Origin of the sequence: Streptomyces sp. NPDC018019 (genome assembly GCF_044327805.1) — a bacterium.
GTDB lineage: Bacteria > Actinomycetota > Actinomycetes > Streptomycetales > Streptomycetaceae > Streptomyces.
Map to the genome: position 1 here is coordinate 230,687 of NZ_JBIRGD010000013.1, position 49,327 is coordinate 280,013.

Annotated in this window: 46 protein-coding genes (1 of these 46 only partly in view); 25 read left to right on the forward strand and 21 right to left on the reverse strand. The window is 72.6% G+C overall.

The features are described from left to right. A protein-coding gene (locus tag ACH4FX_RS22530; protein ID WP_398481556.1) for a gamma-glutamyltransferase family protein crosses the window boundary here: on the reverse strand, positions 1-608 show its 5' end (the start). The gene continues 1,237 nt to the left of window position 1, outside the view; 608 of the gene's 1,845 nt are visible here — the first part of the coding sequence; the start codon lies at positions 606-608; its stop codon lies off the left edge, out of view. Positions 609-773: 165 nt separating this feature from the next. On the opposite strand from ACH4FX_RS22530, the gene ACH4FX_RS22535 reads away from it, so the two are divergent. Then, positions 774-1,541, forward strand: a complete 768-nt coding sequence (locus ACH4FX_RS22535; RefSeq protein ID WP_398481558.1) for an SIR2 family NAD-dependent protein deacylase — start codon at positions 774-776, stop codon at positions 1,539-1,541. 280 nt (positions 1,542-1,821) lie between these two features. On the opposite strand, the gene ACH4FX_RS22540 is transcribed toward ACH4FX_RS22535, so the two are convergent. The 4 genes from ACH4FX_RS22540 to ACH4FX_RS22555 all read right to left on the reverse strand — a co-directional run bounded on the left by ACH4FX_RS22540 (position 1,822) and on the right by ACH4FX_RS22555 (position 6,431). Continuing rightward, on the reverse strand, positions 1,822-2,433 hold the full coding sequence (locus ACH4FX_RS22540) for an ATP-dependent Clp protease proteolytic subunit (protein WP_398481560.1): 612 nt from the start codon (positions 2,431-2,433) through the stop codon (positions 1,822-1,824). A gap of 91 nt (positions 2,434-2,524) precedes the next feature. Further along, positions 2,525-3,139 (reverse strand): ATP-dependent Clp protease proteolytic subunit, encoded by a 615-nt coding sequence (locus ACH4FX_RS22545; RefSeq protein ID WP_398481657.1) that lies wholly within the window; start codon positions 3,137-3,139, stop codon positions 2,525-2,527. Between the two features lie 751 nt (positions 3,140-3,890). Beyond that, positions 3,891-4,946, reverse strand: a complete 1,056-nt coding sequence (locus ACH4FX_RS22550) for a biotin/lipoate A/B protein ligase family protein (RefSeq protein WP_398481562.1) — start codon at positions 4,944-4,946, stop codon at positions 3,891-3,893. Positions 4,947-5,102: 156 nt separating this feature from the next. Beyond that, the gene (locus ACH4FX_RS22555; RefSeq protein ID WP_398481564.1) at positions 5,103-6,431 is read right to left on the reverse strand and encodes a Rieske 2Fe-2S domain-containing protein; all 1,329 of its coding nucleotides are present in this window, start codon (positions 6,429-6,431) and stop codon (positions 5,103-5,105) included. Positions 6,432-7,103: 672 nt separating this feature from the next. Here ACH4FX_RS22555 and ACH4FX_RS22560 point away from each other — a divergent pair. From ACH4FX_RS22560 to ACH4FX_RS22615, 12 genes are all read left to right on the forward strand, one after another. Then, positions 7,104-7,961, forward strand: coding sequence for an XRE family transcriptional regulator (locus ACH4FX_RS22560; protein WP_398481566.1), 858 nt, complete (start codon positions 7,104-7,106; stop codon positions 7,959-7,961). 325 nt (positions 7,962-8,286) lie between these two features. Next, the gene (locus tag ACH4FX_RS22565; RefSeq protein ID WP_398481567.1) at positions 8,287-9,513 is read left to right on the forward strand and encodes an ATP-grasp domain-containing protein; all 1,227 of its coding nucleotides are present in this window, start codon (positions 8,287-8,289) and stop codon (positions 9,511-9,513) included. A gap of 94 nt (positions 9,514-9,607) precedes the next feature. Beyond that, positions 9,608-10,870 (forward strand): acetyl-CoA carboxylase biotin carboxylase subunit family protein, encoded by a 1,263-nt coding sequence (locus ACH4FX_RS22570; protein WP_398481569.1) that lies wholly within the window; start codon positions 9,608-9,610, stop codon positions 10,868-10,870. Positions 10,871-10,914: 44 nt separating this feature from the next. Further along, the gene (locus ACH4FX_RS22575) at positions 10,915-11,595 is read left to right on the forward strand and encodes a 7-cyano-7-deazaguanine synthase (RefSeq protein WP_398481571.1); all 681 of its coding nucleotides are present in this window, start codon (positions 10,915-10,917) and stop codon (positions 11,593-11,595) included. Then, positions 11,592-11,957, forward strand: coding sequence for a 6-pyruvoyl trahydropterin synthase family protein (locus ACH4FX_RS22580; protein WP_398481572.1), 366 nt, complete (start codon positions 11,592-11,594; stop codon positions 11,955-11,957). Before ACH4FX_RS22575 ends, ACH4FX_RS22580 begins: the two co-directional genes overlap by 4 nt. 213 nt (positions 11,958-12,170) lie before the next feature. After that, positions 12,171-12,800 (forward strand): 7-carboxy-7-deazaguanine synthase QueE, encoded by a 630-nt coding sequence (locus tag ACH4FX_RS22585; protein WP_398481574.1) that lies wholly within the window; start codon positions 12,171-12,173, stop codon positions 12,798-12,800. 2 nt (positions 12,801-12,802) lie between these two features. Beyond that, positions 12,803-13,402 (forward strand): GTP cyclohydrolase I, encoded by a 600-nt coding sequence (gene folE / locus ACH4FX_RS22590; RefSeq protein WP_398481575.1) that lies wholly within the window; start codon positions 12,803-12,805, stop codon positions 13,400-13,402. 71 nt (positions 13,403-13,473) lie between these two features. Beyond that, on the forward strand, positions 13,474-14,490 hold the full coding sequence (locus ACH4FX_RS22595; RefSeq protein ID WP_398481577.1) for an isopenicillin N synthase family dioxygenase: 1,017 nt from the start codon (positions 13,474-13,476) through the stop codon (positions 14,488-14,490). A 52-nt stretch (positions 14,491-14,542) separates the two neighbouring features. Next, a complete protein-coding gene (locus ACH4FX_RS22600; RefSeq protein ID WP_398481579.1) occupies positions 14,543-15,796 on the forward strand; it encodes an ATP-grasp domain-containing protein in 1,254 nt (417 codons plus the stop codon). 94 nt (positions 15,797-15,890) lie between these two features. Further along, on the forward strand, positions 15,891-16,664 hold the full coding sequence (locus ACH4FX_RS22605; protein WP_398481581.1) for an ArpA protein: 774 nt from the start codon (positions 15,891-15,893) through the stop codon (positions 16,662-16,664). A 123-nt stretch (positions 16,665-16,787) separates the two neighbouring features. After that, the gene (locus ACH4FX_RS22610; protein WP_398481582.1) at positions 16,788-18,095 is read left to right on the forward strand and encodes a cation:proton antiporter; all 1,308 of its coding nucleotides are present in this window, start codon (positions 16,788-16,790) and stop codon (positions 18,093-18,095) included. A 120-nt stretch (positions 18,096-18,215) separates the two neighbouring features. Further along, the gene (locus ACH4FX_RS22615) at positions 18,216-19,451 is read left to right on the forward strand and encodes an MFS transporter (RefSeq protein WP_398481584.1); all 1,236 of its coding nucleotides are present in this window, start codon (positions 18,216-18,218) and stop codon (positions 19,449-19,451) included. A gap of 75 nt (positions 19,452-19,526) precedes the next feature. On the opposite strand, the gene ACH4FX_RS22620 is transcribed toward ACH4FX_RS22615, so the two are convergent. From ACH4FX_RS22620 to hydA, 4 genes are all read right to left on the reverse strand, one after another. Next, positions 19,527-20,228, reverse strand: coding sequence for a hypothetical protein (locus tag ACH4FX_RS22620; protein WP_398481586.1), 702 nt, complete (start codon positions 20,226-20,228; stop codon positions 19,527-19,529). A 211-nt stretch (positions 20,229-20,439) separates the two neighbouring features. Beyond that, positions 20,440-21,546, reverse strand: a complete 1,107-nt coding sequence (locus ACH4FX_RS22625) for an NAD(P)/FAD-dependent oxidoreductase (RefSeq protein ID WP_398481588.1) — start codon at positions 21,544-21,546, stop codon at positions 20,440-20,442. A gap of 25 nt (positions 21,547-21,571) precedes the next feature. Further along, on the reverse strand, positions 21,572-22,573 hold the full coding sequence (locus ACH4FX_RS22630; RefSeq protein WP_398481590.1) for a TIGR03842 family LLM class F420-dependent oxidoreductase: 1,002 nt from the start codon (positions 22,571-22,573) through the stop codon (positions 21,572-21,574). Between the two features lie 10 nt (positions 22,574-22,583). Next, positions 22,584-23,990, reverse strand: a complete 1,407-nt coding sequence (gene hydA, locus ACH4FX_RS22635; RefSeq protein WP_398481592.1) for a dihydropyrimidinase — start codon at positions 23,988-23,990, stop codon at positions 22,584-22,586. Between the two features lie 344 nt (positions 23,991-24,334). On the opposite strand from hydA, the gene ACH4FX_RS22640 reads away from it, so the two are divergent. Then, on the forward strand, positions 24,335-24,913 hold the full coding sequence (locus tag ACH4FX_RS22640) for a TerD family protein (RefSeq protein WP_398481593.1): 579 nt from the start codon (positions 24,335-24,337) through the stop codon (positions 24,911-24,913). Positions 24,914-24,964: 51 nt separating this feature from the next. Here the strand turns inward: ACH4FX_RS22640 and ACH4FX_RS22645 are convergent, their stop codons facing one another. After that, positions 24,965-25,546 (reverse strand): TerD family protein, encoded by a 582-nt coding sequence (locus tag ACH4FX_RS22645; RefSeq protein WP_398481595.1) that lies wholly within the window; start codon positions 25,544-25,546, stop codon positions 24,965-24,967. 531 nt (positions 25,547-26,077) lie between these two features. Between ACH4FX_RS22645 and ACH4FX_RS22650 the strand changes: the two genes are divergently transcribed. Continuing rightward, entirely contained in the window at positions 26,078-26,281 is a 204-nt protein-coding gene (locus tag ACH4FX_RS22650; protein ID WP_398481597.1) for a cold-shock protein, read from the forward strand. Between the two features lie 165 nt (positions 26,282-26,446). Here the strand turns inward: ACH4FX_RS22650 and ACH4FX_RS22655 are convergent, their stop codons facing one another. The 3 genes from ACH4FX_RS22655 to ACH4FX_RS22665 form a co-directional block, all read right to left on the reverse strand. Beyond that, positions 26,447-27,772, reverse strand: a complete 1,326-nt coding sequence (locus tag ACH4FX_RS22655) for an aspartate aminotransferase family protein (protein ID WP_398481599.1) — start codon at positions 27,770-27,772, stop codon at positions 26,447-26,449. Continuing rightward, positions 27,769-28,623, reverse strand: a complete 855-nt coding sequence (locus tag ACH4FX_RS22660) for a nitrilase-related carbon-nitrogen hydrolase (protein WP_398481601.1) — start codon at positions 28,621-28,623, stop codon at positions 27,769-27,771. Before ACH4FX_RS22660 ends, ACH4FX_RS22655 begins: the two co-directional genes overlap by 4 nt. Before the next feature lie 139 nt (positions 28,624-28,762). Continuing rightward, the gene (locus tag ACH4FX_RS22665) at positions 28,763-30,298 is read right to left on the reverse strand and encodes a hypothetical protein (RefSeq protein ID WP_398481603.1); all 1,536 of its coding nucleotides are present in this window, start codon (positions 30,296-30,298) and stop codon (positions 28,763-28,765) included. Positions 30,299-30,666: 368 nt separating this feature from the next. Between ACH4FX_RS22665 and ACH4FX_RS22670 the strand changes: the two genes are divergently transcribed. Both ACH4FX_RS22670 and ACH4FX_RS22675 read left to right on the forward strand, forming a co-directional pair. Then, the gene (locus ACH4FX_RS22670; protein ID WP_398481605.1) at positions 30,667-32,226 is read left to right on the forward strand and encodes an FAD-dependent oxidoreductase; all 1,560 of its coding nucleotides are present in this window, start codon (positions 30,667-30,669) and stop codon (positions 32,224-32,226) included. A gap of 216 nt (positions 32,227-32,442) precedes the next feature. Next, positions 32,443-33,378, forward strand: coding sequence for an MBL fold metallo-hydrolase (locus ACH4FX_RS22675; protein ID WP_398481607.1), 936 nt, complete (start codon positions 32,443-32,445; stop codon positions 33,376-33,378). Here ACH4FX_RS22675 and ACH4FX_RS22680 read toward each other — a convergent pair. After that, positions 33,375-34,220, reverse strand: coding sequence for a helix-turn-helix domain-containing protein (locus tag ACH4FX_RS22680; protein WP_398481609.1), 846 nt, complete (start codon positions 34,218-34,220; stop codon positions 33,375-33,377). The two genes, ACH4FX_RS22675 and ACH4FX_RS22680, sit on opposite strands and share 4 nt — an antisense overlap. 341 nt (positions 34,221-34,561) lie before the next feature. On the opposite strand from ACH4FX_RS22680, the gene fabG reads away from it, so the two are divergent. The 4 genes from fabG to ACH4FX_RS22700 all read left to right on the forward strand — a co-directional run bounded on the left by fabG (position 34,562) and on the right by ACH4FX_RS22700 (position 38,074). Then, positions 34,562-35,266: a 3-oxoacyl-ACP reductase FabG gene (gene fabG, locus ACH4FX_RS22685; RefSeq protein WP_398481611.1), complete on the forward strand. Its 705-nt coding sequence runs from the start codon at positions 34,562-34,564 to the stop codon at positions 35,264-35,266. Between the two features lie 297 nt (positions 35,267-35,563). Then, positions 35,564-35,995 (forward strand): MarR family winged helix-turn-helix transcriptional regulator, encoded by a 432-nt coding sequence (locus ACH4FX_RS22690; protein ID WP_398481613.1) that lies wholly within the window; start codon positions 35,564-35,566, stop codon positions 35,993-35,995. Further along, positions 35,992-37,509, forward strand: coding sequence for an MFS transporter (locus ACH4FX_RS22695; RefSeq protein ID WP_398481614.1), 1,518 nt, complete (start codon positions 35,992-35,994; stop codon positions 37,507-37,509). Before ACH4FX_RS22690 ends, ACH4FX_RS22695 begins: the two co-directional genes overlap by 4 nt. 13 nt (positions 37,510-37,522) lie before the next feature. Beyond that, on the forward strand, positions 37,523-38,074 hold the full coding sequence (locus ACH4FX_RS22700; protein ID WP_398481616.1) for an isochorismatase family protein: 552 nt from the start codon (positions 37,523-37,525) through the stop codon (positions 38,072-38,074). Here the strand turns inward: ACH4FX_RS22700 and ACH4FX_RS22705 are convergent. The 4 genes from ACH4FX_RS22705 to ggt all read right to left on the reverse strand — a co-directional run bounded on the left by ACH4FX_RS22705 (position 38,055) and on the right by ggt (position 42,660). Beyond that, positions 38,055-38,717, reverse strand: a complete 663-nt coding sequence (locus ACH4FX_RS22705; protein ID WP_398481618.1) for a TetR/AcrR family transcriptional regulator — start codon at positions 38,715-38,717, stop codon at positions 38,055-38,057. The two genes, ACH4FX_RS22700 and ACH4FX_RS22705, sit on opposite strands and share 20 nt — an antisense overlap. Further along, positions 38,714-40,240, reverse strand: coding sequence for an amidase (locus ACH4FX_RS22710; RefSeq protein WP_398481620.1), 1,527 nt, complete (start codon positions 40,238-40,240; stop codon positions 38,714-38,716). Before ACH4FX_RS22710 ends, ACH4FX_RS22705 begins: the two co-directional genes overlap by 4 nt. Before the next feature lie 67 nt (positions 40,241-40,307). After that, positions 40,308-40,769, reverse strand: a complete 462-nt coding sequence (locus ACH4FX_RS22715) for a MarR family winged helix-turn-helix transcriptional regulator (RefSeq protein WP_398481622.1) — start codon at positions 40,767-40,769, stop codon at positions 40,308-40,310. A gap of 55 nt (positions 40,770-40,824) precedes the next feature. Then, positions 40,825-42,660 (reverse strand): gamma-glutamyltransferase, encoded by a 1,836-nt coding sequence (gene ggt / locus ACH4FX_RS22720; protein WP_398481624.1) that lies wholly within the window; start codon positions 42,658-42,660, stop codon positions 40,825-40,827. A 247-nt stretch (positions 42,661-42,907) separates the two neighbouring features. Between ggt and ACH4FX_RS22725 the strand changes: the two genes are divergently transcribed. Continuing rightward, complete coding sequence (locus ACH4FX_RS22725; protein WP_398481625.1) at positions 42,908-43,651, forward strand: hypothetical protein; 744 nt, start codon at positions 42,908-42,910, stop codon at positions 43,649-43,651. Between the two features lie 20 nt (positions 43,652-43,671). Here the strand turns inward: ACH4FX_RS22725 and ACH4FX_RS22730 are convergent, their stop codons facing one another. Next, positions 43,672-45,210 carry a carboxylesterase/lipase family protein gene (locus ACH4FX_RS22730; protein WP_398481627.1) on the reverse strand — a complete coding sequence of 513 codons (1,539 nt, stop codon included), beginning with the start codon at positions 45,208-45,210 and terminating at the stop codon, positions 43,672-43,674. 207 nt (positions 45,211-45,417) lie between these two features. On the opposite strand from ACH4FX_RS22730, the gene ACH4FX_RS22735 reads away from it, so the two are divergent. Continuing rightward, positions 45,418-45,819, forward strand: a complete 402-nt coding sequence (locus ACH4FX_RS22735; protein WP_398481629.1) for a DUF1992 domain-containing protein — start codon at positions 45,418-45,420, stop codon at positions 45,817-45,819. Positions 45,820-45,876: 57 nt separating this feature from the next. On the opposite strand, the gene ACH4FX_RS22740 is transcribed toward ACH4FX_RS22735, so the two are convergent. Continuing rightward, positions 45,877-46,641, reverse strand: a complete 765-nt coding sequence (locus tag ACH4FX_RS22740) for a LysE family translocator (protein WP_398481631.1) — start codon at positions 46,639-46,641, stop codon at positions 45,877-45,879. 63 nt (positions 46,642-46,704) lie between these two features. After that, positions 46,705-47,112, reverse strand: coding sequence for a hypothetical protein (locus tag ACH4FX_RS22745; RefSeq protein ID WP_398481633.1), 408 nt, complete (start codon positions 47,110-47,112; stop codon positions 46,705-46,707). 249 nt (positions 47,113-47,361) lie between these two features. Between ACH4FX_RS22745 and ACH4FX_RS22750 the strand changes: the two genes are divergently transcribed. Then, complete coding sequence (locus ACH4FX_RS22750; protein WP_398481634.1) at positions 47,362-47,808, forward strand: RrF2 family transcriptional regulator; 447 nt, start codon at positions 47,362-47,364, stop codon at positions 47,806-47,808. Positions 47,809-47,981: 173 nt separating this feature from the next. Beyond that, positions 47,982-49,199 carry a globin domain-containing protein gene (locus tag ACH4FX_RS22755; protein WP_398481636.1) on the forward strand — a complete coding sequence of 406 codons (1,218 nt, stop codon included), beginning with the start codon at positions 47,982-47,984 and terminating at the stop codon, positions 49,197-49,199. Positions 49,200-49,327 lie beyond the last annotated feature (128 nt).

Below are 49,327 nucleotides of genomic sequence, written 5' to 3' on the forward strand. Positions count from 1 at the left end.
CCGGCGGCCTCGGACTCGCTGATCAGGCGACGCCAGGTGGCGGCCAGCGGCCGGTTCCTGAGCAGTCCGCCGGGCGCCACCGGACGGCCGTCCGGCAGATATATCTCGGCGGAGGAGATCCACTCCGTCTCGAACAGTTCCCGGACCGTCGCGACCGTCTCGCCGACCCGCTCGACGGCCGGGTGCCCGTGTTCCGCGTAGCCGACGGCGTATCTCAGCACGTCGCCCAGCGTCTTGGTGCCGTGGTCGCGGAGCAGCAGCATCCAGGCGTCGAAGGCGCCGGGGACGGCGGCGGCGAGCGGGCCGGTGCCGGGCACCAGACCGAGCCCGAGGGAGGTGTAGTGGGCCACGCTCGCCCCGGCGGAGGCGGGCCCCTGCCCGCACAGCACCCGTACCGGCCCGTCCGCGGGCGCCAGGATGACGGGCACCTCACCGGCCGGCCCGTTCAGGTGCGGCTCCACGACGTGCAGCACGAACCCGGCGGCCACCGCCGCGTCGAAGGCGTTGCCGCCGTCCTCCAGCACGGCCATCGCGGACTGGGACGCCAGCCAGTGCGTGGTCGCGGCCATGCCGAAGGTTCCCTGGAGGGTGGGACGGGTGGTGAACACAAGACTCCTCGAATCGCACGAACGGCCGACGGACTCCTCCCCGCCCCTCCCCCGCGCGGCCCTGGGCCATACCCCCGGCCGGGCCACGTCCTGATCACAACTGCCGGGCATCCGGCCCGGAAAACCCGGTCGCCGCCCCGGCCGCCCTCCGCCTACGCTCGCACCATGACCGGTACGGCCCCCACCAGCCCCACGCCCCACGACTCCGCCCGGCGCCCGTTGGTGGCGATCCTCAGCGGGGCCGGCATCTCCACCGACTCCGGCATCCCGGACTACCGCGGCCCCAACGGGCTGTGGCGACGGGACCCGGAGGCCGAGAAGCTCGTGACGTACGAGTACTACATGAACGATCCGGAGATCCGGCGCCGTTCCTGGCGGATGCGGCAGGACAGCCCGGCCCTGCGCGCCCGGCCGAACGCGGCCCATGAGGCGATCGCCCGGCTGGAGCGGTCCGGCGTACCGGTCCGCGTCATCACGCAGAACGTGGACGGGCTGCACCAACTCGCGGGCGTGCCCGACCGCAAGGTCCTGGAACTGCACGGCACGGCCCGCACCGCGGCCTGCACCCGCTGCCACGCCCGGTCGCCGATGTCCGAGGCGCTCGCGCGGGTGGCCGCGGGCGATCCCGACCCGGCCTGCACGGTCTGCGGCGGCATCCTGAAGTCGGCGACGGTGATGTTCGGCGAACGCCTCGACCCGGAGGTGCTCGGTACGGCGATGGACGTCGCCAAGGCGGCCGAGGTCTTCATCGCGGTGGGGACCAGCCTCCAGGTGCAGCCCGCCGCCTCGCTCGCGGGACTGGCCGCCGAGCACGGCGCCCGGCTGATCATCATGAACGCCGAGCCCACCCCGTACGACGAGCTGGCCGCCGAAACGATCCGTACCCCCATCGGCACCGCCCTCCCGGACCTGCTCGCCACCTTCATGCCCTGAGGACCCGCGCAAACGCCGAATTCCTCGCGGCGGCCGGGACGGGCGTCGCCTTCCGGCGTTTTACGCCCCAGCGGGGTACGGCATCGGTCACACGGCTTCGCTCGGCCCGCCGCATGGAGCGGGCAGCCGCACGCGGAACTCCCGTTGTGGCGCCCTCCCACCTGCCCCGGAAGGAGTTGCGCGGCGCGGTGTTCCGCGAGGTCCGAACGGTCTGAACACGGACGGGGCCGGGACATGCCGTCCCGGCCCCGCCGCCGTGCCCGAAGGCGGCGGGCGGGCGTCAGGACACTCCGGCGATCGACCGGGGCGACACCACGTGGTCGATCAGTCCGTACTCCTTGGCCTCCAGGGCGGTGAAGATCTTGTCCCGCTCCACATCCTTGGAGATCTGCTCCAGAGGCTGCCGCGAGTGCTCCGCCAGCACCTTCTCCATGAGCCGGCGCAGCCGTTCGACCTCCGCCGCCTGGATCTCAAGGTCCGACACCTGGCCCTGGCTTCCCTGGCTGAACGGCTGGTGTATGAGGACCCGGGCGCTCGGCAGTGCCATCCGCTTCCCCGGCGTACCCGCGGCGAGAATCACCGCGGCGGCGGAGTTGGCCTGCCCCAGACAGACGGTCTGGACGTCGGGCTTGATGAACTGCATGGTGTCGTAGATGGCGGTGAACGACGTGAAGGAGCCGCCGGGCGAATTGATGTAGAGCGAGATGTCCCGGTCCGGATCCATGGCTTCCAGGCAGAGCAGCTGCGCCATGATGTCGTTGGCCGACACATCGTCGACCTGGTGCCCGAGGAAGATCACCCGCTCGTCGAAGAGCTTGCCGTACGGGTCCAGTTCCCTGGTTCCCTGCGAGGTGCGCTCCACGAAACTCGGAACGACGTAGCGGCTTGTCATGGGCAGACCCCGGAACGGGGCCGAGTATTCCATCGGCTTCACTGAGCGCGACACCTCCAGGCGAAAGGGGGTTGCGGTTTCCACCACGCGGTCATTCGGCCGACACGCCCTGGAAACCGCTGCCCGGCGTGCCCGTGGCGTTGGTCATGATGTGGTCGATGAGGCCGTACTCCTTGGCCTCGGCGGGCGTGAACCAGCGGTCCCGGTCCGAGTCCTGGGTGATGCGCTCGGGCGTCTGCCCCGAGTGCTGGGCGATCAGCTCGGCCATCTCCCGCTTCGTCTCGCGCAGTTGCTCGGCGTAGATCCTGATGTCGGTGGCGGAGCCCGCGAGTCCGGCCGAGGGCTGGTGCATGAGGATCCTGGTGTGCGGCAGCGCGAACCGCTTTCCGGGGGTGCCGGCCGTGAGCAGGAACTGCCCCATGGACGCGCAGAATCCCATGGCAATGGTGACGACATCATTGCGGATGTACTGCATGGTGTCGTAGACCGCCAATCCGGCCATCACCGAACCGCCGGGGGAGTTGATGTAAAGGTAGATGTCCCGGTCCGGATCGGCGGCCAGCGTGAGCATCTGGGCCGTGATCTGGTTCGCGATTTCGTCGTCGACTTCCTTGCCCAGGAAAATGATGCGGTCACCGAGCAGGCGGTTGTAGATCTGGTCACCGAACGCGACGCCGCCGTTGGGGCTGTAGGCAGACGGTGCCATCGACGGTGCCGGGTGGTGGAACTTCGCGTCACTCATGTCTTCCCCTGTTCTTGACCGAGCCCCAGGCACCCCGGGGAGCTGCGGTGGGTAAGCGAGGGTCGAACTCGCCTCCCGAGCCTCGTTTGAAGCTAACACGTTCACACGCCACGGAGCGCGGCCCCGACTACCGTTCGCTCAGAGCGGATGCAGGGCCCAATAGCCCTTGACCTGCGGGTTGTTGGAGGTTTGCACGCAAACTCCCGGCGCCTAGCACACACCCCCGTACAAACAGCGATGCATTTCGGTCAGATGTCACAGCGCTTTGCCTCGTCCTGAGCGCCCGCGGGGCCAGGGCTACGGCGTAGTCGATCCTCGCCCTTTTCGGACATGTGCGGCCGGAAAGCGGAGAAGACGGCTGTCCGAAGCCCTGCCGCCACGGGCAATCGTCATCGAAGAGCTCCGCTCCTGCCGTCGGCAACCGCCCCTGTACGCGGCCTGATCACAGCGGGAAGGGCGCGGACGCCGTCGAGCGCCGGCAAGGGACACCGCTCCACCTCCTTCGCCGGGACGGCGAGTTCGGCATCGAAGACGCCCTCCGCGCCGAGAAAGCCGTCGGCTGAGGTAAGGCGGGCCGGCGACCGGTCCGTCCTGGACGAAGCCGCGTTACGGGCCGGAAGGTCGGCTGGACCTGCGGCCCGGACTGGCCGGTCCGCGGAAGGGCTGAGCCGCGTACCGGCCGGCCGGGGCGGCCGCACTCCCCCGGCGGCGCGGACTACGGGACCCACGCCGTCCACTCCGGTGAGCTGAACTTGTGCTCCGCCAGCTCCTGGGCGCGCGCCATCTCCTCCGGGGTGACCGCGCCGTCGCTCCCGCCGTACCGCGCCCGGAAGGAGCCGATCATCCGCTCGATGACCTCGGCGCGCGGCAGTCCCGTCTGCCGGCGCAGCGGGTCCACCCGCTTCTTCGCGCTGCGGGTGCCCTTGTCGGACAGCTTCTCCTTGCCGATGCGCAGCACCTCGACCATCTTGTCCGCGTCGATGTCGTACGACATGGTCACGTGGTGCAGCACCGCCCCGTCGCCCGTCACCATGCGCTTCTGCGCGGCGCCGGCAATCTTCCCGGCGTCGGTGGCGATGTCGTTGAGCGGCTTGTACCAGGCATTGATGCCCATGTCACCGAGGGCGGCCAGCACCCAGTCGTCCAGATAGGCGTAGCTGTCCGCGAACGACAGGCCGGACACCAGGGACGCGGGAACGGACAGGGAGTAGGTGATGGTGCTGTCCGGCTCCACGAACATCGCGCCGCCGCCTGAGATGCGCCGGACCACGGACACGCCGTGGCGTTCCGCGCCGGCCGGGTCGACTTCGTTGCGCAGGGACTGGAAACTGCCCAGGATCACCGCCGGGCGGTCCCACTCCCACACCCGAAGGGTGGGTGGCCGCCGGCCGGCGGCCACTTCGGCGGTGATCACCTCGTCGAGAGCCATGTGCAGGGCGGGCGACTGCGGCGCCTCGTGGATCAGCTGCCAGTCGTAATCGCTCCACTCGGTGGCCTCGGCGAGCGCTCTGCGGACCGCCACGCCGACGCCCTCCGCGGTCAGCCCGAACATCACGGTGGATTCGGGCAGCGCAGCCGAGATCCGGGCGGCCAGTCCGGGCGCGTCCGTGGTGACCGGCGCTCCGTTCAGAGCCTCGTTGATCGCAAGAATCGCCTCGTCGGGTTCGAGGAAGAAATCTCCTGCCACCTGGACATTGCGCAGTACGCCGGCTTGGACATCGAGGTCCACCACAACGAGCTTGCCATTGGGAATCTTGTACTCACCGTGCACCGGCTTCCTCCTAGTGCGTTCCAGACATATGCCTCGACGACTCTGCTCGTCCTGACATTAGCCGCAACACGCTGGAGACCCTTCAGCGGGCCACGCGCCCGCCACCGAGTTCGCCCCCGGAATTCTCGCGGGCGCGCTCAGGAAGCCGGTCCGCCGTCAAACGGTGTCGGCGGTCGGAGTATGCGTGACGCCGGCGATCTCGTCGTACTCCTTCTGCAGTTCGTCCGGGCGCCCCGCCTGGACCGTGAGGAAGCCGCCGATCCCGAACAGACCGCTCTTCTTGCGGGCGGCGAGTTTCTCCTCGAAGACGCTGCGCGGCATTCCCTCGGTGTAGAGGGACTTCCCCATGAGCGGAAGCTGGATGTTCACGTTGGCCGCGGGGTCGCGCACCGTGCCCGGCGGGTCCTCGCCCTTCTCGACCTGCCGCATCGCCTCGAAGTACCGGCGCCGCAGCAAGGTGATGCCCTTGTCGCTGCGCCCCAGGCTCTCCGTGGTCCGGTCCGCGACGACGCCCTGGCCGATCCATGCGGAGAAGTCCTGGTTCCCGGTGTGCGAGGTGAGGATCTCGCCGGTCACCGGGTCGGTGAGCGGCCCGTACCAGTACGGGATCTTCTCCTGCTCCTGCTTCCCGGCGGGCACGTCGTCCGGCAGCACCGAGTACTGCCAGGTGATGTTGAGGGTGCGCCGGTCGTCCACCGGGACGCGGAACTCGATGGTGTTGCCGGAGGCGAGCGTGTACGGCCAGAGACAGAGGATGCCGCCCTCACTCACGTCGTTCGTCCCCGCGTACGTGCCCTTGGGCGGAACGACGGGGGTCTCCACGACCCTGCCGTTGACGAAGCCGTACTCGAATTCCAGGAAATCGACGGACAGGTGCCGCGGTACGTATTCGGGGTCGTCGGGGTTGGTCCGTACGGCGTTCCCGTTGAGGTGCAGCCATTCGAAATGCACGGGGTCCATGCCGTTCTCGTGGCACTGGAACCAGTTGCACGGCAGCTCGGTCATGATGATTTCGACGAAGCCGTGCTCCCAGCTGAAAAGCTCGAAGTCGGGCAGCAGCGGCGCCGGGCCCGGGCCCAGGTAGGCCCAGATCAGCCCGCCGAGCGTGGCGGTGGGATAGGCGGTGACGCCGGCCTTGTCGCGGAACCCTCCGGACGGGCCCGCCTCTTCGAACGGCTGGCTGGCGCACCGCCCTTCGGCGTCGAAGCCCCAGCCGTGGTAGGGGCACCGCATGATCTCGCCGTCGACCCACCCCGTACTCAGATCGGTGCCCCGGTGCGGGCAGTGGCGGGAGATCAGGCCGTGGTTTCCGTCGGGCTTGCGGAACAGGACGAGGTCCTCGCCGAGCAGCTTGACGGGCTTGACCTTCCGCCGGCTCAGTTCCAGGACCGGAGCGATCGGGTGCCAGTAGCGGCGGAGCAGTTCGCCCATCGGCGTACCGGCGCCCACTTCCGACAGGATCCGGTTCTTCTCGGCTGAGAGCATGTTGGTCCCTTCCCCTTGCTCAGTGCGGTCGTGCGAGAGTTCCGCGGGCACTCACGCCCGCGGACCGCCGTCCGGACAGGGAACGTCGCGTCGGCACCACTGCGCCCCGGGCTCTGCGTCCGGGCTGCGGCCGGCAGGCGGCACCCCGCGCGGAGCGTGCCGCTCGGGGAGCCGCGCCCGGCGGGACGGCCGCTCCGTACCCCCGTCCCGGGGCGTGGCCACGCCTGTCGGACCAGGTCCAGCCATCATGCGGGGGCCCGCGCCGGGTTATCCACCGGCAGGTTTTCCACCGAATAACCGCTCGTTGAATTGATCTTGCGCTGCCGGGGTCCCGTGCGCTACGCGCGTCCGGAATCGCTCAACCGTGGAACGCCGACCGCATCAGCCGCATCTACCGTCACAGCAACCTCAAATATCACGCAGGTAGTGACACTTTGTGCCGCTGGAGCACATGATGTCGGCTGTCGGCACAACCGGGCCGGAGCCGGGGACAACGGGGGTGACGCGTGCGTGGACATCCGCCACGGGCCCGCACACGCGCACCCGGCACCACCCACCGGCCGAGAGGTGACAAGACAACCGCACCACGCCGTCCCACGTCCGGAGGGGGCGCCACAAGCGCCGCCGCCGGAAGCTCGGGAAGGCCGTACCACAGGGGGTCTCGGACTCACGATGAACGCGGAAGCACTGCGGGTGTTGTTGACGGAACGGCGGGCCTCGGTGGCACCCGAGACCCACGGGCTCAGCCGCCCCAGCGGCAAGGGCCGGCGCGCGGCCGGCCTCGCCCAGCACCAGATGGATCTCCTGCTCAACCGCGGCCTGGGCACCTACCAGCGTCTTGAGTCGGGCAAGTACCGGCACCCTCCCGTCGACCTCTTACACGATGTCGCCCTGCTCCTGCGCTTCTCCGAGCTGGAGTGGATCGCGCTGTGCCGGTACGCCGGCATCGGTGATCCGCCCTGTCCGCTCAGTCCGCAGTCCGGGGAGAAGGTGCCCCACCTCTGGAAGGACGCCGTCGACGGCATCTCCCACGCGGCCTGTGTCATGAGCGCCTCCTGGAACATCCTGGCGCACAACCAGCCCTTCGAGGACATCTTCGCTCCCGGCACCTGCCCCACCAACACACTGCAGTGGCTGCTGTTCGACGGCCGGCACTCCCTGCCCAACTGGGCCGGCGCCTGGGCCCCGCACCTGTTGCCCCAGCTCCGTGCCGACCTGGCCGGCCGCCCCGAGGACGAGGTGCTGCGCCGGCTCGAAGCCTGCGTGCTCGCGGACCCGGACGCCGGGCCGCTCTACGGATCGGCCGGCGCCGTCACCCACCCGTACGAGATGGAACGCCCTCTGATGCACGCCCGGCTCGGCCCCGGGTGGATCAACATGTGCATCGCGCAGCCCCTCTCGTCACCAGGAGCGCGGCTGTGCATCTTCGTCTTCCGACCGATGAAGGCGAGCCTGACCACCCGTATCCCGCCCCGGCACCAGGGGCACGGCGTTCCCACGGTCGAGCGGGTGCGCGTGCTCAGGCCCTGATGGCGCGCCGACGGGCGTCATCAGGCGGGCCCGTGCGGTGATCCGGCGGCCGGTGGCGGCCGGGGTGTCCGGCGTGCCCCCGTCCCCCGCCGCCGGGCCGGGCCGCCCCCTTTGCTCCTGGGACCCCGCGAACGCGCGGCGTCAATAAGCCCGCGACTTTTTGGGTGTAAAAGACATCGGTAGATAATGCGGCGCCGGCCAGTTGATGATGAACAGGCCGAGCACACCGCACAGTCAAGGGCTCTGTGGGCCCTCTCCCGCTCCGCCGACCTCGGCGCAGCCCGGCATTTCACGCCGCCGGCGTTTCCTTACGGAGGACTTACCGATGCGAACTCCCGCTGTGCAGAGCGTGCTGTTTGTCGGTGGAAAGCGGACCGAAGCGCTGGAGGCAGCCCGCACCGCGGGGCTACAGGTCATCTACCTGGGCCGCCTGGGCGATATGAGCGACCGGCACCGCCAGTTGGCGGATGCCGCGTTCCTGTTCCCCGAATTCTCACCCGAACTCGCACTGGGCTCCGCCGTCGCGCTTCATGCGTTTCTTCCGTTCGACCTTGCGTACACCACCGGTGACGCGTACCTTCGGATCGCCGCACAGATCAACGACCGGCTCGGGCTGAAATCGAACCCGCTGCACACGGTCCGCGCGGTCGACGACAAAGCCCTCATGCGTGAAGTACTGCGCGGCAAACCGGTGGGCCAGGTCGCTTCCGCGGAAGTCCGCAACCGTACCGACCTCGAACACTTCGCCACGGCGAACGGCTTCCCCCTCATCCTCAAACCGAGCCGGGGAAGCGCGAGCAAAGACATCCACGTCATTTCCGACGCCACATCCCTCGCCGACACCGCACGTACGGCGTTCACCGAGGGCGACACGGCCGAGGACGCCGCGCCCTGGGTGGCCGAAGAACTCCTGGACGGCAGGGAATTCAGCGTCGAGACGCACAGCGCCGCCGGTGAACACCAGATCCTCGCCGTCACCGAGAAGTTCAAAAACGAGCACTGCGTCGAGATCGGCCACGTGGTACCGGCACGCGTCACCGCCGCGGAACACACCCTGCTCGCCGACGAGACGCGATCCGTACTGACCGCCCTCGGCGTCGAGGAAGGCCCGGCCCACACCGAGCTGATCCTCACGGCCCGGGGACCCCGCCTCATCGAGACGCACACGCGGCCCGGCGGTGACGCGATCGTGGAACTGATCAAGATCGCGACCGGCCACGACATCCACGGACTGACCTTCGCCTGGCTGTCCGGCAAGCCCGCCGACGCACCGTTCGAGCCGTCCGCCGCAGCCGCGGCCATCTGGTTCCGCACCACCGGGCCGGGACGCGTGACGGCCGCCGGGGGCGAGGCGGCGGCCCGGACCGGCGAAGGCGTGCTGTTCGCCTCGCTCTCGGCGGCCGTGGGCGACGTGGTCCGCGAAGCCCGCAGCTCCGACGACCGCTGCGGCGAAGCGCTCGCCGTCGGCGACGACGCGGACACCGCACTGCGCCGCGCGCAGGCGGCCGTCGGCCGCCTCGTGGTCGAGGTCGAGCCGCTCGACGCCGGCTGACCGACGCGCACGCCGGCGCGGTCCCGACCGCGAGCCCCGCCCCGTCCGCCCTCTGTCCTGCCCTCCGACGACCCCACGCAAGGAACGAGCACCCATGACGACGCACACCACCCCTTCCGGAGAGCCGGAGTCCGGCAAGCCGCTGCTGCTCCTGGTCGGCAGCGGAGGCCGGGCATGGCGCGAGTACGTGCTGCGGGCCATCGTGACCAAGTACCGGCTGCACCTGCTGTGCCCCGCGCCGCCCTCCTGGGAGAAGCCGTACCTCGACGGCTACACCGTGGTCGACACACTGGACGCCCCGGCGATGGCCGCCGTCGCCCGCGCCTCCGGGGAATCCTTCGCCGGCGTGCTGACGTACGAGGAGACCCGGGTCGAGTCCGCCGCCGAGCTGGCCACCTCGCTGGGGCTGCGCACCAGCCCGCGCGCGGCGGTGAACGCCTGCCGGGACAAGTACCTCGGCCGCCGGGCGCTCAAGGAGGCGGGGGTGCCGCAGGCCGAGTCGGTGGCCGTCGCCGACCTGGCGCAGGCCGAGGCCGCCGCCGCGCGGATCGGCTACCCCGTGGTGGTCAAGCCCCGCGCCCTGTCGGCGAGTTGCGGGGTGACCTTCGTGGCGGGGCCGCGGGAGCTGGCGGACGCCTATCAGGAGGCCGGCCGGATCTGGTTCGACGAGGTGCCGCGTTCCGAGGCCCCCATCCTCATCGAGGAGTTCCTGGACGGCCCGGAGATCAGCGTGGAGGCGCTCTGCCGCGACGGTCGGGTCACCGCCCTGTTCGTGGCCCGCAAGGAGCTCGGCTTCGCCCCCGGCTTCGAGGAGGTCGGCCACACCGTCCGGGCGGACGATCCGCTGCTGCACGACGAGCGCCTGCTCCGGGTCCTCCAGGACGCCCACACCGCGGTCGGGCTCACGGACACCGTGACCCACACCGAACTGCGGCTGACCGCGGGCGGGCCGAAGGTCGTGGAGATCAACGCCCGGATCGGCGGGGACCGGATCCCCTACCTGGGCGGGCTCGTCACCGGCATGGAGATCGGGCTGGTGGCGGCGGACCTGGCCGCCGGCGTGGTGCCCGAGATCTCGCGGAGCACCGGCCCGGCGACGGCCGCCGTCCGGTTCCTCTACCCCGAACGGGACCTGAAGCTGGAATCCATCGAGATCGACGAGGCCGCACTGCCCGCCTCGATCCACGAAGTACTGCCGCTGGCGGAGCCGGGCAAGGAGCTGTGGCTGCCGCCCGTGGACAACGCCCGCTCCCGCTACGCCCTCGTCATCGCCGTGGGCGAGAGCGAGAAGGACTGTGCCGCCGCGCTCGACGAGGCCGCCACCGCGGTGCTGGCCAAGGGCACCCCGCTTTCCTGACCGCCCCTGGCAGCGCCCGTCATCCCACCCTGGGGGAAAACACCGTGTCGAAAGTCATCGCCATCGTGTCCGGTGGCATGGATTCCGTGACCATGGCCCACCAGCTCAAGGAGCAGGGCGACGAGGTACACCTGCTGTCCGTCGACTACGGCCAGCGCCACCGCAAGGAGCACGACTTCGCCGCCGCGGCGGCCGGGCGGCTCGGTGCGCCGCACCAGACGGCGGACCTGAGCGCGATCGGCGCCATGTTCCGCGGCTCCTCGCTCACCGACCCCACGGTCGACGTACCGGAGCAGACCTGGGAGGGGTACGGGGAGAGCCCGAACATCGTCCCCAACCGCAACGCGCTGCTGCTCGCCGTCGCCTTCGCCATCGCCGTCGTGGAGAAGGCCGAGTCGGTGGCCATCGGGATCATGGCGGGCGACGCCACGTCGGTCCCCGACAGCACCCCGGCCTTCCTCGACTCCTTCATCGCCATGGAGCGCCTGGCGACCAAGGGGTACGCACACCCCGGCCTCAGCCTGCTCGCCCCGCTCGCGGGGCTGCAGAAGAGCGACGTCGTCCTGCTCGGCGAGCGGCTCCGCGTCCCGTGGACGCAGACCTGGACCTGTCTGCGCGGCGGAACGGTCCACTGCGGTCGCTGCGCGGCCTGCTGGGAGCGCCAGGAGGCCTTCACCGAGGCCGGCGTGGACGACCCGACCACCTACGAAGGGAACAGAGGATGACCCTGCGCATCACCAAACAGTTCGCCTTCTCGGCCAGCCACCAGCTGGACGGCCTGCCCGACGGGCACCAGTGCGGCCGCCTGCACGGCCACAACTACCTGGTGGAAGTGGAACTCAGTGCCCAGCGCGACCAGCTCACCGCCCCGGGATTCGTCCGGGACTACGGGGACCTGGCCGGGATCAAGGGATGGATCGACGAATGGCTGGACCACCGGCACCTCAACGACGTGGTGAAGGAGGGGAATCCGTCCGCCGAGAACCTCGCGATCTGGATTTACGAGCAGTGGTACACGGTCTACCCGGAACTCACGGCGGTACGGGTTTCCGAGACGCCGAAGACGTGGGCCGAGTACCGCCCCTGACTCCTCCGCCCGCCTCGGCCGGCGAGGCACCGACGCTGCGCCGGACCGGCGAAGACGACAGCCGGTCCGCCGCCGAAAGCCCCAACGACCATGGGGACAACCGCTGAAGGGGGTGATGCCTTGTGGAACCGGAGCTGGTAGTCAACGAAATCTTCGGCCCCACCTAGTGCCTTCCAGGGCGAAGGGCGCTCGATAGGCCGTCGCTGCGCATTCGTGCGCCTGGGGGGCTGCAATCTCTCGTGCCGGTGGTGCGACACTCCGTACACCTGGGACTGGACCGGAAGCAGCAATACGGGAATCGCGTACGACCCCAAGAAAGAACTCCACCGGATGCCGGTCGCCACGGTGGCGGAACGGCTGCTGGACTATCACGTCGACCTGGTGGTGATTTCCGGTGGAGAGCCGCTCAACCAGCAGAAGCGGCTGGTGCCGCTCGTCGGCGAACTGATGCGGCACGGCGTCGAGATAGAGATCGAGACCAATGGGACGAGAGTTCCCGACCGGCGTCTGATCGAAGCCGGGGTACGTTTCAACGTCTCGCCGAAGCTGTCGCACGCGGGAGACCCCGTCGCACAGCGCATCGTGCCGGAAGCCCTGCGGGCCCTGGCCGGACTGCCGTCGAGCACCTTCAAATTCGTCTGCCGTGAGGTCGCCGACCTCACGGAGGTCGGCGAATTCGCGGACCGGTTCGGCATCACCGCCGTCTGGGTCATGCCCGAGGGGCAGAGCAGAGAAGAAGTGGACGACCACATGCAAACGCTGGTGTCCGCAGTCATCGACCGTGGCTGGAGCATCACGACCAGGCTCCACACCCTGGTCTGGGGACAGAAGAGGGGTGTCTGAGGATGCTCGACAAGAAGATCGAGGATCGGTACCTGCCCGTCGATCCCGGCGCCGTCGGCGCGAAGGCGCCGGACCCGCTCGAAGGCCTCGCCAGGCAGCTCCTCACGGAGATCGGCGAGGACCCGGACCGTGAGGGCCTCAAGGACACGCCGGCCCGCTACGCGCGGTGGTGGCGCGAGTTCACCGACTACGACCCCGGCACCATCGACACCCTCTTCGAAACGACGTCCTCGGGGCAGATGGTCGTGGTCTCGGACATCAAGGTGTGGTCGCTGTGCGAGCACCACCTGCTGCCCTTCAACTGCTCGCTGACCGTCGCCTACCGGTCCGCCAAGCACCTGCTCGGACTGTCGAAGTTCGCCCGCATCGCCCACCAGCACGCCCACCGGCTCCAGGTCCAGGAGCGGCTGGTGTCGGGCATCGCGGAGGACATCATGAGCATCACCGAAGCGCCGGACGTCGCCGTCATCGGCCAGGGCGAGCACCTGTGCATGACCATGCGGGGGATCCGCACCGTCGGCCTGATGACCTCCACCTCGTTCCACGGGGTCTTCGCCGAGGACGGCTCCGCCCGGTCCGAACTCCTCTCCCTCGTGCGCTGAGCCCAGGGCTCACCGGTATCCGGCCTGCGCCACATCAGCTCGTCGTCGCGTCAAGAGAGTGGAACACCGTCATGTCAGAAACGTTTCCTGTAATCGACCTCCGGGACGCCGAACGCGGCCCCGGGGCACGGGCCGAGTTCCTGGACCGGCTGCGCCTGGCCGTCCACGACATCGGGTTCTTCCAGCTGGTGGGGCACGGCGTGACCGGCGCGGACGAACTGATGGAGCTGTCCCGGGAGTTCTTCGCGCTGCCGGACGCGGAGCGCCGTGCCCTCGACATCCTCAACTCCCCGCACTTCCGCGGCTACTCGGAGCTGGGCCGGGAGCGGACGCGCGGGGTGCCCGACCAGCGGCAGCAGCTCGACATCGGGCCCGAGCGGCCCGCCGGCCGCCCGGGGCCGGGTGAGCCGGCCTACCGCTGGCTGGCCGGCCCCAACCAGTGGCCGGCCGGCCTGCCGGGCCTGCGGCCCGCCGTCCTGGACTGGATGGACCAGCTGACCACGCTCTCCCACCGGCTGCTCCGGCTGATCCTCGAATCGCTCGAAACGCCGGCGGACTTCCTGGACACGGTGGTGGACCCCGATCCGCAGGTCCACTTCAAGCTGCTGCACTACCCCGGCCCCGCCGACGCGGCGGACGTCTCCCCCTCGGACCAGGGGGCGGGCATCCACAAGGACCTGGGGCTGCTCACCCTGCTCGTCCAGGACGCCGTGGGCGGTCTCCAGGTGGCCGTGGACGGCGAGCACTTCGTGGACGTCCCGGTGGTGCCGGACGCGTTCGTGGTGAACCTGGGCGAACTGCTCGAAGTCGCCACGCGCGGCTACCTGCGGGCCACGGTGCACCGCGTCGTCCGGCCCGCGCCGGGCGTCGACCGGTACTCCATGCCGTTCTTCTACAGCCCCCGGCTGGAGGGGTCGATGCGACCGCTCCCGACCCGCTACGTCAGCGAGGCCGACGGTGTGGTCGTCGACCCGGACAACCCGCTGTTCGCCTGCTACGGCGACAACGTGATGAAGGGGCTGACCCGGGGATTCCCGGAGCTGATCGCCCGCCACCACCCCGGGCTGCTCGTCACCGCGGACCGGTGAGACCTGGCCGGGCCCCGCTCCGGCAGTTCCCTGACCCTAAGGAGCCAAGCAGTTGAGCAAGCGCAAGCCGGCCGTCCTCCTGGTCGATCCCGTGTCGGTCGGAGCGGGCTACAAGCAGGCGGTCCGGGACATGCAGCTGGGCATCGTCTCCCTCTTCACCAACGAGCCGGCGGACCTCAAGGTGACCTGGCCCGACCACGCCAGGGGCGACGACGTCTCCTTGTACGCCACCGAGGCCGCCGTCGTCCTGGCCTCCCTCAAGGACATCGACTACGAGATCAAGGCGGTCGTCCCGGGCTCGGAGTCCGGGGTGCACCTGGCGGGCGTCATCGCCCACGAACTCGGCCTGCCCTGCAACGACGTGGAGCTGGCGCGGGCCAGGCACGACAAGTCCCTGATGCGCGACCACGCGGCGGCCATGGGTCTGCGCATCCCGGCCTACCGGCTGGTCCACGACCCTTCCGAGGTACGCGCGGCCGCCGACGCCATCGGCTACCCGGTCATCGTCAAGCAGTGCGAGGGCGCCGGGTCCATCGGCGCCACGCTGGTGCCGGACGCCGCGAGCGCGGAGGACTTCCAGGTCGTCGACAAGACCAACTTCTTCGGCTGGACGGTCGAGAGGTGGCTGGTCGAGGAGTACATCCGGGGCCGTGAGTTCGCGGTCAACGCCTTCAGCTGCGACGGCGACCACCGGGTGATCGACATGTGGGAGTACCGCAGGCCCGACGACCGGGACTACGACTTCCCGCTCTGGGACAACGTCCAGGCGGTACCGGACGATCCCGACTGGGCGAGGATCGAGGAGTACGTGCTCCGGGTGCTCACCGCGTTCGGCGTGCGCCGCGGCCCGAGCCACACCGAGGTGAAGGTCAACGCGGACGGCGTCTTCCTGATGGAGGTGGCGGCCCGGCTCCCCGGCGGCCCGGCCACCGACCAGTGGGCGCGGTTCACGGACATCCGCCCGTTCCACGAGACCGTGGAGTGCTACCTCGGCCGGCGCCCCGCCGTCATGGACAAGCCCCTCAACAGTCGCGCCATGTTCGGCGCGATCGCGATCCACAACGAGGCGGGACCCGGCACCCTCGTGGCCGTCCACGGTCTCGACGCGGTCCGCGACCACCCGGGCGTCGACAAGGTCCTGGTCTCCTACCAGCCGGGCGACCATGTGCCGCTGACCCGGGACATCCTGTCCATCCCGGTGGGCGCCTGGGTGTCCGGGCCGGACCAGGACGCGGTCGTGCGCGTCCTCGCGGAGATCAGATCGATGATCGATCTGGAGATCACGCCGGACCGGCCGGCCGGCTGACGGCGCCCGTCCCGTTCCCGGCGGTCCGGTGCCCCGGTCCCCCGGCCGCCACCGTAGCCCCCCATCTCATCAGCAGAGGAAAGAAGGACTCGGCATGGACGTTCGTAAGATCGACGAGACAATCGGCAAGTTCCTCGCGGAGAACTACACCCCCGAGCGCATCGAGCAGCTGGCGGACCGGTTCTTCCACAAGGGCGTGGTGAAGTTCGACGAGAACGCCCGCCTCGTCCCGCCGGAGATCATGTCCGCCGTCCAGGCAGAGGCCGACCGGCTGGTCGGCGAGCACAAGGAACGGCGTGACCTGCTGCTGCGCACCACGGGCAACACCCCGCGCAAGATGAGCGTGGTCAAGAGCGAGGACATCGAGCGGAGCGAGCTGATCCGCACGATCGCCACCTCGGAGCCGTTCCTGGGCTTCCTCGGCCGCATCGCCCGGGAGCCCATCATCCCGCAGGTCTCCACGGACGAGCGGTACCTGATCACCCATCAGGAGTTCAAGGCGGACACCCACGGGTGGCACTGGGGCGACTACAGCTTCGCCCTCATCTGGGCCCTGCGGATGCCGCCCGTCTCCTGCGGCGGCATGCTCCAGGCCGTGCCGCACACCCACTGGGACAAGAGCAACCCCCGCATCAACGAGACCTTGTGCGAGCGCCAGATCGACACGCACGGACTGGTCACCGGGGACCTCTACCTCCAGCGCACCGACACCACGCTGCACCGGACCGTACCGCTCACCGAGGACGGCGCGGCCCGCACCATCCTCAACATGACCTGGGCGGGCGAGCGCGACCTCGACAAGCCGCTCATCGGCAACGACCGCTGGTGGGAGAACCCGGAGGCGAAGGCCGCCCAGGCCGTGCGGTAGGGCCGGCGGCCGGCTTCCGGCCGCAGTACGGACGAGGCGCCGCGGCGCCGTTCCCCAGGCCGGGCACGCGTACCGGACGCGTGCCCGGCCCCGCGGCTGAGCTCCGGACGGAACGTGAGCGACATGACCAGTAGCCAGATCACCGTTCTCTTCCTCGACATCGCACTGATCGCCGTCCTGGCCCGGACCGGCGGCCTCGTGGCCCGGCGGTGCGGGCAGCCGGCCGTCATCGGCGAAATCGTGACCGGCATCCTTCTCGGGCCCACGCTGCTGCACGGGACGTTCACCGAGGCGGTCTTCCCCCGGGAAGTACGCGGCGAGCTCGGCGCCCTGGCGGACATCGGCATCGTCCTGTTCATGTTCGCGCTGGGCATGGAATTCGACTGGTCCGCCAAGCGCTCGGTGCGGCGCACCTCGCTCACCATCGCGACCTGCGCGATGGTCGTCCCGTTCGCGGTGGGCGCGGGCCTCGGCCTGTGGTGGGGGCCGGGCGGGGCCTCGACGGACCGGCTCGCCTACGTCCTGTTCATGGGCATCGCCCTGTCGATCACCGCGTTCCCCGTGCTCGCGCGGATCATCGAGGACCGCGGCATGTCCCGCACGCCGCTCGGACAGCTGGCGCTGTCCAGCGCCGCGCTGTGCGACATCTTCGCCTGGGTCCTGCTCGGTGCGGTGATGCTGCTGTGCGGCAGCGGAACACCCTGGCGCCTCGTCTGGTTCGTCCCGTACGTGCTCCTCCTGATCACCGCGGTCCGGCCGCTGCTGCGCACCGTCATGCGCAGGGCGGGCCGCGAACTCGACCTCGTCGTGACCTTCGCGGGCGTCCTCGCGTCCAGTGCCGCCACCGAGTGGATGGGGCTGCACTTCATCTTCGGCGCCTTCGCCTTCGGCATCGTGCGGACCAGCGCCCGGCGCGGGCTGCCCGGGACAGTGGACGCCCGGCTCCGGCAGGGCCTCGGCTCGCTGGGCAACAGGCTCTTCATGCCGATCTACTTCGTCGTGGCCGGCTGGCAGGTGGACCTCTCCGGCCTGGGGCCCGCCCGGCTCCTGGACCTGCTGGTGCTCCTGGTGGCCGCGGTGACCGCCAAGTTCCTCGCCGCGGCAGGCGCCGCCCGGCTGTCCGGGATGACCGCGCGCGGCTCCGCGGCCATCGGCGCCCTGATGAACACGCGCGGGCTGACCGAGCTGATCGTGCTGACCACGGGCCGCGAGATGGGGCTCCTGGACGGCACGCAGTACACGCTGCTGGTGGCCATGGCCGTGCTCACCACGATGTCCACCGGGCCGGCCCTCAAACGGCTGCTGCCCGCGGACGGCTCCGAACCGGACCTCGCCACGCCCGCCACGGGCACCGGGCAGCCGCTCGCAGGAGGGGAACCGGTGCGGGAGGCACGGCCCGGGCCGGTCCCGCGCGAGGCACGGGAGCCGTGACCGCCGGTGTCCGGCGCCCGGCGTCGCCCGCACCGCCGGGCCGGGTGCGGACACCTGTACCAAGTCCCGTACTGTCTTCGGTCGTTGCCGTCCGCACCGCAGAGCAAGGAGCCATGAACGATGTCCCCCGAGCCCGAAGTGGTGACGGAAGCCTTACCGGAGGAGGCCGCACCACGCGGTCCGCTGCACAGTTACCGGGAACTGAGAAAGGTGCCCGGGTTCTGGCGGATGGTCGCGATCGGCATGGCGTCGAAGCTGCCGTCCAGCATGGTCGAGCTGAGTCTGCTGCTCCTGGTGGGCCGGGCGTACTCGTACGGGACGGCGGGCCTGGCCGTGGCCTGCCTCGCGATCGGCCAGTGTGTGACCGCCCCGCTGCGTGGCCGGCTGATCGACCGGTACTCCCCCCGTGCGGTGCTGCTCGGCTGCCTCGCGGGCTACACGGCGGCGACCGTGCTGGTGATCCTGACGGCATCCGGGGCGGGGTCGGCCGCCGCGGTCCTGGCGTTCTCGACAGCGCTGGGGGCCACCTCGCCGCCGGTCGCCGTCCTGATGCGGACCGTCTGGCACAACGCCGCCGAACGGGGCATGTTCACCACCGCGATGGCCCTCGACTCCGCCATGATGGGGACGGCCCTGGTCACCGGCCCGGTTCTGGCCAGCTGGCTGAGCCTGTCGTTCTCCGGGACCGTCCCGCTGATCGTCATCGCGGTGCTGACCGCCGTGGTGGTGTTCCTGCTGCTGGACACCGAGGTCCCGCCGCGGCCCGCCGGGCGGCGGCACTGGCTCGGGCCGCTGACCTCCGCGCCCCTGCGGCGCCTGCTGATCGCGGACGGTCTCTTCGTCCTGGCGGTGACCGCCACCGATGTGCTGCTGCCGATCTACGCGAAGGAGCACGGCGCGGCGGTGTTCACCGGCGCCTACCTGAGCGCCCTGTCCATCGGCAGCGTGCTGGGCAGTCTCGCCCTGGGCGCCATGCCCGGCTTGCTGGCCCGCGGCCCCAAACTCTCCGTCCTGCTCCTCGTCTTCGCGGCCGGAGGCGGCGCGCTCGCCCTGGGCGCCCGGCTCTCCCCGGTGGCGGTCCTCTTCCTCAGCCCGGTGGCCGGCCTGGTCCTCGGTTCCGTCTTCGGCACGCTGCGGACGGTCGGCAGCGACCTCGCGAAGGAGGGCGAGGTCACCGAGACGATGTCCTGGCTCACCAGCCTCGACATGGCGGGCGGCGCGGTCGGCGCGGCGGTCTTCGCGCACCTCGCCGTCACCGAGGGAAGCGGGACCGCGCTTGCGCTGGTGCCGGCGGTGGTCCTGCTGAGCGCACTGGCGGGCTGGACGGCGCGGTCGCCGTCGGGCAAGCAGGGCTGACGACGGTCAGCACATCGCGCAGGGCGCAGGACCGCGCGCCCCGGCCGTCCGGTCCCGCACCGCGGTACCCGGCCGCTACGCCGCGGTGCCCAGCCGGAAGCGGGCCGCCACCTCGTCCGCGAGGTCGGTGGCCGGCCGCGCGCCGTCCATGGTGATCACCGGGTTCCCGTGGACGGCGGCCTGGCGGCGCACCTCCGCGTCCCACAGTTCGTCCCGGGCCAGCCGCTTGGCGAGGGTGGCCTCCGGTGCCCGGCCGCCCCAGCTGACCAGGGAGCGCACCGGGACGCTGCGCCGGGCGCGCAGCGCGGCCATCCGGAACTCCGGGGTGGGCAGCAGGAAGACCGCCTGGTCCGGCTGGGTGAGCAGGGGCGCGATCTGGTGGGGCAGATTGCCGAACCAGTCCACCAGGACGGGCCGGTCGGTGGGCATCGCGAGGAGGTCCTCGACCTCGAACGCGAAGGTCTCGGCGACCACCCGCTGCGCGAACCCGCACGCCTCGTCGGGGCTGCGGCTGTCCCACAGCGAGCCGGGCGGCTCGTCGCGGGCCGCGTGGAAGTGCGGGTGCTGCCGGGGGGAGCAGCGCGGCAGCCACGTGTGCTGGGCCAGGTCACCGCGGTAGATGACGGCGCCGTACCGCCGCGCCAGGATTATCGCCAGCGTGCTCTTGCCCGCTCCGGTGCCGCCGGCGATCCACCGCACGTGGGAGAGCCGGCCGGCCGAAGCGGTCGTCGTACGCGTACCAATACCGGAGTGTGTCTCCAATGGGGGGCGCCTCATACGGTCCATGGTCCTCGCACCGGCCGCGAAGCTCCAAGGCCGCCCCGTATGGGGAGCATCAGGAGTGGGCAAAGAGTCGGAAGGGGCGGGTGAGTCGGTGCGCGCCCCCGCGCGCCTCCACGCGTCCTGTGCGCCCCCGCAAGAACCGTGCGCCGGGTCGGCGCACCCGGTCGGTGAACCCTGGGCCAGTGGACCCCGGCCGGTCCTCCGGTCAGCGCACCGGGTCGTACGGGCCCAGCTCCAGCCCCGGGTCGCCGCCCGTCGCGAGCAGCGCGGCGATCCGCCCCGCCCAGGGGCCGACGGTCAGCCCGGTCGGTCCGAGGCCGCCCGCGACGACCAGGCCGTCCAACTGGGGGACCCGGCCCAGCAGCGGGCGGACGTCCGGGCCGACGGGCCGGAAGCCGACGCGCGTCTCCAGGTGCGTGGCGCCCGCCAGGCCGGGCGCCACGGCCAGGGCCTCGGACAGCACCTCCGCCAGTCCCCCGGCCGTCACCCGGTGGTCGAAGCCGCTGCCGGACTCGCGGGTGGCGCCCGCCACGACCCGTGAGCCGTCGAACGGGACGAGGTAGTGCCCGGTGGCGCGGGGCATCACGACGGGCCAGTGCCCGGTGTCCGCGCCGGGCAGGGACAGGTGCGCGAGCTGCCCGCGCTGCGGCGCGATCCGTACAGTGACGCCCACCGGCGCCAGCAGTTCCGGCGCCCAGGCCCCGGCCGCGACCACGACGGCGTCCGCGGTGATGTGCTCGCCGTCCACCTCGATGCCGGTGACGCGGTCCCCCGTACGGACCAGGGCCGCACGTCCGGGTCGCACTGCGGTGCCGCGCCGACGCGCCTGGCGCAGCAGTGCGTCGCGCAGCCGGCCGCCGTCGACGCGGGCACCGGCGGATATCCGTACGGCCCGCAGGCCGGGCGCGAGCGGCGGGAACAGCGAGCGCGCCGCGGACGCGTCGACGAGGTCCACGTCACCGGTGTCCGCGGGGCCGCGCCGCCGTTCCAGCACCCGGCGGCGGATGCGGTGCTGGTCCGCGTCGTCGGCGGCCAGGGCGAGCGCGCCGACGGCCCGGTACCCGAGGCCGCGCTCGCCCGCCTCGGCGAGCCCGGCGATCAGCCCGGGGTAGTACCGCGCCCCTTCCGCGGCGGCGCGGAACCAGCCCGGGTCGTCGTTCTCGGACGCCCAGGGGCAGACGATGCCCGCGCCGGCCGCGGTCGCCTCGCCGGGCGCCGCCCGGCCGGCCAGCACCACGTCCGCGCCCAGCCCGGCCGCGTGCCAGGCGGCGCTCGCGCCCACGATGCCCGCACCGACCACGGCGACACGCATGCCCGCCCCCTCCTTCCGCGGGCGGTCAGCCCGCGAACTCCGGAATGATCCGCTCGCCGTACGCGTCGATGGTGGCGTCCCGCGCGTCGTGCATGGCGTACAGCGCGAACTGGTCGACGCCCAGCTCCCGCAGCCTGCGCAGCTTGTCGAGCTGCGCCTCGGGCGGCCCGAGCAGGCAGAAGCGGTCCACGATCTCGTCCGGCACGAACGCGGTGTCCGGGTTGCCCGAGCGCCCGTGGTGGGCGTAGTCGTAGCCCTCGCGTTCCTTGATGTACGCGGTGAGCGCCTCGGGCACCATGCCGGAGTGCTCGCCGTACCGCTTGACCAGGTCCGCGACGTGGTTGCCCACCATGCCGCCGAACCACCGGCACTGCTCGCGGGCATGCGCGAGGTCGTCGCCGACGTACGCGGGTGCCGCGACGCAGATCTTCACGTCGGACGGGTCGCGGCCGGCCGCCGTGGCGGCGTCGCGCACCGCCTTGACCATCCACTCGGTCAGGAACGGGTCGGCCAGCTGGAGGATGAAGCCGTCGGCCAGTTCCCCGGTCATCTTCAGGGCCTTGGGCCCGTACGCGGCCATCCACACCGGCAGCCGGCCGTCGCGCACCCACGGGATGCGCAGCGGGTGGCCGCCCACGTCGGCCTCCCGGCCCGCCGCGAGGTCGCGGATGATCCGGATCGACTCGCCGAGGCGGGCCAGGGTGTTGGGGGCGCGGCCGGCCACCCGCATCGCCGAGTCGCCGCGCCCGATGCCGCAGACGGTGCGGTTGCCGTACATGTCGTTGAGGGTGGCGAAGGTGGAGGCGGTGACCTCCGGGGTGCGGGTGGAGGGGTTGGTGACCATCGGGCCGACGATCAGGCGCTCGGTGTGTTCGAGGATGCGGCTGTAGATGACGAAGGGCTCCTGCCACAGCACGGAGGAGTCGAAGGTCCAGCCGTAGCGGAAGCCTTGCTGTTCGGCGCGGCGCATGGTGGCGACGACGTCGGATGCGGGCGGGTCGGTCTGCAGGACGACTCCGAAGTCCATCTCGGCCTCCTCAGTTCAGGTACTGGCAGGTGCCGCGCGGGGTGTACTGGCCGTGCCCCGCGCGCCCGGTGTAGCGCCGCTGGTCGATGACGGTCTCGCCGCGCGAGAGGACGGTCTCCACGCGGCCGGTGACGGTGCGTCCCTCGTAGGCCGAGTAGTCGACGTTCATGTGGTGGGTGGCGGCCGAGATGACCTGCTCGGCGGCCGGGTCGTAGATGACGAGGTCGGCGTCCGAACCGGGCGCGAGGGTGCCCTTCTTGGGATAGAGGCCGAACATCCGGGCGGGCGTGGCGCACGCGATCTCGATCCAGCGGCGGCGGCCGATGTGCCCGTCCACCACGCCCTGGTGCAGCAGGTCCATGCGGTGCTCGACGCCCGGCAGCCCGTTGGGGATCTTGGAGAAGTCGCCGCGGCCCAGCTCCTTCTGCCCCTTGAAGCAGAACGGGCAGTGATCCGTGGAGACCACCTGGAGGTCGTTGGTGCGCAGCCCGCGCCAGAGCGCCGCCTGGTGCTCGCGCGGCCGCAGCGGCGTGCTGCACACGTACTTGGCGCCCTCGAAGTCCGGCTCGGCCAGGTTGTCGGTGGACAGGAACAGGTACTGCGGACAGGTCTCGCCGAAGACGTTCAGCCCCTTGTCGCGGGCCTGCGCCAGCTCCGCGACGGCTTCCTCGGCCGAGACGTGCACGACGTACAGCGGCGCGCCGGCGACCCGGGCGAGCTGGATCGTCCGGTGGGTGGCCTCCGCCTCCAGCAGTTCCCTGCGCACCTCGCCGTGGTAGCGGGGGTCGGTCCGCCCTTCCGCCAGGGCCTGTTCGACCAGGACGTCGATGGCGATGCCGTTCTCGGCGTGCATCATGACCAGCCCGCCGTTGCCCGCCGACCGCTGCATGGCGCGCAGGATCTGGCCGTCGTCGCTGTAGAAGACGCCGGGGTAGGCGGTGAACAGCTTGAAGGAGGTCACGCCTTCCTCGACCAGCAGGTCCAGCTCCTTGAGCGAGTGCTCGTTCACGTCGGAGAGGATCATGTGGAAGGCGTAGTCGACGGCGCACCGGGCGTCGGCCTTGGCGTGCCAGGTGTCCAGGCCCTCGCGCAGCGCCTGGCCGCGTGTCTGGACGGCGAAGTCCACGATCGTGGTCGTGCCGCCCCAGGCGGCTGCCCGGGTGCCGGTCTCGAAGGTGTCGGAGGAGAACGTCCCGCCGAACGGGAAGTCCATGTGGGTGTGGGCGTCCACGCCACCCGGCAGGACGTACTTGCCGGTGGCGTCGATGGTCCGGTCGGCGCCCTCGGTCCAGCTCTCGGCGGTGGTCGTGCCGTGCGCGGCGAGGGCGGCGATCCTGCCGTCCTCGACCAGGACATCGGCATGGATCTCATCGGCGGCGGTGACGACCAGACCGCCGCGGATGACTGTTCGGCTCATGCTTCCGGCTCTCCCTTCCACACACCAGTGGTGCTCGGCGGCGCCGGAAGGGACACGGCCCGGCGGGTCGGCCGGCCGGGCGGCGCGCCCCAGGTGACGCCGCGTCACGGCCTGGTCTACACCCGTAGAGCGCGGCCGTGCAGCAGACCGTAGAAGCATGTCACCCACCGTGGCAACACCATGACCGCAGATCAGCGGGAACCGGCGGGGTGCATCCGGGCCGCCGCCGGTGAAACTTCACTGCTTGCGCAATCCGGGAACCTTGGCGCGGGCCACCGCGTTGCCCGGTGGGGAAAACCCGACACACCGGACCGCACCGCACACGCAACAGGAGACACAGCACCATGGGCGTCAGCCTCACCAAGGGCCAGAACGTCGTCCTCAACCAGGACGGCACTCCCCTCGCGGACGTCACCGTCGGCCTGGGCTGGGACGCCCGGCCCACCGCCGGCGCGGACTTCGACCTGGACGCCTCGGCGGTCGTCTGCGGTCCCGACGGGCGCGTCCTGTCCGACGCGCACTTCGTCTTCTACAACAACCTGACCAGCCCGGACGGCGCGGTCCGGCACACCGGCGACAACCTCACCGGCGAGGGCGACGGCGACGACGAACAGATCCTGGTCGACCTGGACCGCCTCGGCGAGCAGACCGGTCAGGTCGTCTTCACCGTCTCCATCCACGACGCCGGGCGGCGCGGCCAGAGCTTCGGCCAGGTCGAGGACGCATACATCCGCGTGGTCGACAACCTGACGGGCCGCGAGATGTGCCGGTACGAGCTGTCGTACGACGCGGCCGGCGAGACGGCGATGGTCTTCGGGGCGCTGTACCGGCGCGGCGGCGAGTGGAAGTTCCGGGCCATCGGCCAGGGATACGCCTCCGGCCTGGCCGGGATCGCCACCGACTACGGCGTCAACGTCGGCTGACCGGCGGTATGCGAAAGGGCGCGCCCCGGAGGGCGCGCCCCGGCGACCCGCCTACAGGTGCGAGGCGATGGCCGGCATCAGGTCCTGGAAAGTGCGGCCGTTCGCGGGCTCGCCGATGGCGGCCATTTCCCAGCCGCCGCCGGACCGGCGCACCTTCGCCATGATCTGCGCGGTGTACGGGCCGCCGCCGGTGAGGGTGTAGCGGGCCAGTTCCTGGCCGGTGGTCTCGTCGACCAGACGGCAGAACGCGTTCTGCACCTCGGTGAAGGTCTGCCCGGTGAAGGAGTTCACCGTGAAGACGATCTGGTCGACGCGGGCGGGCACCCGCTGGAGGTCGACGAGGATCACCTCGTCGTCGTTGCCCTGTCCCGCGCCGCCCACCAGGTTGTCGCCGGTGTGCCGCACGGAGCCGTCGTCGCTGATCAGGTGCTGGAAGAAGACGACGTCGACGGGCTCCTGGCCGGCGAACAGCACGGCGGAGGCGTCCAGGTCGATCTCGCGGGCCATCAGCTTGGCGAGGAAGCCCTTGCGGGCGGCGGCCTGCCAGCCCAGGCCCATACGGACCACGCTGAGTTCGCCCCCGCCGGACTTGCTCAGACTGATCTTCTGACCCTTGTCCAGGTTCACGGTCATGCTGTCACTCCTGCGTCGGGATGGCGTACCCGGGCAGGGCGGCGGCCGCCGCCACCGGCCGGGGATCGCAAATCTACAGCACTGTAGAGGTAATGGTGAAGTAAAGACAGGAGGTTGCGAGGGGGTGGCGCGGGCGCCGGACGGGTGGACAGTTGGCGGGCCCCGCCGGAATGTTCACAGCGGGGCCCAGTCGTACGGTACCCAGCGGGACGCGCCCACAACAGACCGCGTCGGCGCTTTTCACCCCTGCCGGCCGCCGCCGGACCCGCCCGCCGGGAGGCCCCCGCCGCCACTCCCCGCGGAGCCCGCCGACACGCGGGATCACTGTCGGTACCGGCGCGACGACAGCACGTGTGCTACGGTCGTTCCCAGTTGCAGTTTTGGTACCCATGAACGTCATGTGCGCCTGACGGTATGTAACCGTCGGGCGCATTTTGTTTCTGCCGGTCACATCCGGATGGGCTCAATTGCGGCGACCCTGGAGCCCGCGCAGTGCGGGATCCTCAACTGCCTCGATCGAAGGATAGGGACATGGCAACCGGCACCGTGAAGTGGTTCAACTCCGAAAAGGGCTTCGGCTTCATCGAGCAGGACGGCGGCGGTGCCGACGTCTTCGCGCACTACTCCAACATCCAGGCCCAGGGCTTCCGCGAGCTGCAGGAAGGCCAGAAGGTCACCTTCGACGTCACGCAGGGCCAGAAGGGCCCGCAGGCGGAGAACATCGTCATCGCCTGAGCGCGGACGGCGCAACGGCTCACGGCACGAGCCGGAAGTCACCCGGACGGGTGGCTTCCGGCTCGTGTTGTTTCCGCGTCCGGGAATGCCGTACGGGACCGCCGTCCGCCCGGCGTGCACCCGGGCGAGTGCATTCCGCCGGTGCCTCCCGTCCGGCGGAAGCGCCTAACCGGGTGTCAGCTCCCGCTCGGCCGCCCGCAGCGCCTCCGCGAGGATCGCGGCGCCCTGCTCCGCCTCCTCCACGGTCAGCGAGAGCGGGGGCGCGATGCGCAGCACGGCGCCCGTCAGGCCGCCCTTGCCGATCAGCAGGCCGCGCTCGCGGGCGGCCTCCAGGACGAGTTCCGCCCCCCGCGGCGACGGCTCGTCGGTGCCGGGGACGGTCAGCTCGACGCCGATCATCAGGCCGCGTCCACGGACCTCCCGTACGGTCCCGAGTCCCGCGCCGACGGCCCGCAGCCGCTCGGCGAGCAGGCCGCCGACGCGCCGGGCGTTGCCCTGGAGGTCGTGTTCCAGGAGGTGGTCCAGGTTGGCCAGGGCCGCCGCCATGGTGACCGGGCTGCCGCCGAACGTGGAGAGGGAATGGGCGCCGAGGCAGTTCATCACGTCGGCGCGGGCGACGACACCGCCGACGGACATGCCGTTGCCGATCCCCTTGGCGAAGGTGAGCAGGTCCGGCGGCCCGTTCCCGGCGTGCGCCTGCCAGCCCCAGAAGTGGTCGCCGGTCCGGCCCCAGCCGGTCTGCACCTCGTCGGAGATCCACAGGATGCCGTGCCGGTCGAGCACTTCGCGGAAGGCCGCGTACAGCCCGTCGGGCGGCGAGGTGAAACCGCCGACGCCCTGGACCGGCTCGGCGATCAGCGCCGCGACGCCCGCCGTCTGGCCCAGCAGGTCCTCCAGGTCGGCGACGCAGGCGTCGATGTACGCGGCGTCGGACAGTCCGGCGTACGGGCCACGGGTGCGCACGCCTCCATGCACGTACAGCGTCTGGAGCGGGGACAGGCCGGTCGGTGACCAGCCGGCGTTGCCCGTGACGCCGATGGCCGAGAAGGACCGGCCATGGTAGCTGTTGCGCATCGCCAGGATCTGGTTGGAGCGCCGGTACACCGTCGCCAGCAGGAGCGCGGTGTCGTTCGCCTCCGTACCGGAGGTGGTGAAGAAGACCCGGGCGTCGGGGATGCCGGAGAGGGCGGCGATCCGCTCCGCCAGGTCGACCATGGGGCGGGACAGGTACTGCGTCGAGGTGTGCAGGATGCGGCCGGCCTGCTCGGCGACCGCCTTGGTCACCGCGGGCAGCGCGTGGGCGGTCATGGTGGTGAGGATGCCGCCGAAGAAGTCCAGGTAGCGGTTGCCGTCCGCGTCCCAGACGTGGCGTCCCTCGCCGTGCGTCAGCTCGATGGGCCGGTCGTACAGCAGCGTCAGCCAGTCGGGGAGCACCGCGCGGTGCCGGGCGTGCAGGCCGGTGGCGGCCGGCCCGGCGTCCGGGGCCGTCACGGCCGGACCAGCCCCTCGTACGCGTCGGGCCGGCGGTCCCGGTAGAAGGCCCACTGCTGCCGCACCTCGTCGATGAGGCCGAAGTCCAGGTCGCGGACGACCAGCTCCTCCTTGGTGTCGCTGGCGACCTCACCGACGAACTGCCCGCGCGGGTCCACGAAGTAGCTCGTCCCGTAGAAGTCGTTGTCGCCGTACTCCTCGACGCCGACCCGGTTGATCGCGGCGACGAAGTACTCGTTGGCGACCGCGGCGGCGGGCTGCTCCAGCTGCCACAGATAGGCGGACAGGCCGCGGGAGGTGGCGGACGGGTTGTAGACGAGCTGGGCGCCGTTGAGGCCCAGCTGGCGCCAGCCCTCGGGGAAGTGCCGGTCATAGCAGATGTAGACGCCGATCCGGCCCACGGCGGTGTCGAAGACCGGCCAGCCGAGGTTGCCCGGCTTGAAGTAGTACTTCTCCCAGAAACCCTTGACCTGCGGGATGTGGTGCTTGCGGTAGGTGCCGAGCACAGTGCCGTCGGCATCGATGACGGCCGCGGTGTTGTAGTAGAAACCGGACTGCTCGACCTCGAAGACCGGCACCACGATCACCATGCCGGTCTCCCGGGCCAGTTCCTGCATCCGGCGGGTGGTGGGGCCGTCGGGCACCGGCTCGGCCCAGCGGTAGTGCTCCGGCTCCTGGACCTGGCAGAAGTACGGGGCGTTGAAGACCTCTTGGAAGCCGATCACCTGCGCGCCCTGCGCGGCCGCCGCCCTGGCGTGCTCCTCGTGCTTCGCGATCATTGATTCGGTGTCGCCGGTCCAGGACGCCTGAACCAGTGCGGCGCGTACGACGTTACGGACAACATCGGCCATGAGCTGCTCCTTCGTCGAGCCGTCGGCCAGCGGGCCATGCGGATCTACGCGTGTGGAGCGACCGTAGGCCCCGGGCAGCGGTGAGGCAAGACCGGCACCGCCGCGGCGCCGGGGGCGGCCCGGGGCGCACGGCGCGGGGTCAGACGCCCGCGCCCCCGGCGCGCAGGGCGTGGGTGATGTCGCGGTGGCGGTGCGGCGAGACACCGGCGGCGGCGTCGAGGAGCAGCGGGGTCAGTTCGCCCGGTGCGCTCGCGGTCGCTTCCACCGCCTCCTCCGGCGTACGGGCCCGTACAAGCGCCGCGAACAGTTCGCGGGCCTCGGCCGGGCGGCCCGCGCCGAGCAGCGCCAGCGCCGTCCGCGCCACTTCCTCGACGGGACGGGCGACGCCCTGGCGCAGCAGTCGCACGCTCTCGGCAGCGCGGCCGGCGGCGGTCAGCGCGTCGGCGGCGGCGGCGAGCCGGGCGGGCGGCAGGCAAGCCACCTCCCAGAGCAGTGTGGGCACCTCAGCCGCCAGGCCCGTGTTCTCCAACTCGGCTACGAGGGCGGGGAGTTGGGCGGGATGTGCGTGCGCGGCGGCGCACAACAGGGCGTGTGCTTCACCTCCGCGTCCGGCCGCCCGCAGCCGGGCGAGTCGGGCGGCACCGGCCGAGGCGGGAGAGACGCCGCCGGGCGCGGCGGCGGGGTGGGGGGTGCCGGGTGCGTTCGGAGTGCCAGGGGGTGCCTGGGGTTCTCGGGGCGCCTGTTCCTGAGGTGTCGGCGTGGGTGCCGTGAGCGGGGGGTGTGCGCGGTTCTCCGCCGTACGGTTCGCTGCTGCGCGGTCGCCTGCCGTACGGGACTCCGCCGTACGGGGCTCCGCCACCCGGGACCCGCCTTTGCGGCCCCATCGTGGGGTGCCGCCGTCCGGCCGGGCCTCGTGCAGACCGGCGAACCGCGCGCCGCGGGGAGCCGACGTGCCGGGCGCGGCGGCGGGGGCCGCGGCGGGGGCGGGCCCGGCATCCTCCGGGGCTTCCAGCCCGGCGAAGCGCGCGCCCCGGGGCCGGGGGCGCAGCGCCGACGGCTCCGCGGTCACTCCCGGCTTCGCGGCCGGTCCCGGCTCCGGGGCCTCCGGTGTCTCCTCCGTAGCCATGACGGGGCCGGTGACGCCGACCGGGAAGCGGCGGCTCGCCGCCGCGCTCGCCAGCGCGTCGAGGCGGTGCTGGAGTTCACGTGCCCGCGCGCCGGACCGCACGTGGTCGTCGCGTGCCCAGGCCAGTTCGTCCGCCAGCCGCGCCGCGTCGGGACCGCCCGCCGCCGCCAGGAGCGCGGCACGCAACTCCCGTTCGCGCAGGGCCGCGTACTGCCGCTCGCGCAGCATCAGGTCCAGCCGGTCACCGAGGTGCGCGGAGGCGCCCGGCCGGGCGTCGTACGCCGCGACCGCCTCCTCGTGGAGCCGGCGCGCCCGCGGTCCCGCGGTGCGCACCGCGTGCTCGCCGCGCCGGCCCGCGAGGTCGTGCAGCAGCGACTCCACCACGTCCCAGGGCGGTACGTCCGTACCGTCCAGGCAGGCCCGCAGCCCCTCGGGGTCGCGGAGCGAGAAGACCGCGTACCATCCGGCCGTCTCGTCGAGCATCCGCGTCAGCCCGCGCAGGAACCGCGCGAACTCCGCCACCGGCGCTTCCCGTTGTTCCGCCGTCACGTTCCCCTCTCCCCTCCCCCGGTCCCCGTGCGCCCGCCCGCTCCCACCTCATGCCCGACCCGCATTCGACACCAGCCGTGTTTCGGCCTCGATTACGTCCGTGCTACGCGCGTTTTTCCGGCCCCTCCCGGCCGGGGGAACTGCGGCCACCCGCCGCTGTCGGCTATGGAGCCCGGTCTGCGGTCCTGGCTGGGAAACTCCGGTCGCGCCATCACCGGCGCCGCGCACCCCGGGTACCGGGGGCGCGCCGGGTGTCACTACCCCCAGGGCCGGGGCGACCGCCGCCCGGTCCCCGGCCACAGGCCCGTCCGGGGGAGCCGGGGCGTGGGCGTGCTTCGGGGGCGGGACAGAGGGGCACCCGCTGTCGCATGACCGACAACGATGGACCGTCCGGCCTGGACGAGTCGTACTGGATCGCCACGACCCCCGGCACGTCCTATCCGCCGCTCACCGAGGACGCCGAGGCCGACGTGACGGTGCTCGGTGGCGGGATCGCCGGGCTGAGCACGGCCTGGGAGCTGGCCCGGACCGGCCGCCGGGTCGTCGTGCTGGAGGCGGACCGGATCGCCGCCGGGGTCACCGGCTACACCACCGCCAAGCTCTCGTCCCTGCACACCCTGGTCTACGACCGGCTGCGCCGTACCCGCGGCCCCGAGGGCGCCCGCCACTACGCGGAGTCCCAGCAGGCCGCCGTCGAGCACGTCGTCGAGACCGCGGGCCTGCTGGGCGTCGACTGCGACCTGGAACGGGGGCCCGCGTTCACCTACGTGAGGGACCCGGACAGCGCCGGGCAACTGCGCGCGGAGGCGGAGGCGGCGCGGGATGCCGGGCTGCCGGCGTCGTTCGTGACCGAGACGGGGCTGCCGTTCCCCGTGGCGGGCGCGGTGCGGGTCGAGGACCAGGCCCAGTTCCACCCGCGCAAGTACCTGCTCGCACTGGCGGCGGACCTCCGCTCCCGCGGCGGCGTCATCCACGAGCGCACCCGCGCCACCGGCCTCCACGAGGGCTCGCCCTGCCGGGTGACGACCGAGTCGGGCGCCACCGTCACCTCGCGGGACGTCGTGGTGGCCACCCATTACCCGGTCTTCGACCGCGCCCTGCTGTTCACCCGGCTGTCGCCGCGCCGGGAGGTCGTGGTGGCCTCCCCCGTGGACGCCGGCCGCGACCCCGGCGGCATGTTCATCACGGAGGAGGAGGGCAAGCGGTCGGTACGCACCGCGCCGTACGGGGACGGGCGCCGGCTGCTGATCGTCACGGGCGAGACCTTCAAGCCGGGCACGGCGGACGCCGGCGAGAAGTTCGCGCGGCTGACCGCATGGACCCGGCGGCACTTCCCCGGTACGGAGGTGGCATACCGGTGGGCGACCCAGGACAACGACGCCACCGACACCGTCCCGCTGATCGGGCCGTTCCACCCGGCCGCCCGCCACACCTACGTCGCCACCGGGTTCGGCGGCTGGGGCCTGAGCGGCGGCGTGGCCGCCGGGCGCCTGCTGACCGGCCTGATCGCCGGGGACCCGCCGCCGTGGGCCGGTCTCTACGACCCGCGCCGGCTGTGGAGCGCCGTCCGTGAAGCGCCCGCCTTCCTCAAGCACCAGGCCGAGGTCGGCCGGCACTTCATCGGCGACCGGCTGCGTACGACGCACGCCGACTCGGTGGCGGACATCGCGCCCGGCTCCGGCGCGATCGTCCGGGTGGGCGGCAGGCGCTGCGCGGTGCACCGGGACGAGGACGGGACCACCCGGGCGGTGTCGGCGCGCTGCACCCACCTGGGCTGCCTGGTCGCGTTCAACGCGACGGAGAAGGCGTGGGAGTGCCCGTGCCACGGCTCCCGCTTCGCGCCGGACGGCTCGGTGCTCCAGGGACCGGCCACGGAGCCGCTGGAGCCGCGGGACGTGGGGCAGCGGTCCGGTGGGTCCGGCACGTGACCCTGGTCACCGCCGCTCCGGGTCCCGGCCCGAGCTGGAGCGGCGGGGCCGGGCGGAAGGCGAACCATCAGCCGGCTTGAGTGGGTGCCGCAGACAGTTGGTGAGTACATTGGCCCCTTGCGGAGCCGGGTGACCGTTCCCGCGGGGTTCGCCGCCGGGTCCGTACGCCGCGTCATCCGGCGGCAGCGGTGCCGCCCGAGAGAATGGACCTCTTCCTTGACCACGCCCCGCCTCGTTCCGCTCTCCCCGACCACCTGGGCGTGGACGCATGACAGCACCGCCTGGGGCTACAGCAACTGCGGCCTGGTCGCGTCCGACGGCGAAGCGCTCCTGATGGACACTCAGTTCACCCTGGAGGGCACCCGGGAGCTGCTGGCCGCGGTCGCCGGCGCGGTGCCGGACGCGACGATAACCACCGTGGTCAACAGCCATCAGAACGGCGACCACACGTGGGGCAACGAACTGGTCCGGGGCGCGGAGATCATCACCTCCGAGGCGTCCGCCGCCCACCTGTGCCAGGAGATGACCCCGGACATGCTGGCGGCCCTGAGCCGCAGCGAGCCGACCAGCCCGGTGACGGCCTACGCGGTCGAGCACTTCGGCGGTTTCGACTTCGGCGGCATCACCGTCACCGGGCCGACCCGGACCTTCACCGGGAGCCTGGAGCTGACGGTCGGCCGCACGCCGGTACGCCTCCTCGACCTCGGTCCCGGGCACAGCGCGGGCGATGTCGCGCTGCACGTGCCCGGGGACGGCGTGGTGTTCACCGGTGACGCCCTGTTCCGCGGCGGCCACATGATCGTCTGGTCGGGCTCGCTCTCGTCGTGCGTCAGGGCCTGCGACACGCTGCTGGCCACCGGCGCCACGGCCTTCGTGCCGGGCCACGGGGAGATCACGGACCGGGCGGGGCTGACGCACTTCCGCGACGAACTGTCCCGGATCTTCGAGACGGCCACCGGGCACGCGCGCGCGGGTACGGAACTGGCCGAGGCGGCCCGCCTGGTCAAGGCCGCGCACGCCGGCGACCTGGCGCACCCCGAGCGGCTGTTCACCGCAGTCGCGGCGGCCTACCGGGAGGCGGGCGTGCCGGACGTGCCGTCCACGACGTTCGAGCTGGTCGAGGGCATGGCCCGGCTCGCGTCCGCCGCCTAGCCGGGCACGGGCCCGCCCGGCGCGGGTGGGCCCGACGCCGTCCCGCCCTCCACCGAGTAGTCCGACGGCACCACCAGCATGAGCCGCTGCGTACGGTCGCTGAGCGGCGCGAAGCAGCGGAAGGTGACCTCGAACTCCTCGTCGCCGTGACCGGGCAGGTACAGCCAGCGCCGGTCGCCGTCCGGGTGCGTGACCGTCGTGAGGTCGTCGGTGAGCAGCCGGGCCGCGACCTTGTCGCGCTCCTTGATCTCCGCGACGACCTCCGCGAGCCTGCGGTTCTCCGGCTGCTCGGCGGCGGTCAGCCGCAGCTGGGAAGCCATCGGCTTGGCCCAGTCCTCCTCCCAGTTGATCAGCTGGAGGCGGGCTTCGGGGTACGTCAGCGCCCAGATCATGACGTTGATGCCGTGCTTCATCCACGGCCAGTCCTTCTCGCACGCCGCGTTGTACAGGAGCACGTCCCACGCCGAGTCCGACAGGTACGCCGGCCACGGCTGCACCTGGATGAGCGCGGACGTCGAGGGATCGACCGTGCCGGACGGGCGGTAGAGCGGCGGCGGCACCTGGCCCCGCGCGTAGACGAAGAGGGTGTGCCGCTGGGCCTCGTCGAGGTCCAGGATGCGCACGATGCGCTCCAGCCACTCGCTCTTCGGCCGCTCGATCCGGCCGGACTCCAGTCTGCGGTACCAGCCCTCGGTGACGCCGGTGAGCACGGCCATCTCGGCCTGGGTGATGCCGAGCCGGTCACGGTGGCCGAATTTGGCGGTGAAACCCGGCACCTGGTTGGGGTCCCGCGGGCCGCGCCAGTCGCGCAGGAAGTCGCCGAGCCGGTGTTTACGGGACATCCGCCACCAAACTCCCTCCGGTTCGGTAAAAGGATCGAAAAGTTATGGCCGACTTTATCGCCACTCCGTTACGCCTCGACCGAGCCCTCCGGCCACCCGACGACCTCGAAAATCCCACCAAATCACACATCCATCGCATTCCCTCGGCCGAAGCGGCACACCGCCCACCGGAACTCCCAGTACCGGTCACCCCATGTGATCACCGCCGGACGAGAACGGTCGGCCGGTCTGTGCCAGAGTGACTGACCGCGGCAGGGCGTCCGGGCGGCGCCCCGCGCAGCGCCCCGCCGCCGGACCACCGGCACGGCCGGGCACATCAGCAGTGTGATCGAGAGGGACCCATGAGCCGCAGCGTCTTCATCACCGGTGGAAACCGGGGTATCGGCCTGGCGATCGCTCGGTCCATGGCCGCCGACGGGGACAAGGTCGCCGTCACCTACCGCTCGGGCGAGCCGCCCGCCGGCGTACTGGGCGTCCAGTGCGACATCACCGACCCGGAGCAGGTCGAGGCGGCGTTCCGGCAGATCGAGGAGGCGCACGGCCCGGTCGAGGTCCTGGTGGCCAACGCCGGCATCACCCGTGACGCCCTGCTGATGCGCATGTCCGAGGACGACTTCGGCGAGGTGGTCAGCACCAACCTCACCGCCGCGTACCGGCTGGCCAAGCGGGCCACCCGCGGCATGCTGCGGGCCCGCAAGGGCCGCATGATCTTCATCGGCTCGACCGTCGGCCTGCGCGGCGAGACGGGCCAGGCGAACTACGCGGCGGCCAAGGCCGGCCTGGTCGGCCTCGCCCGCTCCATCGCCCGCGAACTGGGCTCGCGCGGGATCACCGCCAACGTGGTCACCCCCGGCCTCACCGAGACCGACATGACCGCGGCCCTCTCCCAGGAACGCCTGGACGCGATGCTGCAGGAGATCCCACTGCGCAAGGCCGCCCGCCCGGAGGACATCGCCGCGGTGGTGCGCTGGCTGGCCGGCGAGGACGCGTCGTACATCACCGGCGCCGTCATCCCGGTCGACGGCGGCGCCGGCATGGGCCACTGACCCGGCCCCACCGCACCTTCTTCGCACACCTCCCGCGCCCCGCTCCCGGGGCGTGGGCAAGGACGACCATCCCCGCACGGGGCGGTGCCGTGAGCGCTTGGACGGGGGTCAGGCGCTCACGCACCGGGGGTGGGATGCCTGTGAGGCGCCGAATCCGGCGCCTCACAGGCTTTGGCGTTTCCGGGCCCCTTCATCATTGTCATGAGCGCGCCTGAACGGGCCCCAGCTCCGGGCGGCACCCTCTCGTAATCAACAGGAAGACTTGCAAGTTCACCTGCCGGGATCTACGGTGCCGCCATGCCCGACAAGGATCAGGAACGCCTGGCGACCGACCTCGGCGCCACCGTGAGTCTCCTCATGCGACAGCTGCGCGCCGTCTCGCACGCGAGCGGGCTGACCGCCTCGCAGCGTGCGGCGCTCGCCCGTATCGACGCCGAGGGGCCCACCACCATCGCGGCGCTGGCCCGTGCGGAGTTCGTCCGGCCCCAGTCGATGCGGATGACGGTCGGGGCCCTGGAAGACCAGGGGCTCCTGCGGCGGGACCCGCATCCGACCGACGGCCGGCAGGTCGTCTTCTCCTTCACCGAGGAGGGGCGGCGCGTCCTCGCCGACGCCCGGCAGGCCAAGCACAACTGGCTCGCCGTCGCCATCGCCGAACGCCTCGGCCCGGCCGAACAGCGCACGCTGGCCGAGGCGACCGAGCTGCTGAAGCGGCTGATACAGGAATGAGGGCGAAGGGGGCGACGGCCGGGGGAAGTGCCGCCGATGCGGCGCCCGCGGAGACCGAGCGGGGGTTCGGGGCCCGGCTGATGACGCCGTTGCTGCTCGGCTCGGTCCTCAATCCGATCAACTCGACGATGATCGCCACCTCGTTGGTGGCCATCGCCCGGGACTTCCGCGTCGGCGCCGCCGACACCGCCTGGCTCATCTCCGCCATGTACCTGGCCAGCGCGGTCGCCCAGCCGTCCATGGGCCGGCTGGCCGACCGGCTGGGCCCGCGCCGGGTCTTCACCGCGGGGCTGGTGACGGTGCTCGTCGCCGGTCTGGCCGGCGCCCTCGCGCCCACCATCACGCTGTTGATCCTCTCCCGCGTCGTACTCGGGGTGGGGACCTCGGCGGCGTACCCGGCCGCGATGGCGATCCTGCGGACCGAGGCGGAACGGGTGGGCCGCGGCACGCCGCGCACCGTCCTGGGGCGGCTGTCCCTCGCCGCCCTGGGCAGCGCGGCCGTGGGGCCGGCGCTCGGCGGGCTGCTGGCGGCGACCGCGGGCTGGCGCGCGGTCTTCGCGGTGAACGTCCCGCTCGCCCTCATCGCCCTCGCCTGCGCGGTGGCCTGGCTGCCTGCGGACGGCCCCCGGAGGGCCCCCGGCCGCGGCGCGGAAGCAACGGCGGAGGCAGGTGCGGGGGCGGGTACGGCGGCCCGTGCGGGATCGCTCGACCCGCTGGGCATCGCGTTGTTCGCGGCCACGCTGACCGTCGGCATGTTCTTCCTGCTGGACCTCGCCCACCCCCGATGGCTGCTGCTGGCACCGACCGCCGTGCTCGCGGCCGTACTGGCGCGGTGGCAGCTGCACCACCCAGCGCCCTTCCTGGACCTGCGGATGCTCGCCCGCAACGGCGCGCTGCTCCGCACCTACCTCCGGCACGGCCTGGCGTATCTCGTCATCTACTGCGTCCTGTACGGATACAGCCAGTGGCTGGAGGAGGCCCACGGCTACAGCGCCTTCCACGCCGGGCTGATCATGCTGCCGATGTCCGGGGCGGCGGCCGTCTGTTCCCTCGCCGGTGCCCGGACGAAGGGCATCCGGGCCCCGCTCACCGCCGCCGCGGTGTGCCTCGCCGCCGGCGCCGGTGTCTGCCTCCTGCTGGGCGGCGGTACGCCGTTGGCCGTCCTGCTGCTCACCGGTGTGCTCTTCGGCGTCCCCCAGGGCCTCGCCGCCACCGGCAACCAGGCCGCGCTCTACGCGCAGGCACCGGCCGACGGCATCGGCGCGGCGGCCGGGTTCCAGCGCACCGCGCAGTACCTGGGCGCGATCACCTCGTCGAGCCTCATCGGACTGCTGTACGGGCAGCGGGCCACGGACGCGGGGCTGCACGAGATCGCCGTCGTCGGGCTCGTCCTCGGTGTGCTGCTGCTCGTCCTGACGGTCGCGGACCGCACGTTGCGGCCCCGGCCCGCTCCGCCCCGTACGCCCTCGGAGCCTCTCGAACCCGTACGGCCCCGTACGTCCCACCACCACTAGGAGCACCCACCCCATGCCCGTCACCACACTCGACCCCACCACCGCCCTGGTCCTGATCGACCTTCAGAAGGGGATCACCGCGCTGCCGACCGCCCACCCCGCCGCCGGAGTCGTGGAGCGTTCCGCGCGGCTCGCCGCCGCCTTCCGCGCGCGGGGCCTGCCCGTGGTGCTCGTCAACGTCACGGGCGGCGCTCCGGGCCGCACCGAGGCCGCGCGTCCTGGGGGCACACCGCCGGCCGACTGGGCCGAGCTGGTGCCGGAACTCGGCCGGCAGCCGTCGGACATCCTCGCTACCAAGCAAACCTGGGGCGCCTTCCACGGCACCGGTCTCGACGCGGAGCTGCGCCGCCGGGGCGTCACGCAGATCGTGCTGGCGGGTATCGCGACCAGCATCGGGGTGGAGTCCACCGCACGCGCCGCGCACGAGCACGGCTACCACGTCACCGTCGCGACGGACGCGGTGACCGACCTGGACGAGGAGGCGCACCGCCGCAGTCTGGAGAAGATCTTCCCCCGGCTGGGCGAGACCGGCCCGACGGAGGCGGTCATCGGCCTGCTGGGCTGACGGGACCGGGCGGCGGCACGGACGTATCGGGCCGCGGGGCGTCCGCGGCGGCCGTCGGGGCGGCGCCCCTGGCCAGGAGCAGCAGGGCGTCGACCAGGTCCTCGGCGGACGCACCGGTGGCCAGGCGCCGCAACTGCTGCCCCGCCACCAGGGCGACCACCGTGCCGGCCAGCCGCTCGGCGTCCGCGACGCCCAGCGCCGTCAGGATGCGGGCCGCCAGCCGGTCGTACGCGGCGAAGCACTCGGCCGCCGCGGCCCGCAGCCGCTCGTCGCGCCCGGCCTGGACGTACAGCTCGAACGGCGCTATGTGCTCGCTGTCGAACTCCGTGCCGCCCGCGACCTGGCCGACCAGCGCCGCCGCCTCGGCGAGGCCGATCCGGTCGAGGCGGCTGTCGCCGGCCAGTTCGGTGAACCGCCGGGTCTCCTCGTCGACGAAGCGCAGCAGGCTCTCCCGCAACAGGTCGTGCTGCGTCGCGAAGTGGTACGTCACCGAGCCCAGCGACACACCGGCCTCCTTCGCGATGCGCCGGTTGGTGACGGCGGCGATGCCGTCCCGCCCGATGATGCGCAGGACGGCACCGATGATGCAGCGCCGGGTGTCCCCCGCCGGAGCCGGGCCGGAAGCCGGGCCCGGGCCGGTCACCGGCCCACCGCGTCCGCCGGGCCGTCGGCGTCCGCCGCCCCGACCGGGTGCGGCGCCGCCCGTCCCGTACGCGCCGGCCGCTCCGGCGGCACCGTCTGCGGCCGGCCGGCCGCCATCCGCACCTCGGGCCACCGCTCGTACCACCGCAGTTCCGCCTCCAGCTGGGCCGCCAGCGAGATCAGCAGGGGTTCCGAGTGGGACGGGCCGAGGAGCTGGGCGCCCAGCGGGAGGCCGCCCGCCGTGAAGCCGGCGGGCACGCTGATGCCGGGCCAGCCGAGGACGTTCCACGGCCAGGCGTACGGACACGCGGCGATCATCGCCCGGTCCGTCTGCCAGCCGCTCATCTTGGCGAGGGTGCCGATGCGCGGCGGCGGCGCGGCGGTGGTCGGCGTCAGGACGAGGTCGTACGGGCCGAACAGCGCGCCCACCCGCCGGTGCTGGCGCCGCTCCGCCGCCCGCGCCCGGCGCAGTACCGGCCCGCCGAGCAGCCGCGCGAGCCGCGCCGCGTCGCGCGTACGGCGGTCCAGCAGGGTGCGGTCGGGCGCCCGGGCCACCCACTCCCGGACGCCCGTCGTCGCCCGCGGCACGAACGCGAGCCCGATCAGCCCGTAGTCCGGTTCGGCCTCCTCCACCTGGTGGCCCAGGCCGGCGAGGGTGCGGGCGAGCGCGGTGACGGCGGACCGCACCTCCGGGTGGAGCGGTGTGGGCGTACCGGTGAAGGCCGGTTTCCAGGAGAGCGCGATGCGCAGCCGCCCCGGGTCGCGGTCCGCCGCCGCGCGGGCCGCGACGGGGCGGGGCCGGTGCAGGTCGCCGGCGTGGTTGCCGGCGGCGGCGTCGAGCAGCAGCGCCGCGTCGCGGACCGTGCGGGCCAGCGGGCCGAGCACCGTGACGCCCTGGAAGGACTCCGCGTCGGGCCAGGTCGAGATGCGGCCGCGCTGCGGCTTGATGCCGACGAGGTGGGTCCAGGCGGCGGGGATGCGGACCGAGCCCGCGCCGTCCGTGCCGAGGGCGGCGGGGACGAGTCCGGCGGCGACCGCGGCGGCCGAGCCGCCCGACGAACCGCCCGGTGTGTGGCCGGGGTTCCACGGGTTGCGGGTCTCGCCGAACGCGGGCCCCTCGGTGAACGGCCACTGTCCCAGTTCGCAGGCGTTGGTCTTGCCGACGATCACCGCACCGGCCGCGCGCAGCCGCCGTACGGCCTCGGAGTCCGCGGCCTTGGGCGGGAACGCGCCCGCGCAGCCGAACGCGGTGGGCTCGCCCGCCACGTCGGTGTCGTCCTTGACGGCGACCGGCACGCCGAGCAGTGGCCGCCGCTCCCCCGCCGCCAGGCGCCGGTCGGCCGCGGCGGCCTCGGCGAGCGCGGCCTCGGCGCGGACCCGCCGGAAGGCGTTGAGCGTGCCCTGGGTGGCGTCGATGCGCTCCAGCGAGCGGCGCACCAGCTCCCCCGACGTGACCTGACCGGCCGCCAGCGCCGCCGCCTGTTCGGCCAGGCCCTCGTACGGCCCGCTGTCCCGTGTGCCCATGGCTTCCCCCTGCCGGACTGTTCGTTCGAACGAACGACTCCGACGGTAACCGGGCCGGGCAGTCGCTTCAACGGTGCTCGTGCCCCAGTTCCGCGAGGCGGCTCAGGGCCGGCAGCGCGTCGGCGAGGGCCTGCCGCTGATCGGGGGTCAGCCGGGCCACCAGGGGCTCCAGGTGGCGGGTGCGGACCTCGTGGCGGGACCGGCCGACGCGCCGGCCCGCCTCGGTGATGTGGACGAGGACGGCGCGCCCGTCGCTGGGATCGGGACGGCGCTCCACCAGGCCGTCCCGCTCCAGCCGGGTGACCAGTTGGGTGATGCCGGGCTGGCTGACCGGTGCGGCCCGGGTCAGTTCGGTCAGCCGCACCGGGCCGTCGTGGAACGCCAGGCGGTCGAGCACCGACAGCGTCGTGAACGAGAGCTTCTCCGGGACGGGGAGCCGGGCGTAGAAGCGGTGGAAGGCCTCGATCGCCGTGGTGAAGGCGTCCACGTCCAGGTCGCGGGCCGGGGCGGGGTTCAGATCGTCGTGCACACCGGAAACCTATCGGCTTTTTACTTAAGTCGCTTATGCAGCTGCGCCCCGGCGGTCAGCCCTTCGGCCGGACGACCATCGCCGATCCGCCGCCGCGTCGCACCTTCTCCGCCGCCGCCAGCCAGCGGCCGTCCGGCAGGCGCTGCACACCGGTCGCGGCGCCGATCTCCGGGTTGCGGCCGAACGTGTGGCCGATCGCCTCCAGTTGCGCGCGGACCGGGCTGTTCCACAGGCCGGGTTCCAGCTCGGTGGTGGCAGCGTTGCGCTGGCTGGCGCGGGGCGCGGCGATGGCGTCGACCAGCGGCATCCCGCGGTCCAGGTGGTTCAGCAGGCTCTGCAGGACCGTCGTGATGATCGTCGCGCCGCCGGGCGAGCCCAGCGCCACGACCGGACGGCCGCCGTGCAGCACGATCGTCGGGGACATCGAGGACCGCGGGCGCTTGCCGGGCCCCGGCAGGTTCGGGTCGTGCACGGCCGGGTCCGCCGGGGCGAAGGAGAAGTCCGTCAGCTCGTTGTTGAGCAGGAAACCGCGGCCCGGTACGACGATGCCGCTGCCGCCGGTCTGCTCGATGGTGAGGGTGTACGCGACGACGTTGCCCCACTTGTCGGCGACGGTCAGATGGGTGGTGTTCTCCCCCTCGTACGTCGTCGGCGCGGCCCGGCCACCGGCCGCGCAGGGCCGCGGGTGCCGCGGGTCGCCGGGCGCCAGCGGGCTGGTGAGCACCGCGTCGTCCTTGATCAGGCAGGCCCGGGAGTCGGCGAAGCGCTGCGAGGTCAGGCCGCGCGTCGGCACGTTCTCGAACTCCGGGTCGCCCACCCAGCGCCCGCGGTCGGCGAAGGCGATGCGGCTCGCCTCGATGTAGCGGTGCAGGTAGTCCTTCTCGCTCAGCTTCGACAGGTCGGTGTGCTCCAGGATGTTGAGCGCCTCGGCGATGCTGGTGCCGCCGGAGGAGGACGGGGCCATGCCGTACACGTCCAGGCCGCGGTAGCGGGTCCGGGTCGGCGCCTGGCGGCGCACCTCGTACTCCCGCAGGTCCTTGACCGTCAGGTCGCCGGGCCGCACCTTGCGCTGGGCGCCGGGGCGCACCGGTGGCTTGCGGACGGTGCGTACGACGTCCTTGCCGAGCCGTCCGCGGTACATCGCGTCGGCGCCCTTGTCCCCCAGTTCCTTGTACGTACGGGCCAGATCCGGGTTCTTGAGGGTGGAGCCGACGGCCGGCAGCTTGCCGCCGGGCAGGAACAGGCGGGCGGAGGCGGGGAAGTCGCGGAAGCGCGCCTCGTTGGCGGCGGTCTGCGAACGGAACGTCGCATCGACCGTGAAGCCGTCGCGGGCGAGCTTCTCGGCGGGCTTGAGGAGTTCGCGCAGCGGGCGGGTGCCCCAGCGTTCCAGCGCGGTGTCCCAGGTGGCGGGCGTGCCGGGGGTGCCGACGGACAGGCCGCTGGTGACCGCCTGGTCGAACGGGATCGGCTTGCCGTTCTCCAGGAAGAGGCCGCGGTCCGCGCTGAGCGGCGCGGTCTCGCGGCCGTCGAGGGTGCGTATGGTGCGGGACTTGGCGTCGTACGAGACGAAGTAGCCGCCGCCTCCGACACCGGCGGAGTAGGGCTCGGTGACGCCGAGGGCCGCCGCGGTGGCGACCGCGGCGTCCACCGCGTTGCCGCCCTTGCGCAGCACCTCGATGCCGGCGGCGGAGGCGTCGGCGTCCACGCTGGCGACCGCGCCGCCGTAACCGACCGCCACCGGCACCTTCGGCGGGGCCTGCGCGGCGGGCACCGCGGCCGGGGACGACGGCGGGGCGGCGGCCGGGGACTGGGCGGCGGCCGGGACGGCGGCCGGTGCGACGGAGAGGGCGGCCACCACCCCCAGTACGGAAAGTCGGCGGACCGGTGTCATACGGCGTTCCCTCCTGGCCTGAGCGGGCGGCAGAGGCCGGAGCCTACCTGCGTGATCACCGGGGCGACAGGGGGCGCGAGGGCGGGGCGCGAAAGGGGCGCGGACGGGTGCGTCCACGCGGTGCCCAAGGGTGCGCCCCACCGCATAGCGGGCGCCGCCCCCATGCCCGTACGGACCCGGGCAAGGCGGGCCGGCCGCCCGCCCCGCGTTCGAACACACTCCCGGACAGCCGCTACGCTCCCCCGCCATGGACGACTCCCTGCTCCTTCCGACCGTGGCGGTGGCCGCCCTCGTCGTGGGCCTGGCCGGCGGCTGGGCCGCACAGGCCGCCGCCGTGCGCCGCAAACTGACCCGCGAGCAGAGCTTCTTCGGCCTGCCCGACGGATCGGAATGCGTGCTGGTCACCCACCGGGACAGCACCTCGGCCCACTGGAGCATCCCGCGGCACGACGCGCTGGCGCTGCTCGGGCTGGCCTCGGTGGTGGAGAACTGCGGGGCGCACGCGGAGGTCGCGCCGCACGACACCGGGCTGCAGGGCTTCGGCGCCCGTACGGAGTTCTGCGTGGGCGACCCGACCGCGCACCGGCGCCTCGCGGCACACATGGCGAACCTGCTGCCGGGGGTCGCCGTCCACCCCGGCGACGAACACGGCATCGGGCGCGGCACCTTCGCCGTCGGCGGTTCGACGTACCGGCTGGAGCCCGGCGCGGTGGAGCACGTCCTGCTGGCCCGGCTCACCGCCGTCGAGAGCGGCCGGCCGGTGTTCCTCGCGGCCGGCCAGCGCCCGGTCACCCACCGCGCCGCGGTCCGGCACCTGGTGCGCAACCGGACGCGGCTGGCCCGCAAGTACGGCGCCGACGGCCAGTTCTGCCTGCTGCTGAAGGTCGTCAACTCACAGGCGTACGGGCCCGACGTGGTGGAGCTGGTCGCGGACGTGACCAAGGCGGCGCTGGCGCCGCCGGAGCCGAAGGGGCACCGCGCCGGCGTGTAGGACGCACACGGCGGCCGGACTCACCCGAAGTACATGACCTCGGGCGCCGGACCGTCGAGGTACGGCCGCCAGTGCGCGAGCCCCGGGCCGTTCGGCGTGCCGGTGGCGGCGAAGGCCGCGAGCGCGCCGCCGAACGCCCGCGCCAGCCGGCGGGCCTCCGCGCCGGCCCGGCCGAGCATCGGGCTGCCGGCAAAGGCGTCGAACGTACCGAAGAGGAACGGCAGTTCCGCGCAGTGGGTGGCGCCCAGCGAGCCGTCGTCACCGTCCGGGGCGCGGTCGAAGCGGTAGACGTACGCGGGTGTCCCCTGCGCGGCGCGGTACCCGGCGATCCGGGTCGCGCCCTCCCGGAACTGCCGGCCGGTGGCCACCTCGGTGAGGAGAGCGGCGGGCGAGGCGTCCGGGCGCAGCCGCGCCAGATCGTCGTAGGCGCACGCCGCCGCGTCGGGGTCGCCGCCGCAGGCGTCCTCGCACATGATCCGCAGCACGTCGTCGCGGGTGAACGCCCGGACCCGCTCGTCGAAGGCCAGGAACGCGGTCATCTCGTCCCGTACCGTGCCGATCAGCAGCCCGGTGCCGCCCAGGGCGCCCTCGGCCGCGGCCCGCTGCGGCGCGTCGGGCAGCAGCGCGCCGCCGCGCACCGGGTACATGGGCGGCGAGAGCCGGCCCGGCCGTGCGCGGTCCTCCGACAGCCGGGCGTACGCGGCGAGCAGCCGCTCCGCCGGCAGCGCGCGCAACCCCCGCAGCACCCCCTCCTCGTGGCCGCTGCCCACCGCTTTCCCCGGCAGTCCGAGCAGGTCCAGGAAGGCCGCCGTGTTCTCGGCCGCCGCGTCCGGGGCCTGGGGAGGCAGGCCCCACGGGCCGCTCTGTGCGATGACCCGGCGCACCAGCGCGCGGGTCTCCGGCGCGACCGCCAGGGCAAGGGCCGAGTACGCGCCCGCGGACTGCCCGCCCACGGTGACACAGGCGGGGTCGCCGCCGAACGCCGCGATGTTCGTGTGCACCCAGCGCAGCACCGCCGCCTGGTCCTGGAGGCCGAGGTTCGCCACACCGGCCTCGGGCAGGCAGAGGTAACCGAGCGGGCCCACACGGTAGTTGGCGGTCACGACGACGAGGTCACCGCGTGCGGCGAGGTGGGCGCCGTCGTACCAGTCCCAGCCGCCGGAGCCGGAGGAGAAGCCGCCGCCGTGGAACCACACCAGCACGGGCCGGCCGGCACCGGAAGCCGCGTCGGACGGCCCCTGCGGGCTCCAGATGTTAAGGGTCAGGCAGCCGTCCTCGGCCCAGTCGGGGACGCGGGTCCCCATGACGCGCTCCAGGCGGGACGGGCCCTGCGGCACGGACGGGCCGGGGCGCGCCGCGTCGCGGACACCGGCCCAGCCCTCGTGCGGGCGGGGCGGCGCGAAGCGCAGCGCGCCCACCGGCGAGGCCGCGTACGGGATGCCGCGGAAGGCGGCCACCGGGGGCGCGTCCGCGTCGCCCTCCGCCACCGGGGCCGGTACGCCGCGCACCCGGCCCCGCTCCGTCTCCACGGTCCGCCACCACTCGTGCTCTGCGGCCATCGGTCAGCCCTTCCTTCCGTCCGTCCCCGTGCAGAACCCGTTCTACGCGACCGGCCGCCGGGACCGTGCCCCTCCCCGCCGCACCGTCCCGTCCGTCCGCTCCAGTACGGCCGCTCCCGCGTCATCCCGGTGTGGTAGTCCTGAAGCAACGGCTCCGGTGCGCCGGGGCCCGGGTGACCGGCCGACCTCCACCCCAAGGAGCACGGGATGACCGAGCGCAAGCCCCCCGGCGTCGACTTCGAGACCTGGACCGACCGGCAGATCCGCGAGGCGGCGGAGCGCGGTGACTTCGCCGGGCTGCCCGGCTTCGGCAAGCCGCTGACCGGCCTCGACAAGCCGTACGACGACATGTGGTGGGTCAAGGAGAAGATGCGCCGGGAGAACCTCTCCTTCCTGCCGCCGACGCTCGCCCTCCGCAAGGAGGCGGAGGACGCCCTCGAAGCCGCCGCACGGGCCCCTTCGGAGCGCGCGGTGCGGCGCATCATCGGCGAGATCAACACGAAGATCGAGGCAGCGATCCGGCAGCCGCCGCCCGGCCCGCCGCTCAACCTGGAGCCGTTCGACACGGACCGCGTGGTGGGCGAGTGGCGGGAGCGGCGGAAGAAGTAGACCGCCCGGACCGGGGACCGGGAGGCGGGGCCTGCGCGCACCGGCTCCGTCCGGACATCAGGACACCGCGTCCGTCGGCCACACCTCGATGCCGGTGGTCTCGTGCCGGGCGAACGGCGCCCGCCGGTCGCCCGTGCCCGTACCCGTGGCCAGCCACCCCGCCAGCCCGAGCATCGCGTACCCCGTCGCCGCGTCCAGCCGCCGCCGTACCCGCCGGGTGATGCCCAGCGCCTTCAGCCGGCCGCCCAGCGCGGCGTAACCGCAGGCGCAGCAGAACTCCACCGCGATGTAGGCCGCCCCCAGGGCACACAGCGGCAGGGCGACGTGCGCCGCGTCGCGGGTGAGGAACTGCGGCAGGAAGACGGTGAAGAGGATCAGCGCCTTCGGGTTGGCCGCCGCGACGACGAACTCCTGCCGGGCCAAGCGGCGGGCGGAGACGGATGGCGTCCGGCCCTGCGGGTCCGTACCACCGGTCCGGCTCCCCGGGTCCGCGTCACCGGCCCGGTCTCCGCGCCGCTCCCCGTCCGCCGGCCGACCGGCCGTGGCCACCGTCCGCGCCCCCAGCCACACCAGGTACGCCACCCCGCCCCACTTGACGAGCGTGAACGCCACCTCCGAAGCGGTCAGCAGCGCGCCGAGACCGGCCGCCACCGCCCCCACCATCAGCGCGAACGCGGCGAACCGGCCCAGTGAGGCGCCGACGGCCGCCCGCGGTCCGTGCCGCAGGCCGTTGCGCAGTGCCAGCAGTTGGTTGGCCCCGGGCGTGGCGGCCAGCAGGACGGCCGCCGGGAGGAACGCGGCCCATTCGACATCGGTCACCATGGGTCCACGCGTACCCCGTGGCGCACCGGGCCGCGCGGGAAGCGGGCGGGCGGCGGCCGGCCGCTACGGGCGCAGCGCCTGCCGTACGGCGTGGCAGGCGTCGATCGCGCGGGTCGTGGCCTGGGTGCACAGCCGGCAGTGCTCGTGACGGCCGGCGTGCATCCGGCACAGGGCGTTGCTGCGTTCGCAGGCGATCACGCACGCGTCGAGCTGGGCACTCAGCAGCCGGGTCTCCGCGCCGCCTTCCCGCAGCAGCAGCCGCAGCGCCGCCCCGGTGACGTCGTGGCAGTCCAGGTCGGCGCGGACCGCCTCCCGCATCCGGTCCGCGTCGTCGGACGCGAGCATGCCGGTGGCGCAGACGAGGACGGCCCGCTCGCAGTCGGCGAGGGCTTCGGCGGCCGGGGCCAGGACGTCGGTGCCGAGCCGGGCCTTGGTGACGACACTGTCGAGGAGTTCGGGGAACGGGAGCATGACGGTCTCCAAAAGCGGTGAGCCGGGCCGGTACCGGCACCGCATCCGGTGGCCGGCGGGTGGCCCGTGGATGCCCTTCGGGCCGACCGTACTGCTGCCCGGCGCGACAGGACAGGCCCGCGGACGGTACGGAGCGGACCGCGTTCGCGACGGCGACCGCCGGGCCCGGATCCGCGACGCCCGGCCGCCCGGTCCGTCCCGTCCCACCCCAAATTGGCATCGCATACTCCAATTCAGTACGGTGTGCACGTGCGCCTGACGAAGAGCACCGACATCGCACTCCGCATCGCCATGCGACTGGCGGTCCTCGGCGACCGGGAGGACGCGCCGACCACCCGCGAGGTGGCCGGGGCGATCCAGGTCCCGTACACCCACGCCGCCAAGGTGGTGAGCAGACTGCAGCACCTCGGCGTCGTGACGGCCCGGCGCGGCCGCAACGGCGGACTGTCCCTGACCGCCGCGGGCCGCACCGGCTCCCTGGGGCGCCTGGTCCGTGAGCTGGAGGGGGTCGGTGACGTGGTGGGCTGCGAGGACGACCCGCCCTGCCCGCTGCGCGGGGCCTGCCGGCTGCGCGGGGCGCTGCGCGCCGCCCAGGAGGCGTTCTTCGCCGCGCTCGACCCGCTGTCCATCGAGGACCTGGTGGGCGCGCCGACCGGCCCGCTGCTGCTCAGCCTGACGTCCCGCCCGGAGGGCTGAACGGCCCTACCGCACACCCCCACCCCGGCTCGTACGCTTGGCACGAAATACGAATCTGAGATGCAAGTTTTTCGCCACGCGTCTCCCCGACCGGCCGCCCCTCAGCCACCTCAAGAGCCTCAGTCCACCGCACAAGCTTCAGAACATCTCAAGAACAGGAACCGGAGCACCCGATGCTGTCCACCCAGTCCGCCGAGACCGTCCGCGCCACCCTGCCCGCCGTCGGATCGGCCATCGGCGAGATCACCCCGCTCTTCTACGAGAAGATGTTCGCCGCCCACCCCGAGCTGCTGCGCGACCTGTTCAACCGCGGCAACCAGTCCAACGGCAGCCAGCGCCAGGCGCTCGCGGGCTCCATCGCCACCTTCGCGACGTACCTGGTGGAGCACCCGGACGAGCGTCCCGACGCGATGCTGGAGCGCATCGCGCACAAGCACGCCTCGCTCGGCGTACGCGCCGACCAGTACCCGATCGTGCGCGAGCACCTGTTCGCGGCCATCGCCGAGGTGCTGGGCGAGGCGGTCACCGAGGAGGTGGCCGCGGCCTGGGACGAGGTGTACTGGCTGATGGCGAACGCCCTCATCGCGCTCGAAAAGCGCCTCTACGAGGAGGCGGGCACGCCGGACGGGGACGTGTGGCGGGAGTACCGCGTGACCGGCCGCTTCCAGGAGACCGACGATGTGGCGACCTTCGTCGTCCAGCCGATGGACGGGGGCCCGCTCCCGGCGTCCCGGCCCGGCCAGTACGTCTCCGTACAGGTCGAACTGCCCGACGGCGCCCACCAGATCCGCCAGTACAGCCTGTCCGGGCAGCCGGACGGCGGTCTGCAGTTCTCCGTGAAGCGGGTCACCGGCGACGCGGCCGGCTCGCCCGCGGGCGAGGTCTCCAACCACCTGCACGACCACGTGCACGGCGGCGAAGTGCTGCGCCTGAGCGCACCGTTCGGCGACGTGGTGCTCGACGAGGGCGACCGCCCGCTGCTGTTCGCCTCGGCGGGCATCGGCTGCACGCCGATGATCGGCATGCTGTCCCGGCTCGCCGCCGACGGCGCCACCCGCCGCATCGTCTCGGTGCACGCCGACCGCTCCCCGTCCACCCACGCCTTCCGCGCCGAGCTGCGGCAGCTGACCGGGAAGCTGGCCGACGCCACGGCGGAGGTCTGGTACGAGCAGACCGGGGCCGCCGGCGCGGACGACGAGGGCGCCGGGGGCCCGGTCACCGTGCACGAGGGCCGTATCGACCTGAGCCGGATCGAGGTCCCGGCCGGCGTCGTCGCCTACCTCTGCGGCCCGGTGCCCTTCATGAAGGCCGCCCGCGGCCAGCTCCTGGCGGCGGGCGTACCGGCGGCGGACATCCACTACGAGGTCTTCGGGCCGGACCTGGGCCTCTGAGCACGACGTGGGGCCCGCCCCCCCGCCCGGCGCCCCCCCCCCCCGCCCCGGCCCCGCCCCCCCCCCCCTAACCAAACCGAAACAAACCCCCGGGTTGCACCGGGGAGAGCGACACCCAAAAAAACACG

Excerpts from the sequence above, each read along its gene's own strand:
- ACH4FX_RS22535 (WP_398481558.1), top strand. The coding sequence starts at position 774 with ATGACCGGTACGGCCCCCACCAGCCCCACGCCCCACGACTCCGCCCGG.
- ACH4FX_RS22540 (WP_398481560.1), bottom strand. The coding sequence starts at position 2,433 with ATGACAAGCCGCTACGTCGTTCCGAGTTTCGTGGAGCGCACCTCGCAG.
- ACH4FX_RS22545 (WP_398481657.1), bottom strand. The coding sequence starts at position 3,139 with ATGGCACCGTCTGCCTACAGCCCCAACGGCGGCGTCGCGTTCGGTGAC.
- ACH4FX_RS22555 (WP_398481564.1), bottom strand. The coding sequence starts at position 6,431 with ATGCTCTCAGCCGAGAAGAACCGGATCCTGTCGGAAGTGGGCGCCGGT.
- ACH4FX_RS22560 (WP_398481566.1), top strand. The coding sequence starts at position 7,104 with ATGAACGCGGAAGCACTGCGGGTGTTGTTGACGGAACGGCGGGCCTCG.
- ACH4FX_RS22565 (WP_398481567.1), top strand. The coding sequence starts at position 8,287 with ATGCGAACTCCCGCTGTGCAGAGCGTGCTGTTTGTCGGTGGAAAGCGG.
- ACH4FX_RS22570 (WP_398481569.1), top strand. The coding sequence starts at position 9,608 with ATGACGACGCACACCACCCCTTCCGGAGAGCCGGAGTCCGGCAAGCCG.
- ACH4FX_RS22580 (WP_398481572.1), top strand. The coding sequence starts at position 11,592 with ATGACCCTGCGCATCACCAAACAGTTCGCCTTCTCGGCCAGCCACCAG.
- folE (WP_398481575.1), top strand. The coding sequence starts at position 12,803 with ATGCTCGACAAGAAGATCGAGGATCGGTACCTGCCCGTCGATCCCGGC.
- ACH4FX_RS22595 (WP_398481577.1), top strand. The coding sequence starts at position 13,474 with ATGTCAGAAACGTTTCCTGTAATCGACCTCCGGGACGCCGAACGCGGC.
- ACH4FX_RS22605 (WP_398481581.1), top strand. The coding sequence starts at position 15,891 with ATGGACGTTCGTAAGATCGACGAGACAATCGGCAAGTTCCTCGCGGAG.
- ACH4FX_RS22610 (WP_398481582.1), top strand. The coding sequence starts at position 16,788 with ATGACCAGTAGCCAGATCACCGTTCTCTTCCTCGACATCGCACTGATC.
- ACH4FX_RS22615 (WP_398481584.1), top strand. The coding sequence starts at position 18,216 with ATGTCCCCCGAGCCCGAAGTGGTGACGGAAGCCTTACCGGAGGAGGCC.
- ACH4FX_RS22620 (WP_398481586.1), bottom strand. The coding sequence starts at position 20,228 with ATGAGGCGCCCCCCATTGGAGACACACTCCGGTATTGGTACGCGTACG.
- ACH4FX_RS22625 (WP_398481588.1), bottom strand. The coding sequence starts at position 21,546 with ATGCGTGTCGCCGTGGTCGGTGCGGGCATCGTGGGCGCGAGCGCCGCC.
- ACH4FX_RS22630 (WP_398481590.1), bottom strand. The coding sequence starts at position 22,573 with ATGGACTTCGGAGTCGTCCTGCAGACCGACCCGCCCGCATCCGACGTC.
- hydA (WP_398481592.1), bottom strand. The coding sequence starts at position 23,990 with ATGAGCCGAACAGTCATCCGCGGCGGTCTGGTCGTCACCGCCGCCGAT.
- ACH4FX_RS22640 (WP_398481593.1), top strand. The coding sequence starts at position 24,335 with ATGGGCGTCAGCCTCACCAAGGGCCAGAACGTCGTCCTCAACCAGGAC.
- ACH4FX_RS22645 (WP_398481595.1), bottom strand. The coding sequence starts at position 25,546 with ATGACCGTGAACCTGGACAAGGGTCAGAAGATCAGTCTGAGCAAGTCC.
- ACH4FX_RS22650 (WP_398481597.1), top strand. The coding sequence starts at position 26,078 with ATGGCAACCGGCACCGTGAAGTGGTTCAACTCCGAAAAGGGCTTCGGC.
- ACH4FX_RS22660 (WP_398481601.1), bottom strand. The coding sequence starts at position 28,623 with ATGGCCGATGTTGTCCGTAACGTCGTACGCGCCGCACTGGTTCAGGCG.
- ACH4FX_RS22670 (WP_398481605.1), top strand. The coding sequence starts at position 30,667 with ATGACCGACAACGATGGACCGTCCGGCCTGGACGAGTCGTACTGGATC.
- ACH4FX_RS22680 (WP_398481609.1), bottom strand. The coding sequence starts at position 34,220 with ATGTCCCGTAAACACCGGCTCGGCGACTTCCTGCGCGACTGGCGCGGC.
- fabG (WP_398481611.1), top strand. The coding sequence starts at position 34,562 with ATGAGCCGCAGCGTCTTCATCACCGGTGGAAACCGGGGTATCGGCCTG.
- ACH4FX_RS22690 (WP_398481613.1), top strand. The coding sequence starts at position 35,564 with ATGCCCGACAAGGATCAGGAACGCCTGGCGACCGACCTCGGCGCCACC.
- ACH4FX_RS22695 (WP_398481614.1), top strand. The coding sequence starts at position 35,992 with ATGAGGGCGAAGGGGGCGACGGCCGGGGGAAGTGCCGCCGATGCGGCG.
- ACH4FX_RS22700 (WP_398481616.1), top strand. The coding sequence starts at position 37,523 with ATGCCCGTCACCACACTCGACCCCACCACCGCCCTGGTCCTGATCGAC.
- ACH4FX_RS22710 (WP_398481620.1), bottom strand. The coding sequence starts at position 40,240 with ATGGGCACACGGGACAGCGGGCCGTACGAGGGCCTGGCCGAACAGGCG.
- ggt (WP_398481624.1), bottom strand. The coding sequence starts at position 42,660 with ATGACACCGGTCCGCCGACTTTCCGTACTGGGGGTGGTGGCCGCCCTC.
- ACH4FX_RS22725 (WP_398481625.1), top strand. The coding sequence starts at position 42,908 with ATGGACGACTCCCTGCTCCTTCCGACCGTGGCGGTGGCCGCCCTCGTC.
- ACH4FX_RS22730 (WP_398481627.1), bottom strand. The coding sequence starts at position 45,210 with ATGGCCGCAGAGCACGAGTGGTGGCGGACCGTGGAGACGGAGCGGGGC.
- ACH4FX_RS22735 (WP_398481629.1), top strand. The coding sequence starts at position 45,418 with ATGACCGAGCGCAAGCCCCCCGGCGTCGACTTCGAGACCTGGACCGAC.
- ACH4FX_RS22740 (WP_398481631.1), bottom strand. The coding sequence starts at position 46,641 with ATGGTGACCGATGTCGAATGGGCCGCGTTCCTCCCGGCGGCCGTCCTG.
- ACH4FX_RS22745 (WP_398481633.1), bottom strand. The coding sequence starts at position 47,112 with ATGCTCCCGTTCCCCGAACTCCTCGACAGTGTCGTCACCAAGGCCCGG.
- ACH4FX_RS22755 (WP_398481636.1), top strand. The coding sequence starts at position 47,982 with ATGCTGTCCACCCAGTCCGCCGAGACCGTCCGCGCCACCCTGCCCGCC.